The 56043-nt window shown below is 51.6% G+C and carries 61 protein-coding genes and 1 tRNA gene (2 of these 62 running past the window's edge); 23 read left to right on the forward strand and 39 right to left on the reverse strand.

Annotation, left to right across the window (positions count from 1 at the left end; all coding sequences use genetic code 11):
- Nucleotides 1–1257 carry the 3' portion of an argininosuccinate synthase gene (argG, locus tag AC0Z7K_RS17645; RefSeq protein ID WP_015689414.1) on the forward strand. 105 nt of this gene lie to the left of the window's left edge, so 1257 of the gene's 1362 nt are visible here — the last part of the coding sequence; its start codon lies off the left edge, out of view; it ends in the stop codon at nt 1255–1257.
- A gap of 401 nt (nt 1258–1658) precedes the next feature.
- Here the strand turns inward: argG and AC0Z7K_RS17650 are convergent, their stop codons facing one another.
- Complete coding sequence (locus AC0Z7K_RS17650; RefSeq protein ID WP_485615339.1) at nt 1659–2378, reverse strand: hypothetical protein; 720 nt, start codon at nt 2376–2378, stop codon at nt 1659–1661.
- Between the two features lie 828 nt (nt 2379–3206).
- On the opposite strand from AC0Z7K_RS17650, the gene AC0Z7K_RS17655 reads away from it, so the two are divergent.
- Both AC0Z7K_RS17655 and AC0Z7K_RS17660 read left to right on the forward strand, forming a co-directional pair.
- Nucleotides 3207–3578, forward strand: coding sequence for a hypothetical protein (locus AC0Z7K_RS17655; protein ID WP_485615340.1), 372 nt, complete (start codon nt 3207–3209; stop codon nt 3576–3578).
- Nucleotides 3579–4079: 501 nt separating this feature from the next.
- On the forward strand, nt 4080–4496 hold the full coding sequence (locus AC0Z7K_RS17660; protein WP_485615341.1) for a hypothetical protein: 417 nt from the start codon (nt 4080–4082) through the stop codon (nt 4494–4496).
- 21 nt (nt 4497–4517) lie between these two features.
- Here AC0Z7K_RS17660 and AC0Z7K_RS17665 read toward each other — a convergent pair whose 3' ends face one another.
- The 8 genes from AC0Z7K_RS17665 to AC0Z7K_RS17700 all read right to left on the reverse strand — a co-directional run bounded on the left by AC0Z7K_RS17665 (nt 4518) and on the right by AC0Z7K_RS17700 (nt 9124).
- Nucleotides 4518–4955 carry a hypothetical protein gene (locus tag AC0Z7K_RS17665; protein WP_413535740.1) on the reverse strand — a complete coding sequence of 146 codons (438 nt, stop codon included), beginning with the start codon at nt 4953–4955 and terminating at the stop codon, nt 4518–4520.
- Nucleotides 4956–4957: 2 nt separating this feature from the next.
- Nucleotides 4958–5416, reverse strand: a complete 459-nt coding sequence (locus AC0Z7K_RS17670; protein WP_413535741.1) for a Panacea domain-containing protein — start codon at nt 5414–5416, stop codon at nt 4958–4960.
- 244 nt (nt 5417–5660) lie between these two features.
- Complete coding sequence (locus AC0Z7K_RS17675) at nt 5661–5852, reverse strand: hypothetical protein (RefSeq protein WP_485615343.1); 192 nt, start codon at nt 5850–5852, stop codon at nt 5661–5663.
- 147 nt (nt 5853–5999) lie between these two features.
- Nucleotides 6000–6602, reverse strand: a complete 603-nt coding sequence (locus AC0Z7K_RS17680) for a terminase small subunit (RefSeq protein WP_485615344.1) — start codon at nt 6600–6602, stop codon at nt 6000–6002.
- A 142-nt stretch (nt 6603–6744) separates the two neighbouring features.
- Nucleotides 6745–7515 carry a Gp138 family membrane-puncturing spike protein gene (locus AC0Z7K_RS17685; protein WP_485615345.1) on the reverse strand — a complete coding sequence of 257 codons (771 nt, stop codon included), beginning with the start codon at nt 7513–7515 and terminating at the stop codon, nt 6745–6747.
- Between the two features lie 9 nt (nt 7516–7524).
- On the reverse strand, nt 7525–7866 hold the full coding sequence (locus AC0Z7K_RS17690) for a hypothetical protein (RefSeq protein ID WP_485615346.1): 342 nt from the start codon (nt 7864–7866) through the stop codon (nt 7525–7527).
- On the reverse strand, nt 7863–8957 hold the full coding sequence (locus AC0Z7K_RS17695) for a hypothetical protein (protein ID WP_485615348.1): 1095 nt from the start codon (nt 8955–8957) through the stop codon (nt 7863–7865). Before AC0Z7K_RS17695 ends, AC0Z7K_RS17690 begins: the two co-directional genes overlap by 4 nt.
- Complete coding sequence (locus tag AC0Z7K_RS17700; RefSeq protein WP_485615349.1) at nt 8954–9124, reverse strand: hypothetical protein; 171 nt, start codon at nt 9122–9124, stop codon at nt 8954–8956. Before AC0Z7K_RS17700 ends, AC0Z7K_RS17695 begins: the two co-directional genes overlap by 4 nt.
- 350 nt (nt 9125–9474) lie before the next feature.
- On the opposite strand from AC0Z7K_RS17700, the gene AC0Z7K_RS17705 reads away from it, so the two are divergent.
- Complete coding sequence (locus AC0Z7K_RS17705) at nt 9475–9819, forward strand: hypothetical protein (protein ID WP_485615350.1); 345 nt, start codon at nt 9475–9477, stop codon at nt 9817–9819.
- Between the two features lie 25 nt (nt 9820–9844).
- On the opposite strand, the gene AC0Z7K_RS17710 is transcribed toward AC0Z7K_RS17705, so the two are convergent.
- The 9 genes from AC0Z7K_RS17710 to AC0Z7K_RS17750 form a co-directional block, all read right to left on the reverse strand.
- Nucleotides 9845–10069 (reverse strand): hypothetical protein, encoded by a 225-nt coding sequence (locus AC0Z7K_RS17710; RefSeq protein WP_485615351.1) that lies wholly within the window; start codon nt 10067–10069, stop codon nt 9845–9847.
- Nucleotides 10070–10303: 234 nt separating this feature from the next.
- Nucleotides 10304–11443 (reverse strand): hypothetical protein, encoded by a 1140-nt coding sequence (locus tag AC0Z7K_RS17715; RefSeq protein WP_485615352.1) that lies wholly within the window; start codon nt 11441–11443, stop codon nt 10304–10306.
- Nucleotides 11444–11845: 402 nt separating this feature from the next.
- Nucleotides 11846–14608 (reverse strand): DUF927 domain-containing protein, encoded by a 2763-nt coding sequence (locus AC0Z7K_RS17720; protein WP_485615353.1) that lies wholly within the window; start codon nt 14606–14608, stop codon nt 11846–11848.
- Nucleotides 14609–14618: 10 nt separating this feature from the next.
- Entirely contained in the window at nt 14619–15218 is a 600-nt protein-coding gene (locus tag AC0Z7K_RS17725; RefSeq protein ID WP_485615354.1) for a hypothetical protein, read from the reverse strand.
- Nucleotides 15215–15388 (reverse strand): DUF4222 domain-containing protein, encoded by a 174-nt coding sequence (locus tag AC0Z7K_RS17730; RefSeq protein ID WP_485615355.1) that lies wholly within the window; start codon nt 15386–15388, stop codon nt 15215–15217. The genes AC0Z7K_RS17725 and AC0Z7K_RS17730 overlap by 4 nt, the downstream gene beginning before the upstream one ends.
- Nucleotides 15381–15581 carry a hypothetical protein gene (locus AC0Z7K_RS17735; protein WP_485615356.1) on the reverse strand — a complete coding sequence of 67 codons (201 nt, stop codon included), beginning with the start codon at nt 15579–15581 and terminating at the stop codon, nt 15381–15383. Before AC0Z7K_RS17735 ends, AC0Z7K_RS17730 begins: the two co-directional genes overlap by 8 nt.
- Nucleotides 15571–15765: a hypothetical protein gene (locus AC0Z7K_RS17740; RefSeq protein WP_485615357.1), complete on the reverse strand. Its 195-nt coding sequence runs from the start codon at nt 15763–15765 to the stop codon at nt 15571–15573. Before AC0Z7K_RS17740 ends, AC0Z7K_RS17735 begins: the two co-directional genes overlap by 11 nt.
- On the reverse strand, nt 15758–15961 hold the full coding sequence (locus AC0Z7K_RS17745) for a hypothetical protein (protein ID WP_120132657.1): 204 nt from the start codon (nt 15959–15961) through the stop codon (nt 15758–15760). The genes AC0Z7K_RS17740 and AC0Z7K_RS17745 overlap by 8 nt, the downstream gene beginning before the upstream one ends.
- Nucleotides 15954–16349, reverse strand: coding sequence for a host cell division inhibitor Icd-like protein (locus AC0Z7K_RS17750; RefSeq protein WP_341868022.1), 396 nt, complete (start codon nt 16347–16349; stop codon nt 15954–15956). The genes AC0Z7K_RS17745 and AC0Z7K_RS17750 overlap by 8 nt, the downstream gene beginning before the upstream one ends.
- Here AC0Z7K_RS17750 and AC0Z7K_RS17755 point away from each other — a divergent pair.
- Nucleotides 16273–16452, forward strand: coding sequence for a hypothetical protein (locus AC0Z7K_RS17755; RefSeq protein ID WP_120132659.1), 180 nt, complete (start codon nt 16273–16275; stop codon nt 16450–16452). The two genes, AC0Z7K_RS17750 and AC0Z7K_RS17755, sit on opposite strands and share 77 nt — an antisense overlap.
- A gap of 3 nt (nt 16453–16455) precedes the next feature.
- Nucleotides 16456–16608, forward strand: a complete 153-nt coding sequence (locus AC0Z7K_RS17760) for a hypothetical protein (RefSeq protein WP_244212672.1) — start codon at nt 16456–16458, stop codon at nt 16606–16608.
- A gap of 921 nt (nt 16609–17529) precedes the next feature.
- Here the strand turns inward: AC0Z7K_RS17760 and AC0Z7K_RS17765 are convergent.
- From AC0Z7K_RS17765 to xerD, 13 genes are all read right to left on the reverse strand, one after another.
- A complete protein-coding gene (locus AC0Z7K_RS17765) occupies nt 17530–18366 on the reverse strand; it encodes an antA/AntB antirepressor family protein (protein WP_485615358.1) in 837 nt (278 codons plus the stop codon).
- Nucleotides 18367–18380: 14 nt separating this feature from the next.
- Entirely contained in the window at nt 18381–18800 is a 420-nt protein-coding gene (locus AC0Z7K_RS17770; protein ID WP_485615359.1) for a hypothetical protein, read from the reverse strand.
- Nucleotides 18801–18998, reverse strand: coding sequence for a helix-turn-helix transcriptional regulator (locus tag AC0Z7K_RS17775; RefSeq protein WP_120132663.1), 198 nt, complete (start codon nt 18996–18998; stop codon nt 18801–18803).
- A gap of 136 nt (nt 18999–19134) precedes the next feature.
- Entirely contained in the window at nt 19135–20157 is a 1023-nt protein-coding gene (locus AC0Z7K_RS17780) for a DUF6387 family protein (protein WP_485615360.1), read from the reverse strand.
- Between the two features lie 143 nt (nt 20158–20300).
- Nucleotides 20301–21515 (reverse strand): tyrosine-type recombinase/integrase, encoded by a 1215-nt coding sequence (locus AC0Z7K_RS17785; RefSeq protein ID WP_485615362.1) that lies wholly within the window; start codon nt 21513–21515, stop codon nt 20301–20303.
- Nucleotides 21516–21713: 198 nt separating this feature from the next.
- Nucleotides 21714–21787 (reverse strand) — tRNA-Gly (locus tag AC0Z7K_RS17790).
- Between the two features lie 103 nt (nt 21788–21890).
- Nucleotides 21891–23651 carry a hypothetical protein gene (locus tag AC0Z7K_RS17795; RefSeq protein ID WP_485615363.1) on the reverse strand — a complete coding sequence of 587 codons (1761 nt, stop codon included), beginning with the start codon at nt 23649–23651 and terminating at the stop codon, nt 21891–21893.
- Between the two features lie 81 nt (nt 23652–23732).
- Nucleotides 23733–24944, reverse strand: coding sequence for a hypothetical protein (locus tag AC0Z7K_RS17800; RefSeq protein ID WP_485615364.1), 1212 nt, complete (start codon nt 24942–24944; stop codon nt 23733–23735).
- A gap of 165 nt (nt 24945–25109) precedes the next feature.
- On the reverse strand, nt 25110–26645 hold the full coding sequence (lysS, locus tag AC0Z7K_RS17805; protein ID WP_485615365.1) for a lysine--tRNA ligase: 1536 nt from the start codon (nt 26643–26645) through the stop codon (nt 25110–25112).
- A gap of 9 nt (nt 26646–26654) precedes the next feature.
- Nucleotides 26655–27753 (reverse strand): peptide chain release factor 2 gene (gene prfB / locus AC0Z7K_RS17810; RefSeq protein WP_112165874.1). Its coding sequence is split into 2 segments (ribosomal slippage): nt 26655–27677 and nt 27679–27753, totalling 1098 coding nucleotides; the frame shifts between segments, so codons are not numbered across the junction.
- Between the two features lie 131 nt (nt 27754–27884).
- Nucleotides 27885–29618 carry a single-stranded-DNA-specific exonuclease RecJ gene (gene recJ / locus AC0Z7K_RS17815; RefSeq protein WP_485615366.1) on the reverse strand — a complete coding sequence of 578 codons (1734 nt, stop codon included), beginning with the start codon at nt 29616–29618 and terminating at the stop codon, nt 27885–27887.
- Between the two features lie 6 nt (nt 29619–29624).
- Nucleotides 29625–30344, reverse strand: coding sequence for a bifunctional protein-disulfide isomerase/oxidoreductase DsbC (dsbC, locus tag AC0Z7K_RS17820; protein WP_413530943.1), 720 nt, complete (start codon nt 30342–30344; stop codon nt 29625–29627).
- A gap of 22 nt (nt 30345–30366) precedes the next feature.
- A complete protein-coding gene (xerD, locus tag AC0Z7K_RS17825) occupies nt 30367–31326 on the reverse strand; it encodes a site-specific tyrosine recombinase XerD (protein ID WP_485615367.1) in 960 nt (319 codons plus the stop codon).
- A gap of 122 nt (nt 31327–31448) precedes the next feature.
- Between xerD and fldB the strand changes: the two genes are divergently transcribed.
- Nucleotides 31449–31967, forward strand: a complete 519-nt coding sequence (gene fldB, locus AC0Z7K_RS17830) for a flavodoxin FldB (RefSeq protein WP_112165866.1) — start codon at nt 31449–31451, stop codon at nt 31965–31967.
- A gap of 25 nt (nt 31968–31992) precedes the next feature.
- Here the strand turns inward: fldB and AC0Z7K_RS17835 are convergent, their stop codons facing one another.
- Both AC0Z7K_RS17835 and sdhE read right to left on the reverse strand, forming a co-directional pair.
- The gene (locus tag AC0Z7K_RS17835) at nt 31993–32445 is read right to left on the reverse strand and encodes a protein YgfX (RefSeq protein WP_413530912.1); all 453 of its coding nucleotides are present in this window, start codon (nt 32443–32445) and stop codon (nt 31993–31995) included.
- Nucleotides 32426–32692 (reverse strand): FAD assembly factor SdhE, encoded by a 267-nt coding sequence (gene sdhE, locus AC0Z7K_RS17840; RefSeq protein ID WP_413530944.1) that lies wholly within the window; start codon nt 32690–32692, stop codon nt 32426–32428. The genes AC0Z7K_RS17835 and sdhE overlap by 20 nt, the downstream gene beginning before the upstream one ends.
- A gap of 266 nt (nt 32693–32958) precedes the next feature.
- Between sdhE and ygfZ the strand changes: the two genes are divergently transcribed.
- Nucleotides 32959–33951: a tRNA-modifying protein YgfZ gene (ygfZ, locus tag AC0Z7K_RS17845; protein ID WP_485615368.1), complete on the forward strand. Its 993-nt coding sequence runs from the start codon at nt 32959–32961 to the stop codon at nt 33949–33951.
- Between the two features lie 75 nt (nt 33952–34026).
- Here ygfZ and AC0Z7K_RS17850 read toward each other — a convergent pair whose 3' ends face one another.
- Entirely contained in the window at nt 34027–34557 is a 531-nt protein-coding gene (locus AC0Z7K_RS17850) for a class IV adenylate cyclase (protein WP_485615369.1), read from the reverse strand.
- A 201-nt stretch (nt 34558–34758) separates the two neighbouring features.
- Here AC0Z7K_RS17850 and AC0Z7K_RS17855 point away from each other — a divergent pair, with 201 nt between their 5' ends.
- Nucleotides 34759–35199 (forward strand): DUF1198 domain-containing protein, encoded by a 441-nt coding sequence (locus AC0Z7K_RS17855; protein ID WP_413530915.1) that lies wholly within the window; start codon nt 34759–34761, stop codon nt 35197–35199.
- A 67-nt stretch (nt 35200–35266) separates the two neighbouring features.
- Here AC0Z7K_RS17855 and AC0Z7K_RS17860 read toward each other — a convergent pair whose 3' ends face one another.
- Nucleotides 35267–35602: a DUF2002 family protein gene (locus tag AC0Z7K_RS17860; protein ID WP_413530916.1), complete on the reverse strand. Its 336-nt coding sequence runs from the start codon at nt 35600–35602 to the stop codon at nt 35267–35269.
- Between the two features lie 114 nt (nt 35603–35716).
- On the reverse strand, nt 35717–36913 hold the full coding sequence (locus tag AC0Z7K_RS17865; protein ID WP_485615370.1) for an MFS transporter: 1197 nt from the start codon (nt 36911–36913) through the stop codon (nt 35717–35719).
- A 303-nt stretch (nt 36914–37216) separates the two neighbouring features.
- Between AC0Z7K_RS17865 and AC0Z7K_RS17870 the strand changes: the two genes are divergently transcribed.
- Nucleotides 37217–37525 carry an ElaB/YgaM/YqjD family protein gene (locus AC0Z7K_RS17870; RefSeq protein ID WP_485615371.1) on the forward strand — a complete coding sequence of 103 codons (309 nt, stop codon included), beginning with the start codon at nt 37217–37219 and terminating at the stop codon, nt 37523–37525.
- Between the two features lie 117 nt (nt 37526–37642).
- Here AC0Z7K_RS17870 and pdxR read toward each other — a convergent pair whose 3' ends face one another.
- Nucleotides 37643–39097 carry a MocR-like pyridoxine biosynthesis transcription factor PdxR gene (pdxR, locus tag AC0Z7K_RS17875; RefSeq protein WP_485615387.1) on the reverse strand — a complete coding sequence of 485 codons (1455 nt, stop codon included), beginning with the start codon at nt 39095–39097 and terminating at the stop codon, nt 37643–37645.
- Nucleotides 39098–39207: 110 nt separating this feature from the next.
- Here pdxR and AC0Z7K_RS17880 point away from each other — a divergent pair, with 110 nt between their 5' ends.
- From AC0Z7K_RS17880 to mgrA, 6 genes are all read left to right on the forward strand, one after another.
- Complete coding sequence (locus AC0Z7K_RS17880; RefSeq protein WP_485615372.1) at nt 39208–39639, forward strand: carboxymuconolactone decarboxylase family protein; 432 nt, start codon at nt 39208–39210, stop codon at nt 39637–39639.
- Nucleotides 39640–39907: 268 nt separating this feature from the next.
- The gene (nrdH, locus tag AC0Z7K_RS17885) at nt 39908–40147 is read left to right on the forward strand and encodes a glutaredoxin-like protein NrdH (protein ID WP_413530919.1); all 240 of its coding nucleotides are present in this window, start codon (nt 39908–39910) and stop codon (nt 40145–40147) included.
- Between the two features lie 10 nt (nt 40148–40157).
- On the forward strand, nt 40158–40562 hold the full coding sequence (nrdI, locus tag AC0Z7K_RS17890) for a class Ib ribonucleoside-diphosphate reductase assembly flavoprotein NrdI (RefSeq protein ID WP_112165841.1): 405 nt from the start codon (nt 40158–40160) through the stop codon (nt 40560–40562).
- A complete protein-coding gene (gene nrdE / locus AC0Z7K_RS17895; protein WP_485615373.1) occupies nt 40544–42706 on the forward strand; it encodes a class 1b ribonucleoside-diphosphate reductase subunit alpha in 2163 nt (720 codons plus the stop codon). The genes nrdI and nrdE overlap by 19 nt, the downstream gene beginning before the upstream one ends.
- A gap of 9 nt (nt 42707–42715) precedes the next feature.
- Nucleotides 42716–43699 carry a class 1b ribonucleoside-diphosphate reductase subunit beta gene (gene nrdF / locus AC0Z7K_RS17900; protein ID WP_112165837.1) on the forward strand — a complete coding sequence of 328 codons (984 nt, stop codon included), beginning with the start codon at nt 42716–42718 and terminating at the stop codon, nt 43697–43699.
- A gap of 135 nt (nt 43700–43834) precedes the next feature.
- A complete protein-coding gene (gene mgrA / locus AC0Z7K_RS17905) occupies nt 43835–44875 on the forward strand; it encodes an L-glyceraldehyde 3-phosphate reductase (protein ID WP_485615374.1) in 1041 nt (346 codons plus the stop codon).
- Between the two features lie 61 nt (nt 44876–44936).
- Here mgrA and AC0Z7K_RS17910 read toward each other — a convergent pair whose 3' ends face one another.
- On the reverse strand, nt 44937–45497 hold the full coding sequence (locus AC0Z7K_RS17910; protein WP_485615375.1) for an NlpC/P60 family protein: 561 nt from the start codon (nt 45495–45497) through the stop codon (nt 44937–44939).
- A gap of 182 nt (nt 45498–45679) precedes the next feature.
- Complete coding sequence (locus tag AC0Z7K_RS17915) at nt 45680–47035, reverse strand: 2-hydroxycarboxylate transporter family protein (protein WP_485615376.1); 1356 nt, start codon at nt 47033–47035, stop codon at nt 45680–45682.
- Nucleotides 47036–47354: 319 nt separating this feature from the next.
- Between AC0Z7K_RS17915 and AC0Z7K_RS17920 the strand changes: the two genes are divergently transcribed.
- The 7 genes from AC0Z7K_RS17920 to AC0Z7K_RS17950 all read left to right on the forward strand — a co-directional run.
- Nucleotides 47355–49022 (forward strand): ATP-binding protein, encoded by a 1668-nt coding sequence (locus tag AC0Z7K_RS17920; protein ID WP_485615377.1) that lies wholly within the window; start codon nt 47355–47357, stop codon nt 49020–49022.
- Nucleotides 49015–49728: a response regulator gene (locus tag AC0Z7K_RS17925; protein ID WP_413530926.1), complete on the forward strand. Its 714-nt coding sequence runs from the start codon at nt 49015–49017 to the stop codon at nt 49726–49728. The genes AC0Z7K_RS17920 and AC0Z7K_RS17925 overlap by 8 nt, the downstream gene beginning before the upstream one ends.
- Nucleotides 49729–50316: 588 nt before the next feature.
- Nucleotides 50317–51513 (forward strand): glycine betaine/L-proline ABC transporter ATP-binding protein ProV, encoded by a 1197-nt coding sequence (proV, locus tag AC0Z7K_RS17930; RefSeq protein WP_112165825.1) that lies wholly within the window; start codon nt 50317–50319, stop codon nt 51511–51513.
- The gene (proW, locus tag AC0Z7K_RS17935; protein ID WP_485615378.1) at nt 51510–52700 is read left to right on the forward strand and encodes a glycine betaine/L-proline ABC transporter permease ProW; all 1191 of its coding nucleotides are present in this window, start codon (nt 51510–51512) and stop codon (nt 52698–52700) included. The genes proV and proW overlap by 4 nt, the downstream gene beginning before the upstream one ends.
- Nucleotides 52701–52807: 107 nt before the next feature.
- Complete coding sequence (gene proX, locus AC0Z7K_RS17940) at nt 52808–53806, forward strand: glycine betaine/L-proline ABC transporter substrate-binding protein ProX (protein WP_485615379.1); 999 nt, start codon at nt 52808–52810, stop codon at nt 53804–53806.
- Between the two features lie 24 nt (nt 53807–53830).
- A complete protein-coding gene (gene proX / locus AC0Z7K_RS17945) occupies nt 53831–54826 on the forward strand; it encodes a glycine betaine/L-proline ABC transporter substrate-binding protein ProX (RefSeq protein ID WP_485615380.1) in 996 nt (331 codons plus the stop codon).
- Between the two features lie 197 nt (nt 54827–55023).
- A protein-coding gene (locus AC0Z7K_RS17950; protein ID WP_485615381.1) for an MFS transporter crosses the window boundary here: on the forward strand, nt 55024–56043 show its 5' portion. Its footprint extends 165 nt past the window's final position; only the first 1020 of its 1185 coding nucleotides appear in the window; its start codon is at nt 55024–55026; its stop codon lies beyond the right edge, outside the window.

Below are 56043 nucleotides of genomic sequence, written 5' to 3' on the forward strand. Positions count from 1 at the left end.
GCGATTCCTTATGCTTACACAGCCAACCTGGGTCAGCCTGATGAAGAAGATTACGATGCCATTCCGCGTAAAGCGATGGAGTATGGTGCAGAGAAAGCTCGCCTGATTGATTGCCGTAAACAACTGGTTGCCGAAGGGATTGCCGCCATTCAGTGTGGCGCATTCCATAACACCACCGCTGGCGTCACTTATTTCAACACCACCCCGCTGGGCCGCGCCGTGACCGGCACCATGCTGGTTGCCGCGATGAAAGAAGATGGCGTGAATATCTGGGGTGACGGCAGTACTTACAAAGGCAACGATATCGAGCGTTTCTATCGTTACGGTCTGCTGACCAATGCTGAGTTGAAAATTTATAAGCCGTGGCTGGATACCGATTTCATCGATGAACTGGGTGGCCGTCATGAGATGTCAGAATTTATGATTCAGTCCGGTTTCGACTACAAAATGTCGACCGAGAAAGCCTACTCCACTGACTCCAACATGCTGGGCGCGACGCACGAAGCCAAAGATCTGGAGTTCCTCGATTCCGGCGTGAAAATTGTTAACCCGATTATGGGCGTGAAATTCTGGGACGAGAATGTGGTCGTGAAAGCGGAAGAAGTTTCCATCCGTTTTGAGCGTGGCTACCCTGTTGCGCTCAATGGCGTGACCTTCGACGACAGCGTCGAGCTGATGATGGAAGCCAACCGCATCGGCGGCCGTCATGGCTTGGGTATGAGCGATCAGATCGAAAACCGCATCATCGAAGCCAAAAGTCGTGGCATTTATGAAGCCCCTGGAATGGCGCTGCTGCACATCGCCTACGAGCGTCTGCTGACGGGCATTCATAACGAAGATACCATCGAGCAATATCATGCGAATGGCCGCGTGCTGGGTCGTCTGCTGTATCAGGGCCGCTGGTTCGATCCGCAGGCGCTGATGCTACGTGACTCCGCTCAGCGTTGGGTCGCCAGCGAAATCACCGGTGAAGTGACGCTGGAACTGCGCCGTGGCAATGACTACACCATCATGAATACGGTCTCTGAGAATCTGACTTACAAACCAGAGCGTCTGACCATGGAGAAAGGGGATTCCGTCTTCTCGCCTGATGACCGTATTGGCCAGCTGACCATGCGTAATCTGGATATCACCGATACCCGCGAAAAGCTGCAAAATTATGTTGAGACAGGCCTGCTGACCTCTTCTGCCTCGACCGGTTTACCACAGGTCGATAACAATAATCTGCCGCGTGGATTGCAGGTGAAGAACAAGTAATTGCTGTTAGCATAAAATGAAGCAGGTTTGGGTGAGACGCCTGGACCTGCTTTAAAAACATTATCTAGACCGCATCAATCACTCGCCATTGCCTGTCTGGGTAATCACACAACTCATTACTGCGTATATTGCGTTCTATTAATTAATACGCTTGCGGATAAAAATAGCGGCCCATCCAGATAATAAAATGACAGACGCATGGCTGATAATTAATTCAGGCGAAGCAACAGAGAATTGAAAAATACGTTCTATTTTGACTAATCCCGACAGGCCATATTTATGAATAGTTTATTCTCGGATAATTTTTAATTACTTCATACCTCTGACGAGCATTCACCTGGTCAAAACCAGGTGAATATAAAGAGCTCCAGCAGGACTGCTACAATCACACAAATATGCTTTTACCTGAAAGACATACCATCTGCGAGGTAGAGTTGTCCAAAAGGTCTTGCAGATTCGATCCTCTGCTGGTCTATGTCTATTTTTCCAACCTTGACAGTATTAAGAGAGCAATTGTCCTTATAATGATCATAATACCCTTCACCGCAGAGACCGGCTAATCCACGGGATGACCATTTTTTCATTTTCATTCGCCAGGCTTGATCAAAGTGCTCCAGTGGACAGACAATCTTCGTCCAGGGATCACAAATCATTGTGTTATCCAGAATTGACCTCGAATGACCATAAGGACGGGTGCCCACCAAGACAAACGCATGATCAACAGGCACTGGCATATAAACTCGCATAATTTGCACTTGCGTTCCGGCAGCCGCATCAAGACGTCTGGCTCTATCGAGCAGGTAATAAAAAGCGAGAACAGCGTTTTCGCCGCAATTACCTGCATGAGGAATCCGGTTGAGATAATCCCTCTCAAGCGTGTTGGCTACTTCACGCGGAGGTAGCTTCTGGTCACGTAAACTCCGAAGACTCTTGAGTCGAATGGCATCCGCTTCAGCCGTATGTAGGCTCCAACGCTTCGGATCACTGGACATCATCTTGCTTACATGACGTTTATCAGTATAAATTTTATTCGTTGCTTTAAGAGGCAATCGTGAACGTGCGTACTTAACAGCATCTAATAGTATAGGCGTCATTGCATGTTCAAATTTTTTATCAATCACAACTAAATCCTTTTACTTTGAATTATCATTACTTATATATTTCACATTATTTAAACTTAACGCTTTATTCATATTTCAATATAATAATCACCATTCATAAACCAGATGAATAATCGCAGTGATTAACATACAAATTAACAACCATAGAAAAACTGCTAAACTATACCTGAATAATGATGACCACTAAATATTGAGTTATCACTTTAATATGTTAGATTTTGTAATTAAACAAAAAAACAAGCATGCTCATTTAGTTAAAAAAATACTATGTTTGCGCATAATAAGAAAGTGAATTTTAAAAAGGTTTAGCTTTATCCGCGGTAATGTTCGAACATGATATTTGCGAAGGTTATTTTCAGTGTATGAACCTGATCTATAATGCATTACTTTATTAACCCGTCATTATTGACTTCGTACTTTGTCAATCAACGGGGAGTGAGTCACTTCGTCCGGTGTAGGGAAGCGCTATACACCAAGCTATGCACCAATATGTTCAGATATTGATAGAGCGGAGTAAACGCTGATGGAGTCAAACAATTTAAGAATCTGATTTTACTGAGTTTAGTAGACATTGGAAGAGAGTAATGAAGGACGTTTTGGAGCGGTGAAGGGAGTATAACAAGAATGCAATATACATGATTTACATAGACTTTTATTTTAACTAAAAAATAAATACCCCCAAATGTACCCCCAGAATATTTTGTGCCACCCTTTTTAGACCAAATACCGCCCTCCTGCTGGTGGCCCCTAGGGCAGTAAATTTCTGCCAAAATTTAGTTCATTCTTATTGTAGGATAGATGTATCCCACAATAAGGAATCAGCCAGCCATGAGAATGACAGCCCACAAAAAAGAAATTCTAAGCTATTACGAACCAGATAACATCGAATGGGTTACGGGAGAAATCGGCGCACCACCCTTTGATGTATCCGGCGTGGCGTATCTGGTTCAGGGATTAGACTCCTTCGACTCAAGGCATCATCTGGAATCGACGAGGCGAACGCTGGAAGCAATGGTTCGTGATGGCTTGTTGGAAAAGATCACCAGCTACGAGCAACGGCAGGACACTACTCAATCGGGTGGTGGCAAAGGCGTGTGGTGTAACGTATCGCGTTATGGCCTGCGTGGGACGTGTACGCTAATGCGTGATACTGGCGGCAAGCATGAAGCAATCGACGGGGAAGTAGTACGCATTGATTGACCGTGGTGATATCACCATACCTGCTCCCGAATTGAAGACTTCGAGTAATCATCTTTGTGCGAACTTATGCCGCGAACCGTTGTGCGAACTATGCTTTTTGCTGGAAACCTCTGTGGAAACTACACCACTGGAAACCATGCGTTTCGGTGCGAACCTTTGTGCGAACCTCACGCCTGCGAACCAATTTAGTTTGCTGTGATTCTGGTGGCAATTGCTGTTAATCCCATGCTGGCCGTGGACTGCCTCTTCTTTCACTGCGCCGAAATGACAATCTTAATAAAACAAATCACCTTTAGTTGCCTACTGCTATAAGGCACATAAAATTTAAGACGTGATTTTTTGCCAATGGGCTGTAAAGCGTTGCCGCGTATGGGTTAGAGAAGATTTTAGGTTTAAATCCGTATTAAACAGTCTAATTTTTAAGTCAGTTTTCATTACTGTCTTACACTGTCTTACGATGATAAAATAACCACTTACCCTTTCCTGTTACTGGTGGTCTTGATGAGTAAATCCCTGTCTGTAACTTTCCGAGTGCCTGCTGAACTGGTCGAGTCATTCACTTCGGCTGTGAGTGAGTCTGGCAATGATAAAACAGCGTGGCTTATAAAAGCTGTACGCCAGAAACTTAGCCAGCCAGTTAACAATCCTGACTCGCGTCTGCTGTCGCTGGTGGAGCGAATGGAAACGGCTGCTGCTGCGCTGGCTGGTGGTAAGCAAGGCATTCCCCCACACCCATACAATGAGGCAGCGGTGATCCATATTGTCGCTGGCACCATACGGGAAGGGTTCGACAATGGGCGCGTTATCGCTGAACGGCTCAATGAGGCCGGTTATCAGACCAAAACAGGCAAAGCGTGGGATAAGGATATTTACAGCGCGTGGAAGCGTCAGAGCGCAAATACCGATAAGCTGCGGTGAGTATCGGATTGAGTTTAGAGGTTACTGACCCGGATAAAGTTGATGGGCAGGATCAAGCCAGACAACATGGAACACGTTGCCGATGAAAAAGCCGTGTATGCGGCCATGCTCATTACGCGATATGGCAAACTGATACGGCGTATAGCTCTGGAACTGCTCGTTAAGGTGGGTAAACCCGTCAGGCTCAGAGGTTGTGCTCCAATCGATACAGTGCGATTTGAGAGCCGCATTTCGGTTTGTTGTAAACTCAAGCGAGGTCAGGCTGGATATATCTTTAAGTCGTTCCAGTACCTTACAGAAGTAAGCCGCAGCCTGGCCGGAAAAGCCAAACTTATCATGAGCAGGGTCAATGTACTGGAAAGAAAAGCTAAGTGTTGACGTGGTGGGGTTGGGCGTTCCGGCGACGATTTGGTTAGCCGCCACCGGTATCTTGCTTGCTTTAATCTTTAATTTAGCCACGTTCAGGCATCCATCATGCCGCGGTAAAATTTAGCGGTGACGTCTTTGTCGATATCATTTCGACACGGAACATCGGACGGTATCCCTGCACGAGCCAATAGCCACGGATCTTCTTGGTGGGTCATCTGCTCCAACTCGTAAGCCGAGTAGCCGCCAAAGACTTTATAAATTTCGTCCAGATGTTCAGAAACAACCTTAGGGAGTTCCGGGCATGGTATTTCACGGGTGATCGGTTGCCATTTGTAATCGGCGAACCTGATATACAAATCTCTCGCTACTGGGCCATGTACCCAAGCCTCAAACCTATCATCAATCAACTCTTTACCGTCATTCAATGCCATGAACCAAGCATCAGCATAGAACACCATTTTTTGCAGTTTAAGCGGCGTCATGACATCCCCGTGCTCTTGGGCAAAGCACAGCAAGTAATCTGCCACACTGTTTAGGGTTGTAATTGCCATGATTAATTCTCCAACTGGGCGTCTTCGGGTATAACCGTCGAATTTTCACAACGGTACAAGTTCATTGTGGCATAACATTCCGCTGGTTGTCATTCGTTCAGCAGCATCATTATGAGTCTTACAGCGTCTTTATGCCTCTCCCTGAGTCTACATAGCATGAACAGCACCAGTCATAACCGATAATCGCCTGAAATGGATATATGGGAAAATCACAGATGTTGTGAGAATGAATACACAATAAGATTTAGCGACGTGTCGCTACTGGCTTCTTCCACTGGTAGGTCGGCGCGGTCATTCGTTGACGCTGGCGCTCTTTCACCGCCAGAACATTTCTAATCTCATTCCTCACATCGTATAGCGTCTGACTGTCCATCGGCTCACCGCTCTGGCTGGCTACCTGTAACATGGCGAGTTCTAACGTGTGCTGGCTTCGCATGATGTGGACTCATGTTGTAGTGTGATTTCGCAATGCCTGCTTGCCAGGTGCTAAGGTTCGCATAGAGAACTGTCTTTTGGCTGCGTACCAGAATGCGTACTTTTCTTAATCTGGAAATCATCATGCGGGATTACCTCGCATCTACATCTATCCCATCAGCTTGCGGTACGCTTCGGCGGCTTCGTCAGCGGTCAAATTGGTTGTCTGAATTGCTCCGCCATTCGGCCCGCTAAGTTCGGTTTTCTTCGGTGCTTCCCAACCGCGCATTTCGGCGAGCTGTTTGATGGCCGCCTTCGGGTCGTGAAGTTTCAGTTTGATGCCGTCTTTGCCCGTTGATAGTTCAGCGATAGCGGACAGGTGCTCTGGCTTTATTTCTTCGATAGGTTTGAATTTCCATGATGCCTGATAGACCGGCTCGCCGTTCTCGTCCTCGCCTATCTGAAAATTACCCCAGGTCACGATATCCTGAATGGTTGTGCGTCCCATAGCTGAGAGTCGCGATATAGACTCTTCGTAGGTCATGAAGGCTTCATTCAGCGTTTCATACTGAACGGCTTTCAAAAAGGCCTGCACGTTCCTATTTGAACCTATCTGGCTAGCCTTAGAGCGTTCAGTATCGCCTTTAGCTTTGCCACCTGCGTTCCGGTATGCCTGCGTTTGATTGTCGCCATTAAGCAGTTGGGTAACGAAGCGCTTCTGTAATCGCGTCAGGGCATCGAAAAGCGTTTTTTGTTCATCTGATAGGGTCATTCCAACTCCTTAAAACCTTGCGCATGACCTGCTGGCGCTTTAGCTTTCTGCATAACTGGTTCGCCTCTCAACCCGGCTCAGGGTAAGCAACAGAGGAGAATTGAATTACCCCGGTTACTTTCTCTGAAAGTGGAAAATACCCTTACTGCGGTTTTCCTGTCTGTCCGCTGCCGGTCTGAACGCCGTTGTGAACATGATTCTGTAAGCTCTTGCCGCCAGCAGTAACGTCGTTGGTAACGGTGATCGGCCCTAGCATCGTCGCTGTACCGCCGCCATCGCCCATACCCTGTGAGAGATTGCCGTTAATCGTCACGTCGCCGTTGAGTGTAATGGTCGGTGCGGTAACGGTGATGCTACCAGCGGCCAGTGCTGTGAGGTCGCCGGATGTTTTGAGATTTATAGCGTGGTTGCCCGGATTCAGCTCAACAAAGGCGCCAGCATCATCGGTGCGCAATTGCACGGCGCTGGTGCTGATCCCGCTGATTTTCTTTGTCTGAGACTGTGGGCCGGGAATGACAAAAGCATCTGAGAAATCGTGTCTCCGCTTAGTCGCAGCCATTTGAGTACCGCCGCTTTGCCACCAGAAGTCGAGGCTTCTATCACTGAATATGACTAAACACTCATCTCCGGCTTTAATTGGAAAGGTAAGTGTGCAGCCGCCGCCGTGAGGAAAGACTACCGGAGCATCAAGAACGAGGGGGTAGGGAACGGACGCCTCCTTTCCTCTGTCGTTATAATTTGCTGCTTGAGCGAAGTTAAGGCCGCCATAAATTCCGACCTCAACCACGCAGGTAACAGTGTCCGGGTCGAACGACTGGATGATACCCGGCACCGCCTTGCGCATTTCGTTTTTGACGCGTTCAATTGTTATGTCTATCACGTCAAAATCATCTACGGGTCTGATAGTTGCCATGCTGCTTCCTCAATTCGCTACGCGGTGACAGTCAAACGAGCCAATTAGCCGCGGTTGATCCATGTTGGTGCGAATTAACTCAACGTTCAGCCAGTGTCTTTTACTTCCGTCTGGGTGGACATATTCGAAGCCGTACATGTTGCCATCTCTGGCTGGCATGAGCGTCATTTCCGCTTTCAACCCATTCTGCCCGATTTCAGATAGTTTTTGCGAAGTGACAAATTCACCATTAATTTTAGCCATCGAGTTTTCAATCATTTCGTATCGGAAGCTTCCGCACTCTAAGGTGACAGACTGCGCATTCGCTGCAGAGGCAAATAAAAGACCGGATAAAAGTATAATGCTTTTCATGATGGAACCTTTTGCATAAACGAAGACGAATAAACATCAGCCGCCCCGCGAGCTTCACAGGCCATATCCATGTACCAAGCTTGCCCGCGAGTGTCGCCAGTATAGGAAATGTACCGGACAATGTAGATGCCATCTGTCGCCACGCTGGCCGGCTGCTGCATGGCTGGCGCATCGACAAATTTACCATTCGCATCACGGCCTGTTACAACCTGGTTCCCATTGATATCTTTTTCGCCAAATTTGCCGCTGAAAATATCCTGATCGTTGAGCTGAGTGCGGTATACCGATGCTTGGTCAAGCTGAATCAAGCCATGAAGCTGAATGTTTGAGTTGATTAAGCAGCGTATGTTGACGCCTGCGCCGATAGTTTGCTGCGGCATACCAATGAGTCCGGTCTGACTGTTCAGCACAATGGCGGAGTGTTTGGCTACGTCCTGCTGGATAATATCCACCTTACCGTAACTAAATTGCCATGTGGCTTCACACAGGCTGGCAAGGTCTGAAAGGTAATTTCTCACCAGACCAAAGAATGTCGCCCCGCGTGGGTAAACCGTTGTTGGAAATTCAGGCACCACACCGCGTGTAATACCGTAGGGTTCAAGATTTTTCATCAGCAAATCATAAACATCTTTTTGCGTGTAACCTTTTGACAAGTTCGCGCTGATAAAGGCATTTTGAAATGCGTCCTCACCGTCACAGGCCTGAATCAGAACCCAGCTGTCCGTTGGGTTATCTTTGCCTGTCAGGGTAAAACGAATATCCCCGCTGAAAATAACGCCAAAGTTCATGCCGTTTGCTTTACCGACCTGAGAATCGTCAATCTTTTTCGCGACGCCAACATCGCTGTCTTTGTATTCTGGCGCGATGCCGTCGTAACCGGCGATCAGGATAATTTTATCGAATTCCTTACCACTGATAATTCGGCCTACCGTATGTGGTGAAAGGTTATAAACTTTTATCCTTGCAACGGCCGGCCAGCGGTTATCGTTGCGCTCTATCTCAAAAGTAGCTTTGAATTCGCTTAGGCTAATACCTTCGCCGTTCTTATCCACCAATTTTAACTCGAAGTGACGCATCCAGTTCTGACTCATACTTTCAACCCCTCCAGCGCTTTATCCATCAATCCACGGGCAATGACGTGGAGGCTGGGCGTGATCCCAAGCTGCGATTTCGCCCGTTCTTCTGCTTGGATACGCTCTAAAGAATTCACCTGTTCCTGACTAAGCAGGATGGGCCTCACTTTCGCTCTGCTGGTCATTAATCCTCCGAAACCCTGATATAAACACAGTGCTTAGCATTGCATAAATTGCAATTAATTTAAAGATTATTGCAATAATAGGGATGATAATATTTCATGTACTGATGCTTTATACGTGTTTACAGATGACAGATAAGAAACTAAGTAGAGTTTTTTCTTTCAGGATACCTGCAGATATTGCCGAGGAGTTAGAGCTGGCGGTAAGGGTTTCAGCAAAGGATAAAACAGCGTGGATTATGGGCGGCGTTCTGGACAAGTTGGGCAAGTCGAGTCAGGCGCTTTCAAATCTTACTTCGTGCAGAATGGCTGCATGCTAGAATGTAATAAATTATTACCATCTAGGGACACACATGAAAAAAATTAAAATTATTATAGGCTGCTGTATTTTTGTAGCTTGCTCAAGTTTCGCAGGTATCAACTACACTAAGGAGCAGCTTAATAGTATGGCCTCATCAGGGAATTATCCTGAGCAAGAAGATGCGGTTACCAAAAGTGCAAATCCAATGTCCTTTGAAGACTGTAAAAGTGGAGCGCTCAGTATGTACAGTCAAGTAGTAGGGGATTATCCGGTTCAGATAGTGGTAGATACTGATATCCTTTACGTCCTGAAGCTGTGGACCAATGACGGGGCTATTGTCATGTCTTGCTCCGGGCCAGATCAAAAAAGGGTGGTTACTGTGGCTCAGTACAAATAAAAAACAGCGTATTGAGCTGTGTTTACTATTTTCTACCTATATGTCGGTTAAGTGTTTTCTCAGCTGCCAATACCTGCTCCCTCGAGCCGCTGATCGTCGTTGTGCGCATAAGTATCCCCGAACGCTTTACTTCAACATCGGCCAGCAACTTTACCATTTCCAAAGCGCCATTCACGTTGGTGGCATTCAGCCAGGATGAAGTCACGGCGATCACTGCTGTTTCGCCATCATCTTTTAATTCTATTTTCATGCGGCATCCTTAATGAAAGCGTCCAGTTCTTCCGCGAGATTTATAAAAGTGCAAAAGGTCGTGATGCGGCTCTGCCACTAAGCGCCAGCTTTGTGCAATTCTCCCCACATAGCTCGGACTCAGTCGCGGTAATCAGACCAACTTGGTGATAACGGTGGAATATGTTTATCACATTCAGTTATTTCAAATAAAAACCCCGCGTAAACGGGGTCTTGCTAATTGAGTTATTTGATTTCAAAGCGAGCTTTTTTTCGCCCCTTCAATCTCTGCTTTGCAAACTTCGTTATTGCTGAAGTTATACTGAAGGAAAATATATCCCTTCTCAGAACCATCCGCTCTAGCTTCGATAGATACGGAAATCAGGTTATTTTTCAGTGGTTTTTCTTTAGTTCCTTTCCATTGCGCTGACAGGAATCGCTCCTTTTTATCCAAGGACATCATCCAGTATTTAGGGTCTTTCCAGATTGAGCCAGATATCAAGAAATCATTTTTATCAGCTTTTCCATAGATAGAAGATAGAGAGTCGCTGAGTTCCTCATATTTGGATTTTAAAGCAATGCCAAAGCTATCAGTATCAATGCTTTTGCCTACAGCCCTGATTTGACATAGGCCAGCATCTGGGGAGATTAAAAGTCCATAAGCCTCGAAGTCAGCATTCTTTTTCGGCAACGATTCAGATGTGTAAAGGTCAGCACTATTTTCCACAGGCTTGAGTTCTTCGCCGGTCATATCTTCAATGTTCTTTTTAGATAAACCTACGTCTAAACCAAACGGCCCTTCGCCCGGCGGCAACAATGGTGGGTTTGTGGCTGCTGGCGCAGGTTGTGGAGTTTGTTTTGCAGTAACAACCGTATTGGCCTGCTCACTGGGAACTTTAACCTCAGCCAATCCATACATCGCCGAAAGATAGCGTTGCTGTAGCATCGCCATTGTCTGTTCCTGAGTCGCAACCGTAGAAAGCTTCAACGCTTGGATCAGACCACCGCTGTATTGGCTTGCTTCCTTTTTTGCTTCGCTGATTTGAACAGTAAGCTTATCAATTTCAGTTTTTAATGCCGCCGCCGCCTCCGGGTCTGGTTTAACACCGCTAATGGCTAAATCAATCTTAGCACCCGACTCGATAGCGTTGATACGTTGCTCTAAAAGCGCTTTATTAGTTCCCAGCACTTCAAGCCTGGCGGTGGTGAGATTTTTGATTAATCCACCCGTGAACTGCCCCTGCTGCTCTGTTGCTTCGGCTATTTCTTTTTCCGTCTGGGAAAGTTCGCTCTTGAGGCCGCTCACTTCCTGTTTTTGCTCAGGGGTTAATTCCTTTGGGCCGCACCCGGTCAAAAGAGTGGCAGCAATAACGCACGCTAATATTGTCTTTTTCATATCCCTATTCCCATTAGTAATGTTCGGATTAATCCTAGCATGCAGCTTATTATCCGTCAGTTGCCTAAGATCAAAACCGACTCAATGCTTCTATATAAGTAAAAAGGTGTTGGTTCAGTTGGTTCAGTTGGTTCACCGGGCTGCAGGCCTCGCCAGTACTGAGTTTTGCTGAACCAACACGCGCGATTTTTTGTTGGTTCAGTCGGTACTTTTGTTGGTTCAGTCGCTAAATGAGAAATTACCCCACCAGCCAGAGAGAAACCGGTGTTGGTTCAAAATGGCCGTTTGTTGGTTCACTGTTGGTTCAAAACCAGAAACAATCTCCTTTTAAAACAACAATCTTTACATATTGAACCAACTGAACTAACTGAACCAACACATAAACCTCGTATGTGAATAAAACTATTCTTCTGTTTCTTCACTCTCCGGAACGTGGTGGATCACGTAGACATTAATCTGACGGCCATCAATACGAGGTGATTTCTTTTGGAAACCTCTGTTACTGGCTGGTGGGGTTAACATGCCCGACTCAACCAGTACCTTTGCAAAGTGCTTGGCGTTAAAACCCTTCGCTATCTCCCCCTCAAAGGTCGCAGGGAAGGTATAAAACACCATTGGGTCACACTCATGCTTCCCCTTGTCCCTGTACCCTGCCAAATCGCGGATAGGCAAATCCTGCGGGCTATAGGGCAATGGCGCAAACCGGCTAAGCCCGAACGCATTGAGAAACGCCTCTGTCTGCTCAACAATCTGCTTATGCTCTTTGTTGCCGGTGCCAAACTCTTTGATCCATGCGTTAAAATTGTGCTGTATCGCATCACGACATTCCTGCTCATCCCAGCCGGTGATCGCCCGGCTCAGTAATAAAGCCGCCTCAAGAACGGCAAATCGTGCCGCCACGCGGTGAACCTGTTCTCCATAGTCTGACGGTATCAGTGAGCGCCAGCGGCTCTCTGCTTCCCTGACAGCTTCTACAGCCTGTTGCTGGTGGTCGGCAAGGTGTTTTATCCAGTATCGGCCCGCTGCGCCATAGTGGTTCTGGTACGCATCTTTGAGGGCGTCCGCATGTGCTTTGCCGTTCGCGGTTTCATGGAATTGCTGGGCTTTCTCCAGAGGGATATTAAGCAGGCGCACCAGTTGCCCCGCTTTAACCTTACGGCCAGCACTGGCGATAAAGGTTTCAATGTCCATTTCACCCGTACTGAGTGCCACCGTGCGCCATCGCTTTAAATCACGGTTTCCCCCCTCTTTGGCACCCTGCAACTTGCCCACGCCGTTAAACAGCGTATAGGCTGATTTAGCCACGCTGTCAGGGTCAGCACCTTGACCCACTTCATCCAGCGGCATCAGGCCGTCATTGTGCGCGGCGGCTTCGTTGGCAATACCAAGCGCGGTACCGAACCACGTCAGGCGTAAAGCGTCAGCATCTCCGTACAGGCTGCTGGCAATATTGGCCGTGGTGGTCTTTCCGGCGCTCGACTGCTCGTAAAAGTGAATACCAAACCCATCGACACCGGCCAGACCAATCAGCGGTGCGGCCAGCGCCGCCCCAACACCTGCCATCATAGAGGGATTCCCCCGCGCTAATCGCGCCACGGACTCGCGCCAGCTCTGCGGCGTCCCTTTCACGGTATAACCCAAAGCGGCGGCGCTGCGACCGTTGAATAACACCGGTTTTTCAGGCGTTCCGATGATTTCACCGTCTGGCATGATATACGCACCACACTGCCAGCCCGTAGCTTGAGCCACACGCCAAATCTCACGGGAACCGCTGCGCTGTAGCCAGTCTGCCAGCGTAGCCCTGAGCGCGTTCTTTGTGGTCACGTTCACGCCTCCCGCTTTCAGAGTGCGCCAACCTTCGCGCTCCCCAATATCTGCCAGGGGTATGGCGGCGGTGGTCTGCGAATTCTCACCTACTGGTAGCCAGCGGATAATCAGATATTGGTCTTTGTCGTCTCTCCCCGTACCAATGACCTCCAGTGGAGAGCACAGCCAAGCTTCATTGTTGATAATTTCGCCGCTATCCTTATCAACCTTGGGTGTTATCCAGAAAACGCCATCTTTTCGGCTTACAACGTGAGGCTTGAGCGGATCTGTGCCTTGATGGTCTTTTTTCCCGCCTTCAATGGCTTTAAGTTGAACGGTCACGACTTCCCCCTGCGGTTGATACATGGACTCGTTAAAAACGGTTATAGCGGCGTCCAGCCCGTTTTGCTGGCGGTAATCATCCCAATCAGCCTTAAACTTTGTTAGTGGTATTGATACCCACCCGTTCACCGATTTTGCGGATTTTTCGGCGGAGATAAGCCCAATATTTGGTTTTGTTTTTCCATTTTCGTCAAGTTCTCCCGGCGAATGCCAATCGTTGTCACCGGCAATGATGATTTGCACGTCTGGGTGTTGCTGGCGGATGAGTTGAGCCACGGGTAGCAGATTGCCCGCGTCGATTGCTGCCACGGTGAGGGCATCAGGCCGCATCAGGTGCGCCGTCAGTGCTGAGGCTAACCCTTCGGCAATGATTATGCTCTGTGGCTTCTCCTGAGCGTTGACGGCGTGAAAAGCGCCTTTCTTCACAGAACCAGTTAATAGACGCTTTTCCCCCATTGGGGTAATAGTCTGCGCAGCGGTCACCGCGCCGGATACGTCATGCAGCGCCAGCAATAGCGAGCCGTCAGGCAGAACCGGATATGTGAAGCCATCCAGCCCCTTAGCAAGGAGGTATGCACTTTCATCCGGCTGTGCCTGCGTTGCGATTGCCTGATATTTTTCTGTGAAAACTTTACGGCGTTTCGCTGTGTCTGTGTCCGCCCGCTGCTGACGCTCAGCTTCCATTTGCTCACGTCTCTGGCTGGCCGCATTCGGGGCAGTTTCTGCTACCCGGTAATCAATCCCCAGCGCACCAGCAACAATTCGAGCCGCTTCCGTGGTGTCGCAGTGGTTTACCTTTGCCACTAAGTCCAGCCCGTCGCCTGCGCCGCACTGATTGCAGAAGTGGGAACCGCGACCGCCGTCGTCAAAGCGGAAACGGTCATTTCCACCACACGCCGGGCAAGTTGAGTGCTGGCGAGGTGATTGCGGAACGGTAATGCCAGCCAATGACAAAACGTCAGGCCACCGCCCAGCTGCTGCGACGGTCACTTCGCGAATTAGGTCGATATTTCTCATTTCAATTACCTTAGTGAGCCGTTGGCGATTTAGGCCAGCCTTCGACGCTGACTTTTTGAATGAAGCCGTCATGTAAAATTGTCAACGACTCACGCCCCCACTGAGACAAACGCAAATTACCGTTGAGGGGATCGGCCTCGGCCATGTGTTGATAGAGCTTCACGATTTGGTAATTGGCTTTATCAGCGCCGAACCTCTCAAAAGCTAAGTCCTCGATATAGTTTGCCAACGCGAGTCGTTCACTTGCCGGGTAGAGCACAACGCCGCCGTACTGTCCGAGATAGACCGCTGCCTTTACTGTCGTTCCATCTTTTTGAACGGCATCAGTGGTGCCATTTCGCGCAAGTTGCTCACTGATAAACAGGCAGGCAACCAGCCAGCGCCAGACCGTGACCGCCTGCTCGTCAGACTGCTTAAACCAGCCTTTTCTACTCGCCTGAGCGATTTCTGAAACCACGCGCAGCCCATCAGCTAGGCAGAGGTCATAGTGACCTTCGTCAAGCTGGCAGATAGCCGCTGAGTATCCGATCTGCTGCTTGACTGCGTCGGCGCGTAACACAATGCTGATACTGGCCGGGGTTGCTTTAATGTGGATAAATTTGCTCTTCATTTGACCTCCGGGATCAGCGTGTATTGTTCAGTAAAGTGATGGACTAGCATAAATGCCGGGCTGGTATAGCCCTCGCGGACGAATGTCACACGACCGAATGACACAGCGCGGATTGTCACCACGTCGCCCTGTTTATCCTGATAGCGTTCATTTGGCATAGGCTCATGCATGGGCTTTCTTCCTTTGTGCTTGCTCTTCGATAAGCCATGCCGCAACTGAACCCACCAGATCGCAGGCCATAACTACGGCGGTTTCAATATCGCAAGTGTCCATGTCGTCGATTGCCTTGCGCAGCATCAACAGGGTCACATTCGCCTGGTCAGCGCGATTAGCTGCCTGCTGGATTGTGATTTCATGCGACATTGCTTACCCCCGTTGCTGCCCTCAGGGATTGATGAACCTCTTGGTTGATATCGCATGCGAGACTAATCAGGTCGATAAGCTGCGGCGAACACTCGTTGCAGGCTTTTTCCATAATGGTTTCGTAAAGCGAACAGGCAAGGCCGGCGCGGTATTCGGCAACGTCTAAAGCAATTGGCTCACGCATGGCGTACCTCCGTGGCTTTTTGAAGGTGTGATAGCGCTTCATGCATAAGACTGTGCACAGCGGCCACACGATTAGCTTCGTAGTTGTCGTTTATCGTCAGGGTGTCCATCCACATATCCAGTACTGCGATGGCCTGATTACCGTATGCCAGTGCGTTTTCAGCATGGGTGACTACTTCAAAGGTTTCTTTATGCATGGCGCACCTCCACCGGAAGGCGAGCGGTGAAGACCATCACAAAACCAGTGGGAGACATTTCACGTGCTGCGTGCTCGTCAGGCGCGGTGATGTGGATAATGGCACTGCCAGTCGCGCAGAGAGCCAGAAAACGAAAGCGGTACTGATATTTCGGGTGAGTTTGGGTATGCTCTTTCATAGCTGCCTCGATACTTATTCTATCGTTGGTGGTAAGACGCCTCGGTACTGCTCGAACAGTCCGGGGCGTTGCCTTTTGGTATGCACCTGTCATACACTTGGTTGCCATTTCAAAGTAATCAGGTGTCAACCAAATGTCAACCATCGAAATCAAAGGTAAAGGTAACAAGCAGATCGCTTTGCGCGTGGAGCCAGGTTTAGAAGAAGGCATCAAGCAAGCATTGGCGCAAGATGGAGACGCCTCTGTATCCGCTTGGATTAAGAGAATCATCCGCAAGGAATTACAATCACGCGGCATCGAGCCAAAAGGATGAGCAATGAAAAAAATTGTCTTAGGGTTAGCAGTAATAATAATCGCACTCATTATTTTTAAATCGTGTTCTTCCTCCGCTTCTGTGTGTGGAAGTAAAGAGCATGATTTATTGCGTTCTGTTTGTGAAAAGTCTCTTGGTGTGGATCCAAAGGGCTGAATAGGCTTACTCCGGGTAAGGCTGTTAACCGACTCGCTTAGAGACAGGAGGTTTTGCGCGTATCTTTTAGCGATGCACAAATGCCGAGCTGACCCTCTTAAAGAGGGTTGGTTATCCTGCGACTTTGCAACTTCATGATTTGTAAGGTAAGCCAGAGTTGGCTTACGAGCACTGTACATACTTCTACGGTGTTTATTTTCTTGATGACTGAAAAAACAGCCATTCTCCAATGCTGGATGTTCTTGATTTCCTTCATGATTCAAAAACGGCACCATCTCAAGGGCAGCATTCGCAGTGCTGCCTTTTTCTTTGCCTATAGGTTGCTGATTTACATAGGTACATCCACAACGGATGACCGGCGAACCTAAGTAATGATTATGTTCGGTCGAACCTGAGTAACGGTAATGTTCAGCCGAACCGGAATAGTTTTCCGGTTTAAGTGAACACGAACAGTAATCGCCTTTGATTGGACGATGCCCACCGTTGGTGGATTTCCAAGAAATCAGAGAGTTAGATGATTCCGGCAATTCACCGGAATTAAACAGCATCATCCAGTCAGCTAATTCTAACGAATCGTTATAACCATGGCGCATCAATGGGTTAGCCATTTCTTGCGTTTCGCGATAATCAAAACGAGAACTGTACGTTAGATGCCCGAGGCGGGACTGCGTAACTCCGTAAGAGTTGTGCAAAGTTCGCAGCTCGCTCAAAACTAGTCGCAACTGACCTGAAATAGCCGGGTCTGTTTGTGAGTCAGGCTCGCTGACGCGCAAAGCGCCAGAATCGAGGGGTAACCCTCCATTCCCGGCAATGTCGATGTCAGGTTTTGTGAGGCTCAACATGCTAAGTTTGGCTAAGGTCTGAACGTTAACCGTTGCTAACCCGCCAGCCAGGGGAAGGGCTTCTTTCTGGACGGCCGCATTAGTCATGATCAGCCCCCAGGTGCTTAGCTAACCAGCGCTGAGAAAGGCGCATCAATTCGGCTTTACGCTGGTCGTAGGCCATGCCTATATCGATCAGGGTCGTGTTAGTGCTTTCCAGATAGGAGAGATGCTCCAGTTGAACGGCGTTCATAGCGTCGCGCGGTTCCCCGGTAATGCTATTCGCCTTCGCCCACTGTTTAGCTGTCAGCCCACCCAGCACGATGCGTGCGATCATGTTGCTTTCAAGGTTGTAGTGGTGCTGTAACGTCTGCTTCCCCTGCTCGGCACGATAGGCCTCTAACGCGGCACACATCGGTTTAAATAGGTTTGCCGCACCAATACGGGCTTTGAGCTGGTGGCGGTATTTGGCCGCTATAGCTGGCGCACTGATCTGTAATGCTTCTTCGCACTGGATGAAGTAACGGCGAACGGCGCGGCCTTGTTCATTGCGTTCTACCATCGCCAGCTCTTTAGCCATGGTAATAGTCGGGTAGTAATCTTTCTGAGGTCGTCCCTTACCTTTATTTTTCCCCGAAATGGGGGAGTATTGGTCGTTTGATAACCATGTTGCCGTCAGATCATCTTCGGTGAAATAATCTACGCCACGAACAAATGCATACTCTTCGGCTCGATCACCAAACCATGTAGAAAAGTCACGACCAACGCCTAGCGTTTTATGCAACGCTCGCGCACTAACGATATTGGTTTCACGTCCGCCAATTTGACCAGAAATAACCGGAACAATAGCGGCGAACTCATTGCCGGAAATAGTGCTCTGGCTAGATTCAGAGTGAGTGAATCCCTGCCCCATGACGGGCATATTTTTCATTTTCATATTTTTAGGCTCCGTTATGCGGCGTTGAAGGCGTCCGGGTAAAGGCTGAGAATGTCGTTTATTTCAGGCTGAGAGAGTCCACGATAGCCGCCGGTAACGGCGTTATAGTTCACTAACTGGATCACGCGCAGTACGTCAGAGCGGCTGGAGAAACGATAACGGAAATGGCTACCGATGCCGTCTGGGTTCTTTTCGTCAATGCGTTCCAAATTAATATCCAGCTGGCGCTCTAATTCAGTAGCGTAGTTGCGGCCAGACGATAAGCGGCAGTAGCGGAGAATATCATTTTCAGTCCAGCCCTCAACGCCGGTACGCATCATGTAGCAGCGTGCGCGGAATTTCTTAGGCGCTGGTCTGATAGAAGGAATAGCGGTATTATCGTTGGCGCTAACCTGTTCGATAATGCCCGCCTCTGTGCGGGTTTTCTTTTGCATTTAGGCAGCCTCCCCGCGTGACTCAGTGATCCGCTGAGTGATCCATTCGTCAATTTCACTTTCGATAAAAGCAATAGCACGTATGCCGATCTTTACGGAACGAGGAAAGCGGTTCTGACTGATGAGGCGATAAATCCACGCCTTGCTATAGCCAGTACGGCGCTGTACTTCAGGGAGGCGGATTAAATTTTGAGACATTGATATAACTCCTGTCGGTGTTTGCGGTCTACAGGAGCAATTCTGTATCAATGAAAATGATGAACAAAGGGATGAAAAAAAAAGAAAACTTACCGGAAGATTTTTCTAAAATTTTCTTCCGGTAATATTTTTTTGGCTAAATTTCCGAAAGTACTTTTTTTAGCAAGTTATTAAGATACCCACTTCCCATAACTTCATTTGCCATTGGGATTACAGTTTTCCTAACTTTCTCTGTGGTATCAACGTCATAATCATCATAAAATAATATGTCACCATAATTTTTCATCGTTAACTTCGTGTTCGTCACCGTTGAAATTATTTTTAAATCAAAGTATGCCAACAGCCTCAGAGAGTACCATTTATTAATATGTGAAGACTTAACAACACCATCTGAAAATGAGCTATATGGTATTGAATCATCTTGAAACACTGATAGCCCCCTTGCCTCAGTAACAAACTTTTTGAAGCTATCAAATAAAATATCGTCAGGTGTATTTAAATCCACCTCAGCCCAAACCCTTTGATTAAGACCATAGCGGGGCCAACCATAGCCATCACGAATCTCTCGCAATGCTTTTATGTCAGCCCCCGTTGGATTCCCTGAGATAATCTCACAAATTAATTTATTGTTAGCTTCGTTTTCCATGCCGCCCAAATGCCCGTTTAATCGGTTCTCAAACGTTATATGCTTCATATCAATGAGTTTTACCGGCATCTGACGCTGCCACCCAAGTGAGTACTGTAGATCCTCATGGCGGATGCTTATATTGTCTCCTTCCATAATCCTAGTGATTGTCCCGGATATATCGAAAAGCTCTGAGTATATTTTTTCTTTTTTTTCACTCTCATATTCCTCAACGCTTAAAAAATCACTGCCTGAATCAATATAATCCTCATAGGTTTCCGCTTTAAGTTCATCTATATATTCTAAAGCGTAAAAAACCTCACTCCTTCTCTCAAATGAGACTAAGTATTGAATTGGTTCAAAGTGTTTGGTTAGCTCATCATATTTTTTTACATCAATTATTTCCGCAATCCCTTGCGGTGTTAATTTGTTTTCGTTTAACGTAGAAAAAAAGTCCTTAGAAGAGTTTATCTTATTCTCAATTTCTCTCATTTGTGCTTTAAATTCTTCTTCACTGCTCGGTATTTCGCCCATAAAACCACCTCAAGCCCTCTAAGCATCGGGCTATGCCAGCCAGTAGAGGCATACTGGTTTTCGGGGATCAGCCTAGACATAGCCTGTTTTTCGTTCGTCTACAGAAGTCTACTATCAACCACCAGCACTGTCTATCCATCCAGTTATGCGCTTTTCCCAAATTTCCCATGCACCACACTTTCTCCGCCTTCGAGACTGTCCATATAGTCGGCGTACCATTGAAGCATCTCTCGACGTCCATCCAGATATTGAGCGTGATTGTAGGTGCCTCGGATACTGTTTTTATCAACGTGCGCGAGCTGGGTTTCAATCCACGCAGTGTTATAGCCCTGTTCGTGGAGAATGGTACTCATGGTATGACGGAAGCCGTGGCCAGTTGCTCGACCGCCGTAGCCTATGCGCCTGATAAGCACATTCATGGTCATTTCGCTGATTGGTTTTGTGTGCTGAATTCGTCCGGGGAATACAAATTGATAGCGACCGGTGATAGGCTGTATCTGCCTAAGTATCTCAACGGCCTGAATCGACAGAGGCACCATATGCGGTCGGCGCATCTTCATGCGTTCTGCCGGGATCTCCCACTTGGCATTGTCTAAATCAAACTCTGACCATACAGCCTGGCGCAGTTCACCCGGTCGTGTGCCGGTCAGGATTAGCAATCGCATTGCCAGCTTAACCAACATGCTGCCGCTGTAGCTGGTCAGCATTGCCAGAAACTCCGGTATCTCGCTAACGGTCAGGTGTGGATAGTGCTCTCGTTTATGGGGCTTCATTGCGCTGGCGAGATCTGGCGCGGGGTTATACTCAGCCCTGCCGGTAACGATGGCATATTTCCAGACTTCACCGCACCGCTGGCGAACCTTGCGCATCTTCTCAGTCGCGCCGCGCAGCTCCAACTTCGATAGCACAGCCATCAGCTCTAAGGGTTTTATCTCAGCAATTGGACGATGGCCAATGAAGGGGAATACGTCGCTCTCGAAGGTGCTTATCATTTCGATTCGATAGGACTCAGACCAGCGATCATAACGACGTTCGTACCACTCGCGGGCTATGCCTTCAAAAGTGTTACTTGCTCCACCCTGGCGAGCGAGCTTCTCCTGCTGCTTGTTCAAAGCAGGATCGCCACCAGCCGCTATCGTTTTTTTAGCGTTTTCTCGTTTCAGTCGCGCGTCAGCCAGAGACACATCCGGATAAACGCCAATCGCTAACAGCTTCTCTTTACCCGCTATACGATATTTCATACGCCAGTAACGTGAGCCATTAGGGTTAATCAAAAGGAACAGGCCACCACCATCAGAAAGCTTATACGGTTTCTCTTTGGGCTTGGAAGTCGCTATCTGTCTGGCGTTCAGCTTCATCTGGGGGTATCTCTTAACTTAGGCACCGCTGATAAGGGGGTACTTTTTGGGGGTATGGAGTTTAATACCCCCATATATACCCCCAAACATAAGTAGATTTCAATAGACCGTTGTAGACGTAGAGAGAGTGAACTTAGGCTTCGATGCTTGATTTTACTGGCTTGAGTAGACTTTAGAGGACTTGATGAGAACTGAGTTTGGAGCGGGTGAAGGGAATCGAACCCTCGTATGCAGCTTGGGAAGCTGCCGTTCTACCATTGAACTACACCCGCATCGGTTTGCGAGGGGCATTATAACCTTAACTCTCTGACTGACAAGCAGTAAAACACCGCCGGATGGCGGTGTTTTGAGCAGTCAGATTGCAGGGATGTGATCTCAGTCGCCAAAGTAACTCGGCGCTTTGTAATACTCGACGATTTTCTGTGCCAGCCAGCCGCCGTCGGTGCCGTTGGACTGGATGCTGGTGATACTGACCGTCGAGCCGCCGCCCCACAAAATCGAGAAGATATTGTAGTTGGTCAGATTATTGACCTGCGCCTGCCCCCAGTCATAGCCCTGATCTTTCTGCAAAAACTCGCCAACGGTTTTCACGCCGTAGTTCACCGGATTCAGTGCGGTATCACGCAACGTCTTCAGGACATTATCGGCATCAGTACCAATGCGTGAATCTCCCATGAGGAAGGTGCCGCCGGACGCAAAGTGGGCGCTGGAAAGCATGCTGGTACCTTCGGATTCTGTCGGCATATGGCCGCCAGGGATCTGCCAGATCATTGCCGGTTTGTTCAGCCCGCTGGCGGTGTATTTCACCAGATTCAGGTAGTTGAACCAGCTCGAGGCATTCCAGCTGTAATGCGCGATAGCATCCGGGCTGAAACAATCGCGTTCGAATTTATCGAATACGATAAAATCCGGTGCATAGGCACCCTCGTAAACGCCCAGTTCATCCAGGTACGCCACCACCTGATCGGCGTACTCTCCCGGATCGACATCATCTTGCAACAACCAGTCGGCTCCGCCGGTTGCCCAGACGTTGGTCTGCCAGCCGAATGCGACGTCAGGCGCAAAGGTGTGGACGATGTAGTTTATCGCCTGCAGGTAGCCGTAAAGGCTGTCGTCAAAATGCGGTAAAACCGGTGAGGTGTATTTGAGGATTGGCTGAAGGTCGCTGACGGCCTTTTGCAGCAGCGTATTGACCTGAACGCTGTTAGCCTTACGCAGCGCGGCGTAACCGGACGGTTCCTGCTCCATCGCACCGAGGAAATCCGGATTGAGGACGAAGGTGGCGGGCACAGGATGATCTTTATCCTTATAGCTTTGCGCAGCCACGCACTGCGTGATGAAACTGCCGAAATGATTGCGCAGACGCTGAGTGTCGGCGAGATCGGATACCGCACTTCCCCCGCTGGCATTGGCCGTGTAAACCACCATCACCGGCATTACCGCAAGGCCATTCTCCAGCTCAATTTGACGCGCAACCGAGCAGGTCTGATGCACCGGCAACGTCTCCAAATCCAGATAACCGTCGCCGTTACGGTCAACTTCAGCGGAAGGGATTGGATCACCGCCGCCGTCAAAGCCGTCGTATTTGAACAATGCATCGACAGGTACACCTTTGTACGCAGTGACACTTGAGGCGGAGTTGACCGTCACGCCGCCGTGCGCCAGATAATCCGGCCAGCCGCGCACCTGCAAATTCACCCCTTTTTCAAAGATAAGGATCAGGCGTTTAGCACTTACAGACACGGTGACGACGGTGTCCGCCAGCGCAACATACTGACGCCCGCCGATGCTGAGTTTATCAGCATTGATGCGATATTCACCCGGCGCAACGGCGTAAGGGATAGTGAGTTCGCCTGAGCCGTAGAGGGTGAAATAGTATTGCATCGTGCCGTCCTTGCTCACCATTGAGACATTAATTTTCTGGCTGCCCGCTGGCAAGCCTGTCGCCTGAAGTGTGGTGGTAATAAGCCCCGCATTGCTTACCTGTTTCGTCTGATAATCCACCGCGACCGCAACCGTTGACGCTTTATCCGGCGTGAAATTTTTTGCCGCGGCGGCGGCACTGAATTCAATATTATTGATGCGCGTGGTGTTGATTTTTGCCTGACACGTGACCTGATGTGTCAACCGGGTCACCAGCGTACTTTTCCCCGGCTCAATGCTTTGGGAAACGGTCTGGGTCGTGCCGGACTGGGTCAGGATAATATCGATGATGCCTTATTTAATACTGGCGTTCGGCGTCAGAGAGATCTGCGCACTGGCGAAATACACCGGTGCGTCATAATTGATATTTACGATGCACGGCGAATTTGCAGCCGTCAGCGTCACCTTTTGCTGCGTTTTTGTCGGCGTCACCCGGACGCTTGCATTCTCGATCGGGTCAATCTGCAAGGTGTAGCTGGAATAACTCAGATTTTTAAGGCTGTTACGGCTGTTCCAGTCCAGGATGTGCGAGGTCTCCTCGCCGGCTGCGCTGGTGAGGAGCAGCGCAGGAGCACCGATCCCTTCCGCCGGTGAGGATGGAAGCACGACGATCAGCTCCCCCTGCCGTGACGGGTCGGCCAGCAATTTGACGGTGACAGTGCCGAACGTAACCGGCGTCTGCGTGGCGCTGAACGAGAAAGTTATTGTGCCCGTTTTGCCTGCGCCGACCAGCATATCGCCGCCCGCCAGCAGCGTCAGGGTATTGACCTCCAGCGGCCAGCCGCCGTCACGCTTGAGCGTTGGCGTACCACCAATAAGCGACCCGCTGAACGGGCTGAATTCGTCAGGATGACCGGTGGCGGAGAACTCGATCACCGCCTGCGTGAAATCAATCGTCTGCGACGTGGTATTCGTCAGGCTCAGCGTCACAATCTGATACCAGCTTCCGGTATCAAGTTTACTGACGGATGCGCTGACGCTGGCCACGGCGGGTGTTGGATCAGGCTCCGGCGTTGGGTCAGGCTCAGGCGTTGGGTCAGGGTCAGGCTCAGGCATTGGGTCGGGCTCAGGCGTTGGATCAGGCTCAGGCGTTGGAGTGATCGGGTCGCTGTCATCACCGGTATTGGCCTGTTCGCCGGAAGCCAGCACCAGCAGCCATTCAGTGGCCTGGAATGGAACCTGACTCGCAGAAATATTAAACGTCAGCGTGGCGCTTTTTCCGGCGGCCAGCAACTCAGGCGCACCGTAAGCGAAATCTATGCGGGTCTTTTTCAGTGGCCAGCCGTCAACCACTGTGATAACCGGTGTTTTTCTTTCGGCCAGCGTCCCGCTGATCACACCATAGCTGTCCGGCGCGCCGGTGGCGGAGAACGTTAGTACAGCCTGATTAAGATCCACGGCGCTGCTGGCTGAGTTGGTGAATGTCAGCGTGACCGACTGATACCAGCTGTCAGGATCGATGGCAGACGCGATGACGTGTAAAGAGGAAAATTGCGGGTCAGACATGGGGTGAATCTCCTGAGTGAATTTCACCCAGCGTTGCACCAACCTGATGATTTAACGATAAATAGCGAGCACATTTATCTCACAATGACTCAATCATTTTCTTTGATGAGGAATGATAAATGTAAAAAAGGGCGCCGGAGCGCCCTTCTGTATTTCTTAACAAACTTACTTCTGAGTTTGCGGACGCATTGCCGGGAACAGGATCACGTCGCGAATGGTATGACTGTTGGTGAACAGCATGACCATACGGTCGATACCGATGCCCAGACCCGCCGTCGGTGGCAGACCGTGCTCCAGCGCCGTCACGTAGTCTTCGTCGTAGAACATCGCTTCGTCGTCGCCTGCATCTTTCGCAGAAACCTGATCGGCGAAACGCTGCGCCTGGTCTTCAGCATCGTTTAGCTCGGAGAAACCGTTACCGATTTCGCGACCGCCGATGAAGAATTCAAAGCGATCGGTGATTTCCGGGTTTTCATCATTACGGCGCGCCAGCGGAGAAACTTCTGCCGGGTACTCGGTGATGAAGGTCGGTTGAATCAGCTGTGCTTCAGCGGTTTCTTCGAAGATTTCGGTGACGATGCGGCCCAGACCCCAGCTCTTCTCGATTTTGATACCGATAGATTCTGCGATAGCCGTCGCCTTGTCCAGATCGTCGAGGTCAGCAACGTTGGTTTCAGGACGGTATTTGCAAATCGCTTCACGCATGGTCAGCTTGGCGAAAGGTTTGCCAAAATCAAACGTCTGCTCGCCGTACTGCACAACGCTGCTGCCCAGAACAGATTCGGTCAGGGTGCGGAACAGGGTTTCGGTCAGAACGATCAGATCTTTGTAATCCGCGTACGCCATGTAGAGTTCCATCATGGTGAACTCTGGGTTGTGACGCGGAGAAACGCCTTCGTTACGGAAGTTACGGTTGATTTCGAACACGCGATCGAAGCCACCGACCACCAGACGTTTCAGATACAGTTCCGGCGCAATACGCAGATACATGTCGATGTCGAGCGCGTTGTGATGAGTAATGAACGGACGCGCCGCTGCGCCGCCCGGGATCACCTGCATCATCGGGGTTTCGACTTCCATGAAGCCGTTTTCCACCATGAAGCTGCGGATACCAGACATGATCTGAGAACGGATTTTGAAGGTTTTACGCGAATCATCGTTAGCGATCAGATCGAGATAACGCTGACGGTAACGGGTTTCCTGATCGGCCAGTCCGTGGAATTTGTCCGGCAGCGGACGCAGCGCTTTGGTCAGCAAACGCAGTTCAGAACAGTGGATCGACAGTTCGCCGGTCTTGGTTTTGAACAACTTACCGGTTGCACCCAGAATATCGCCCAGATCCCATTTTTTGAACTGTTCGTTGTAAACACCTTCCGCCAGATCGTCACGGGCAACGTAAAGCTGGATACGGCCGCCGACATCCTGCAAGGTCACGAAGGACGCCTTGCCCATAATACGGCGGGTCATCATACGACCACCGACGGTGACGGTGATGTCTAACGCTTCCAGTTCTTCGTTGGTCTTCTCGCCGTATTGGGCGTGCAGATCGCCAGAAATGCTGTCGCGACGGAAATCGTTCGGGAACGCGTTACCGGCTTCGCGCAGCAAAGCCAGCTTCTCACGACGGGCTTTCAGCTCGTTGTTAAGATCAGGGACGTTCTCTGTTGGCTGCTGCTCAGCAGGCGATTGTTGTTCAGACATGTTGGTTCCTTATAACCCGGCTTTCAAACTGGCTTCGATGAATTTATCCAGGTCGCCATCCAACACGGCCTGCGTATTTCGTGTTTCAACGCCTGTGCGCAAATCTTTGATACGTGCATCATCCAGCACGTAAGAACGAATCTGGCTGCCCCAGCCGATGTCAGACTTGTTGTCTTCCAGCTGCTGTTTATCCGCATTTTTCTTTTGCATCTCATACTCATAAAGCTTGGCTTTCATCTGCTTCATGGCCTGATCTTTGTTTTTATGCTGGGAGCGGTCGTTCTGACACTGAGTCACAATGTTGGTCGGAAGGTGGGTAATACGTACCGCAGATTCCGTTTTGTTGACGTGCTGACCACCCGCACCGGACGCGCGATAGACGTCGATACGCAGGTCGGCAGGGTTGATTTCGATAGCGATGTCATCGTCCACTTCCGGGTACACAAACGCGGAGCTGAAAGACGTATGACGACGGCCGCCGGAGTCAAACGGGCTTTTACGCACCAGGCGATGAACACCCGTTTCGGTACGCAACCAGCCAAAGGCATAGTCACCGATGATTTTGATAGTGGCAGATTTCAGGCCTGCGACTTCGCCGTCAGACTCTTCAATCACTTCCGTTTTAAAGCCTTTGGCTTCTGCCCAGCGCAAATACATACGCAGCAACATGCTCGCCCAGTCCTGCGCTTCCGTACCACCGGAACCAGCCTGAATGTCGAGATAGCAGCTTGCGCTGTCGTATTCACCGGAGAACATGCGGCGGAATTCCAGCTGTTCCAGCTTGGCCGTCAGTTGATCGACTTCTTCCACCGTTTCGTTGAACGTGTCTTCATCTTCGGCTTCCACCGCCAGTTCCAGCAAGCCGGTCACGTCTTCGACGCCCTGCAACAGCTGGTCGATGGTTTCAACGATGGCTTCCAGCGCGGAACGCTCTTTACCCAGCGCCTGTGCGCGTTCAGGTTCGTTCCACACGTCCGGCTGTTCCAGCTCGGCGTTTACTTCTTCGAGGCGTTCTTTCTTGGCATCATAGTCAAAGATACCCCCGAAGAACGACAGTCCGCTCGGACAGGTCCTGAATGCGGTTTTTTACCGGATTAATTTCAAACATGATTTTTTCGCGTCTTACGTTAGATTCGGAGTTGGCCCAATGCCATTCGAACCGCCAATTCTAACGGAATTAGCGGTCTTTTTATAGCAAGGAGCCGTTTTTTTGCAGGGTTTATTGCGGGCAAAAATCGCTTATTTCGGCCACAAATGTTGAATGATCAACTGAACGCTGCGATTTCCACGGAATTCATTGATATCCAACCGGTAGGCCAGTTGCACTTCGCGGATGCTGCTGTCAGGCCAGAACGTCGGATCGATATTAAACGCGATGCCGTCAAGCAGCGGACCGCCGCCAATTGGTTCAATCATCAGTTTCAGATGACGCTCTTTCAGCAGCTTTTGTTGCAGGATCCGGAATCTGCCGTCAAACGTCGGTTCGGGGAACGATTGCCCCCACGGGCCGCCGTCACGCAGCATTTCAGCGGTATCAATCGTCAGCTCCTGCGCAGACAGTTCGCCATCCGACCACACCACGCCTTCGAGATACGAGGGATCCAGCCATTCGCCCACCAGCTCAGCAAAACGGTCGCGGAACTCGTCGAACTTTGACGCTTCCAGCGATAAACCTGCGGCCATGGCGTGCCCGCCGAATTTCATCATCAGGCCGGGATTGAGCGTGTCGAGACGCTCCAGCGCATCGCGCATATGCAAACCAGCAATCGAACGGCCAGAACCTTTAAGGATCCCCTCGCCCGCCGGTGCGAATGCAATCACCGGGCGGTTAAAACGTTCTTTCAGGCGCGAAGCCAGAATGCCGACCACGCCCTGATGCCATTCCGGGTGGTACATCGCCAGCCCGAACGGCAAGGCATCAGTCCCGCGCTCCAGTTTATCGCACAGCGCCAGCGCCTCGACCTGCATACCCTGCTCAATCTCGCGGCGGGTCTGGTTCAGGGCATCCAAATCGCTCGCCAGCGCACGCGCCTGTCCGATGTCCTCGGTGAGCAACAGCGCCACGCCGACAGACATATCGTCAAGACGCCCCGCAGCGTTGAGCCGTGGCCCAAGTGCAAATCCTAAATCGCTGGCACCCAGGGTGCGGGCTTCGCGGCCCGCGACCTCCAGCAGCGCGCGAACACCAGGACGACATTTACCCGCACGAATGCGGTTCAGCCCCTGATAAACCATGATGCGGTTATTGGCATCGAGCGGCACGACATCCGCCACGGTGCCGAGGGCCACCAGATCCAGATGTTCCGCCAGATTCGGCGGCGTGATGCCGTTTTGTTCGAACCAGCCGCTGTCGCGCAGCGCACTGCGCAGCGCCAGCATCAGGTAAAACGCCACGCCAACGCCCGCCAGCGATTTGGAGGGAAACGCGCAGCCGTGCAGATTCGGGTTAATGATCGCGTCGGCATCAGGCAGCGTATCACCTGGCAAGTGGTGGTCAGTGACCAGCACCTGAATGCCTTTCTCGTGCGCCAGCGTAACGCCCGCGTGCGAGGAAATACCGTTATCGACGGTCAGAATCAACTCTGCACCACGCGACGCCGCCTGCTCGACCACTTCCGGGCTTAAGCCGTATCCGTCTTCGAAACGGTTCGGCACCAGGAAATCGAGATTTCCGCAGCCCATACTGCGCAAGGACAGCAGCGCGAGCGCGGTGCTGGTCGCACCATCGGCATCAAAATCCCCGACGATGATAATGCGCAGCCGCCCGGTCAGCGCTTTTTGCAACAGCTTCACGGCGTCATCGATGCCATCAAGTTGCTGATAAGGCAGCATGCCGCGCACGCTGCGCTCCAGCTCCTGACTATCTTTCACCCCACGAGAGAGATATAAGCGGCGTAATAACGGAGAAAGTTCGGCGGGAAGTTCCACACCGGTCGCGGCCTCACGGCGGCGAAGTTGGGTCTGCAAGGTCACGGAAAATCAACCACCGGTTTTATGTGAAGGGTCACGCTGATCGAGCATGGCGGCCATTTCTTTTGGCGGCTGATAGCCCGGGATCAGCGTACCGTCTTCCAGCACAATCGCTGGCGTGCCGGTCACACCGAACTGAACGCCCAGCTCAAAGTGTTTTGCAATATCACTGGTTTTGCAGCTGGCTGCGACGATGTCGTCGCCGCGCATGGCCGCATCAAAGGTGGTATTACGGTCGCCGGTACACCAGATCGACTGCATGTCTTTCTCAGTCTTAGAGTTCAGTCCCTGACGCGGGAATGCCAGGTAACGCACGGTGATCCCGAGATCGTTATAGTCTTGCATCTGCTGGTGCAGTTTGTGGCAATAACCGCAGGTGATATCGGTGAACACGGTGATCACATGCTTTTCGTTTTTGGCCTTGTAGATGATCATTTCGTTTTTCAACGCATCCATCTTTTTCACCAGCGCTTTATTGGTCACATTGACCGGCTGAGCGCCGCTGACGTCATACATCGGCCCCTGCAAAACGTGTTTGCCGTCTTCGGTAATGTAGATAACGCCGCTGTCGGTAGAAATCGCGCGCAAGCCGTTGACCGGTGTCTGCTGAATATCGGCATTTTTCATGCCCAGTTTATTCAGCGTGGCTTTGATTGCCGCATCATCAGCATGCACCGCGGAGCTCATACACACGGCAATCAGGGTGAGCAGCAGTAAACCTTTTTTCATCATTTCGTCCTTTTTCCCGACATCACGCGCGGGGATGATGTTGTTGATGTAGCTGTTTGAGTCGTTCAGTCGCTACATGCGTGTAAATTTGAGTGGTCGATAAGTCACTGTGACCTAACAACATTTGTACCACGCGCAAATCCGCGCCATGGTTAAGCAAATGAGTAGCAAAAGCGTGGCGTAATACGTGGGGAGATAATCGCTCTGCATCAATACCCGCAAGGATCGCATAGTGTTTGATGCGATGCCAGAACGTCTGACGGGTCATTTTCTGCGCGCGGTTGCTCGGGAAAACAATATCGAGCGATTGTCCGTTGAGCAGCCACGGTCTTCCATGCTCGAAATAATTCTCCAGCCAGTACACGGCTTCTTCTCCCATCGGTACCAGCCGCTCTTTGTTTCCTTTACCAATGACACGCACCACGCCTTGTCGCAGACTGATATCACTGAGCGTCAGCCCGACGAGTTCGGAAACACGTAAACCGGTGGCATACAGCAGTTCGAGCATGGCTTTGTCGCGCAGCTCAAGTGGCACATCGACGCTTGGGGAAGAGAGCAGTGAACTGACCTGCGCTTCGCTGAGATCTTTTGGCAGGCGCTGCGGTAATTTGGGCGAAGAAAGCAGCGCCGTCGGGTCGTCCTGACGGACGGATTCACGGTTCATATACTGGAACAGGCGGCGCATCGCGCTGAGTAAACGCGCCGAACTGGTCGCTTTGTAACCGCCTTCCACCCGTTCGGCGAGAAACGATTGCAGGTCTTCGGCGCTCACGTTCAGCAAATCCGTGTTGTTATGGTGCAGCCAGCCGCTCAGGGATTTCAGATCCTGACGGTAGGACGCCAGCGTATTTTCTGCGAGGTTGCGCTCAATCCACAACGTATCAAGAAACTGTTCCATCAGGCTTTGATCGGCCTGATTGACCACTTCGTCAGCCGGCTCAGGGTTATCCCCATGACGGGCCACATTATCTTGTTTTGGCATCCTGATTCCTTTTGCGCAAGTGCACACCGCGCGATGGGCATACGATGCCATTATGACGGAATACAGCCCAAATCTGCTACACTCCATGCCATTCGTATTCTTTTGACGTAATGGCAACTAGTATGAAGATTGGACTTTTCTACGGCTCCAGCACCTGTTACACCGAAATGGCCGCGGAGAAAATTCGCGATATTTTGGGCGAAGAACTGGTGGATTTGCACAACCTGAAAGACGTTGATCCGGACAAAATGCAAGACTACAGCGTCCTGATCCTCGGTATCCCGACATGGGATTTTGGCGAGATCCAGGAAGACTGGGAAGCCGTCTGGAATCAACTTCCTACACTTAAACTGCGTGGCAAAATCGTGGCGATGTACGGCATGGGCGACCAGCTCGGTTACAGCGAATGGTTCCTCGATGCACTCGGCATGTTGTACCACCAGCTGGTGCCAATGGGCGTTAAGTTTATTGGTTTCTGGCCGACGGAAGGTTTTGAATTCACCAGCCCGAAACCGCTGAGTGCGGACGGCAAACATTTTGTCGGGCTGGCGCTCGACGATGTGAATCAGTTCGATCTCACCGACGAACGCCTCCAACAGTGGTGTGAGCAGATCCTGCTGGAAATGGATGCCCTGCTGTAACCTTTAAGACGTTTCAGCGCCGCCTTCAGCCCTGTTTTTCCGGGGCCGGAGGGCGGCTGTTGAGCAGTATCTGCCGCAGGCGCCGCCACTCTTCCACACTCATGCTGTCCGACGCTAACCACAAACGCTGCCGCGAACTGCGCATCGCCTGCGCCAGACCGCCTTTGCGTTTTTCACGCCGCAAAGAAAGCAGCGCGCCGTGGCTGACCATCCACACCGGATGGCGAAGCTGCCATTCATGGCCGCGCCATAAAAGACGATTCTCATCGAGCAAAATCACTTCGCCGGTGCGGGCTGTGATGCGCCGCTGGCTGCGGATGCATTCAAACAGCACCAGCAACAGCAACGTCATCCAGGCGGGCCAATAGCCTGCGGGCCAGGGTGCCAGCAAAATCAGTAACATCACGCCGCCGTAGCTGCCGAGTGAAATCAACTGACTGCGCCATGACACCCGCAAATCACATCGCCACAGGGCCACGGTCTTTATTTCGTGTCTGAATGAGCGCGACCATGCGTTGTAATTCAGCGTCTTGTGGTGCGCCGTGATTCATCAGCCAGTTAAATAAATCGGGATCATCACTGGTCAGAAGACGGGCAAACAGAGTTTTATCTACCTCGTTGAGCGAATCATATTCATGCTCGAAAAACGGCATGATTGAAATATCCAGCTCGCGCATTCCGCGACGACAGGCCCAGTGAATTCGTGATCTGTTATTGATATCCAGTTGGTTTTTGCTTTCCATAACGAGACTCTTTTGTAGGGACGAAACAGGAATTTTTTCGATTCTAACAGCCGCTTGGCCTGTAAAGTAACTTTTCGCTGCCTTGTTTTGTCAATCTACGTGATGTGCCGTAAAACCTGATGCAAACCTGTCGCTCTGTTTACATTCTCCGGAAGGCATCCCGTAAAAGGCACCAATAACTGTTTTCAAAGGCGGTGGCCTCTTTTACCATGAGGCATCAGTCACATTTCATAGACCGGGATAAGAAAATGGCTCACGAATTTCCGTTTCCACCGCAAAAACCTTCGGCGTCTTCCCATCTGCCCCTCACCCTGATTTCGCTGGAAGACTGGGCAATGGTCACCATAACCGGCGCGGATACGATGAAATATCTGCAAGGTCAGGTCACAGCCGACGTCGACGCGCTGGCTGCCGATCATCATGTGCTCTGTGCGCACTGTGATGCCAAGGGCAAAATGTGGAGCAACCTGCGCCTGTTCAAACGCGGGGACGGCATGGCGTATCTTGAACGCCGTAACCTGCGCGATACACAGTTAGCTGAAATTAAAAAGTATGCGGTGTTTTCCAAAATCACCTTTACCGCCGATGACGACGTGGTTCTGCTTGGCGTAGCCGGTTTTCAGGCCAGCGCCGCGCTGACCGGATTGTTCTCGACGCTGCCGACCGCTGAACAGCCTGTGGTGCAACAGGATGAAACGACCCTGCTGCACTTCTCTCTGCCTGCCGAACGTTTTCTTATTATCACCAGCCCGGAAAAAGCCCGTCAGGTGGTGGAAGAGCTGGGTGAACAGGCGCAGCGTAATGACAGCCAGCAGTGGCTGGCGCTGGATATTGAGGCCGGTTTCCCGGTAATTGACAGCGCCAACGCGGTTCAGTTTATTCCGCAGGCGACGAATATTCAGGCGCTCGACGGCATCAGCTTCACCAAAGGCTGCTACGCCGGTCAGGAGATGGTGGCGCGCGCGAAATACCGTGGCGCGAATAAACGTGCGCTGTTCTGGCTGTCCGGAAAAGCCAGCAAAGTACCGGCTCCGGCGGACGATCTTGAGATGCAGCTCGGTGAGAACTGGCGCCGTACCGGCACGGTGTTAGCGGCGGTGCAGCTCAACGACGGTACCGTTTGGGTTCAGGCGGTGCTGAATAACGATCTGGAGGCGGATACCCATCTTCGCGTTCGTGAAGATGCGGCCAGCCAGTTGAGCATTCAGCCGCTGCCGTACTCGCTGGAAGACACTAAGTAACCGCTTAAAACGCTCCGTTGCCGCCTTCATCTTTGCAATGAAAAGAAGGCGGCAAATATTTCGATTCCGGCGCGGTCAAGCTTCGTGATGTTTACCCTTCTGTCTCAGCAAATCGACGTACGCCTGATCCACCAGTTCCTGACGATCGATACCCAGCCGCTCAAGTAAATCTTCTGCAATCGCAATGCCTTGTTCCGGCGTTTCGTCCTCCGCGAGCACCACTTCAAACTCCAGATAATCCCCCAGCCCTTTCACCCGATCCAGATGCAAACGGGTTTGCCCGGCCATAAACAACGTGCGCTGCTTTATCACCCGACCGGCCGCGCCATACGCCAGCGTCAAGGTTTCGCGCAGACTGTCGGGATCATGCGTTTCAGAAAGCTGGTAAAAACTGGTTTTCGGGCCAGCCTGGTCAGGGCGTTGATAAAAAATCAGCTCACCGCGATCTGCCGCCAGCGTACGCAATTTCAGACGCCCGTGCGGACAGATAAAAAAGGTGTCGTCCTGATCAATAATGTCCGGCAGGCCGTCGCTTATCAGCGCCAGTTTTTCATACATCGCTGAAAAATCATCAATCCTGACTTTAATTTCAATGTTTCTCGCCATCTGTCACTCCCTTAAAAGTACATGTTTTTCTACACGGAAAAATCAATAACCCATGCCTCTACAATGACATTCTACGAAGCATGCGCAAATTCTTTGTCACACCTTCACGTATTTCTTTCCATTAGCAGATAAACTCGCAGCATCGGGTGTTGCATGCACCTTTCACATCACGCCAGAAAAGGCCGGAGGCCAGGGTCCAGAATGATATGGATTATGCTTGCTGCAATTGTTGTGGTTTTTATTGTGGGTTATTGGTTCATGACGGCAGACACCCGTAAAGCGAATGAGTCACTCGCCAGTCTGTTGAAAATCAAACCGGTTTACATTGATTCCATGCTGCTGGAAATGGGCAAACGGCAGAGCCAGATGTTTATCCGCTCGATAAGCGGTGGGTATGCGGAAGAGATCCGCAAAGCGGCTTACGTGGTCTTTATCTATCACACGTTTATCAAAGATGCGTCGGCTGAAAATATTATCCGCTGGCGCAATATTCTGGTGCGCGCGCATCTTCCGCCGCAGCTGAGCAGCGAACACGCCGAGCTGGCGCTGTTTTACTTCGCAGAACTGGATATCGAACCTTTCGAACTCGCGCAGTTCCGCCGCGATTACAACGAAACCTATAATCAGATCCATCTGGTATAGATGCAAAAAAGCCGCTGAATCAGCGGCTTTTCTCGTCATCGATCTGTGACTGGTTACCTGAAACCGATCATCTGAACACGTTATCCAGATAACTTGCCAGGATCTGACGTGAACTGAAACCGTGGCAAATGCCGTAGTAGGTTTCGTTTTCGCTGGAGACATCCAGCGGGAAATTCTTATAGGCATCGCTGCTACGAAACGACGCGGTAGGCTCGGCAAAACGCTCACTGCGTTCTTTCATCGCCGGGTGTATTACCAGGGCAGTCCGGCCAAACCGCGCTTCCCGGTTCACATACACGTAAAACTCGCCACGGCGATAACCGTAAGCTTTATCATCAATATAATCGCGCTCAAATCCTGATGTTTCTAAAACGCGTGCCACTTCATCTGGCCGTAAATACATGGTTGCTCCTCGCTTCTTTAACCGCAAGGCGACCTTACCGCAATAACTCTGCCAGACAATGCATTTATCCCCAATTTTGGCGCATTTAGGATTTATCTAAACACGCCAAAAGGGCTAACTGACCGGGTGTTTACGTGAAGTCCGCAACCAGAGCCTGAGAGTCAGCAGCCACGCAATGACCACCATAAACGCTGCGGCCAGATAAATCGACGGCGTCCCCAGATGCGCGATCAGCAAGCCTGCTACTGGCCCGGTGATCCCCAACCCTAAATCGAGGAATGCCGAATACAACCCCAGTGCCGTTCCCTGATTCTGCGGCGGCACCTGTTTGACCGCCTCGACGCCGAGCGCAGGAAAAACCAGCGAGAAGCCGGAGCCGGTGAGGAGTGCGCCGAGCTGCACCGTGATAGGATCGGTTCCCATCCAGATCATCAGTAAGCCTGCAATTTCAAAGACAAACGACACCAAAGACACACGCAAGCCGCCAAACCGGTTGATCGCATTGCCAAATACCAGACGTGTGCCGACAAAACCGAGGCTAAATAAAGTGAGCGTGAATGCCGCGCCGCTCCAACCTTTATCGGCGTAGTAAAGCGTAATAAAGGTGGCGATCACCCCGAAACCGATCGTCCCAAAGCCCAGTCCAAGACCGTAGAGCCAAATTCGCCCTACCACCGATTTGAAGGCGATCCGCTTGCCTGCCGTGACCGAAATCGCCGCTTTTCCGCAGGCAACCACGGCGGCTATGACTACAGCGAAGACGATAAGTCCCGCCACACCCGCCAGCCCGAAACCATGATTGAGTATCACCCCCAGCGGAGCGCCGACGGCCATCGCGCCGTAAGTTGCAACACCATTCCATGAAATCACCCGCGCCGTATGTTTCGCGCCGACCGCGCCAATCCCCCACAGCGTGGTGCCGGTGCTGCCGAAACTTTCCCCGACGCCAAGGAAAATTCGCGCCACGCACAGCAGCAGTAAACTCGCCAGTGAAGAATGCGCAAAAACAAATGCCAGCGCATAGAACACACCACTCATGCCACAGCAGATCAGTCCGAAAATCACCACTCGTTTCGGGCCAAGCTGGTCGGCATAACGTCCGGCGTGAGGACGACTGACCAGCGTCGAGAAATACTGGACGCTAATAATCAGGCCAGCCAGCACCGAGTTATAACCAAGAGTGTTATGTACAAATCCCGGTAAAACGGCCAGCGGCAGGCCAATCGTCAGATAGACAACAAAGGTGAAAAGCATAAACGACAGAATGCGTTTATTGAGCTGGAGATTTGAGCGAAGCGTGCTTAAAGACATGGGCAAACCGGATGTGAACACTGAGAGTGGAATCAACAGTATAAACGGGTTTTGCCGGTAAAACGGGGTAAAAATGTTATCGGCTGTAACGTCAAACTCAATTGCGGAAAAATCTGATCCGCGTCACGTAAAGCCGCGCCGTGCATGACTTTTTCCACCCGACTCATGGTCTGTTTATCCCCGAAAATACAGGCAGATGTTCTCGAGGAAGCATCCGGTACAGGATTTTGGTCTATGCTTTAAGCATCAGTTTTAAACATCAGTAAAAAAACTGAAAAATATCGTTCAACAAGGAGAGACCGAATGTTTAACAAGAAAACAGACAAAGTAGAAAAAAGCATTGATCAGGACGTGACCTTACTGGCTGACACGCTGGATGAAGTGCTTCAGTCAGCGGGCAGTAAATCCAAGGATGAACTGGACAAACTTCGCAGCAAAGCTCAGGGCGTATTACATGATACACGCGCCCGTTTTAACGGCGATAAAATCAGTCAGCACGCCCGTGATGCTGCCGCCCAGGCCAATGATTATGTAAAAGATAATCCGTGGTATGGCGTCGGTGCCGGTGCTGCAATCGGTATTGTGATCGGTGTCCTGCTGGGACGTCGCTAGTCACGAATGAGCAATTTAAGGTATCCGTTCCTGTGTCGGGATTCATAAGATACCAGCGCTGCTCCCTCATTGCGGCGCGATTGCTAAAAAGACGACGGAGCCCACGGGCTCCGTTTTCTATTTCTGGAATGTGCAAACCACCTCTGCCAGCCGTGCTGCCAGCGCGTGCGCCTGTTCCTGTGAAGAGATATTCGGAAAGCCCATCAGCAAACCGTTTGGCCGTAACGTATCACCCCGCTCGCGGCGTAAAACCTGCCAGTCGGACAATGCCTGCACTGCCAGCCCCTGCTCGCGCGCGCTGCTGGCGATCGCCGCATCATCAAAATTTTCACTGAGTCTGGCGCACAGTTGAATGCCGCCGATCTGCTCCGTCACCTGCAATACCTCTGCTCCAAAGGCCGCCGTCAGCGCCTGTTCAAGATAGCCCCGACGTTCGGCGTACAGCTGACGCATGCGTTTCAGATGCCGGTAAAAATGCCCCTGCTCGATGAATTCTGCAATGCTGCTTTGCAATACAGGCGGCGTGCCGCAGATACGCAGCGGGCAGTAAGCCTCAAGCTTATCCACCAGACTTTCCGGCACCACCACGTAGCCGCAGCGCAGCGCAGGGAACATCACTTTGCTGAACGTTCCGGCGTAAATCACCCGCCCCTGCGTATCCAGACTTTTCAGTGAAGGCAGCGGCTGGCCGTGATAGCGGAATTCGCTGTCGTAATCATCTTCGATTATCCATGCCTGCTGTCTGGCCGCCCAGTCAAGTAACGCCATGCGGCGCGAGAGGCTCATGGTTACGCCGGTCGGGCTTTGATGCGCAGGTGTTACCACAGCAAAACGCGCCTGCGGATGCTCCTTCACCGCCTGCGGCACGTTCATCCCTTCGTCATCGACATTCACCGCCATCGGCACGGCCCCCGCCGCGCGGAAAAATGCCTGCGTCACCGGATAACCGGGGTCTTCAAGCCATACTCCCTCACCCGGCTGTAGCAGGCTGCCGATAATCAGATCCAGCACCGGCGCATAACCGGCGCAGATAAAAATCTGTTCCGGACGGCAGGTAAAACCACGGGAAAGTTGCAGGTAACGCGCAATGGAATGGCGCAGCGATTCAACGCCGGTCAGAGGGGGATGACCGAGATCGTTACTGGCAGTATGACGGATTTGCCGCGAGACGATACGTGACCAGATAGCGCGGGGAAAAGAGTCAAGCGCGGGTAATCCGAGCTGAAAAGGCAGCGAAGAGACGGAAGGCAACATCGGGTTGATCGGCCTGCGCGCATTGGTTTCGCGAACCGGCGAAGGCGCCGGTGAGGATAAGCTTTCCGGCGCGCTGACTACCGTTCCCGCCTGACCGCGGCTTTGCAGAAAACCTTCAGCGGTCAGCAGGCCATACGCATTTTCCACCGTGGCGCGCGCCACGCCGAGTTCGCTTGCCAGCGCCCGTACGGAAGGCACGCGGCTGCCGTGCGCCAGCTGTCCTTCCATGATGGCGGCTTTGACTCGCTGATAAATCTGCCGGTAAAGGGGTGCATGACGCTTTGAGTCGAGGTGAAAGGCAAGGCTGAAGCGGCTCATCATGACCTGCTTAAATAGACATTTTATGGCTCTGTAGTATAGACCATACACCGCGTAAAGTGGCGGGTATAGAGACGCGCTGTGCGTCTTCCTTCAACCGGGAAATCACTATGAATACGCTTCGCCTGCCCTACTTCACCCTGTCTTCTTCTGTGATGGAACCGATGGTCGCAGCACTCGACGCGCTGGAAAAAGGTCCGCTGGATAATGTGATTATCGAGCTGGTATTCCTGCGCGTTTCACAAATAAATGGCTGCGCTTACTGTCTGGATATGCATTCGAAGGCATTGCGTAAAATGGACGTTGCCCAGACCAAACTGGATCAGCTGGCGGGCTGGCAAGTAAGCCATGCATATTCTGAGCGTGAACGTGCCGCGCTGGCATGGGCAGAATCAATCACACTGGTGGCGGCGACCGGCGCACCGGACAGCGCCTTTGAGCCGCTCAAAGCACAGTTCAGCGAAGTGGAAATCTCAGAATTGACCTTTGCGATTGCGGTAATGAATGCATTCAACCGTCTGGCCGTCGGTATGCGCCAGTAACCTGATCGCTCACTATTTGAACTTTATTTGAATCTGAAAAAGTTTTCGCCTCACAGCCCGCATCCTGCGGGCTTTGTCGTTTTTGCAATAAGCATTTTTGAAATATCTACATATTGTGTGGTTGAATATTTTAATTACCACATCTAGTATTCGATCCATCGGGACGCCATGAAGGCACCGACTCTCGCGCCTGATCCCCGGCAAAAGCAGCGCCGCAGCGGTCAGGCAAAAATTGTCTCTGATTTCTTACCAAATGGAAATACGAATCATGAGCATTATTATTTACAGTAAACCAGACTGTGTCCAGTGCAATGCGACGTACCGTGCATTAGATAAACATGGCATCGCCTATGAAGTGATCGATTTGACTCAAGATGTGCAGGCGCTTGGCCAGGTTCGTGCGATGGGTTATCAGCAGGTTCCGGTCATTGTCGCCGGTGACGATCACTGGTCCGGTTTTCGTCCGGACAAAATCAGCGAACTGCGTCAGCTCCAGAACGCGTTCTGAGGATCGGCGGATGAATCCGTTGGTCTATTTCTCCAGCAGTTCCGAAAACACACATCGCTTCGTCGGCAGAACCGGATTGCCGGCGATCCGCATTCCGATTAACCGTCAGCCTGAAAAATTGCGCGTGACTTCACCGTACATTCTGGTGGTCCCGAGCTACGGCGGCGGGTCGGCCAAAGGCGCAGTGCCGACACAAGTGATCCGTTTTCTGAACGACGAACATAACCGTTCACTCATCCGCGGCGTTATCGCCGCCGGGAATACCAATTTCGGCGCAGCGTATTGCATAGCCGGTGACATCATCGCCCAGAAGTGTCAGGTGCCTTACCTGTACCGCTTTGAATTGCTGGGTACGCCGGAAGACGTTGCAAAGGTTACACAGGGAGTTACTGAATTTTGGCAACGACAGAACTGAATCTCACCGAGGCGGACACCTCCAGCCCCGATTATCACGCGCTCAACGCCATGTTGAATCTGTTCGATGCCGAAGGCCGCATCCAGTTCGATAAAGACCGGCTGGCTGCACGTCAGTATTTTCTGCAACACGTGAATCAAAATACGGTGTTTTTCCACAATCTGGCGGAGAAATTACGCTATCTGGTGGAAGAGGGTTATTACGAAGCCGCCGTGTTAGATCAATACGCTTTCGACGACATCAAGGCGTTATTCAAACAGGCTTACGCCAAAAAATTCCGCTTCCAGACCTTTCTGGGCGCATTCAAGTATTACACCAGCTACACGCTGAAAACCTTCGACGGCAAGCGTTACCTTGAGCGTTACGAAGACCGCGTGTGCATGGTGGCGCTGACGCTGGCGCACGGCGATATCCAGCTTGCCGGGCATTTCGTGGATGAGATCATTTCCGGCCGCTTCCAGCCTGCGACGCCGACGTTCCTCAACTGCGGTAAAAAACAGCGCGGCGAACTGGTCTCCTGCTTCCTACTGCGTATCGAAGACAATATGGAATCCATCGGCCGCTCGGTGAACTCGGCGCTGCAGCTGTCCAAACGCGGCGGCGGCGTGGCGTTCATGCTGACCAACATTCGTGAAGTTGGCGCGCCGATTAAGCGTATCGAAAATCAGTCCTCCGGCGTGATCCCGATAATGAAGATGCTGGAAGATGCGTTCTCCTACGCCAACCAGCTCGGCGCGCGTCAGGGGGCGGGCGCGGTCTATCTCAACGCGCATCATCCGGACATTCTGCGTTTCCTGGATACCAAACGCGAAAATGCCGACGAGAAGATCCGCATCAAAACGCTGTCGCTCGGCGTGGTTATTCCGGATATCACTTTCGAGCTGGCAAAAAATAACGAAGACATGTACCTGTTCTCGCCATACCACGTCGAGAAAGTCTACGGCGTGCCGATGTCTGAAATCAGCATCACCGAGAAATACCGCGAGATGGTGAATGACAAGCGCATTCACAAAACCAAGATCAACGCCCGCGAGTTCTTCCAGATTCTGGCGGAGATTCAGTTTGAATCCGGCTATCCGTACATGATGTTTGAAGATACGGTGAACCGCGCCAATCCGATCAAAGGTCGCATCAACATGAGCAACCTGTGTTCGGAGATTTTGCAGGTGAATTCGCCGACGATTTACGGCGAAGATTTGTCGTATCAGCAGGTTGGCAAAGACATTTCCTGTAATCTCGGCTCACTGAATATCGCTTCAGCGATGGATTCACCGGATTTCGGTCACACCGTAGAAATGGCGGTACGGGCGCTGACGGCGGTTTCTGACATGAGCCACATTCGCTCAGTGCCGTCTATCGACCAGGGGAATCAGGATTCGCACGCCATCGGCCTCGGCCAGATGAATTTGCACGGTTATCTGTGCCGCGAGCGGATTTATTACGGTTCCGAAGAAGGTCTGGATTTCACCAATATCTACTTCTGCGCCGTGGCGTTCCACGCGATCCGCGCCTCGAACCAGATCGCCATCGAGCGCCAGCAATCCTTCAAAGGTTTTGCCGATTCGACCTACGCCAGCGGCACCTATTTTGAAAAATACGTCGATGACGCGCAGGCAGATAAATGGCAGCCAAAAACTGAGCGCGTACGTGAACTGTTCGCCGATGCCGGGATCCCAATCCCGACCCCCGCAGACTGGGCGGAACTGAAAGCATCGGTGATGCAGCACGGGCTGTATAACCAGAATTTGCAGGCGGTGCCGCCGACCGGTTCGATTTCGTATATCAATAACTCGACGTCGAGTATTCACCCGATTGTGTCCCGCGTGGAAATCCGCAAAGAGGGCAAAATTGGCCGTGTGTATTATCCGGCAGCGTTTATGACCAACGACAATCTGGATTACTACCAGGATGCCTACGAAATCGGCCCGGAAAAGATTATTGATACCTACGCCGAGGCCACGCAGCACGTCGATCAGGGGCTGTCGCTGACGCTGTTCTTCCGCGATACCGCCACTACGCGCGACATCAACAAAGCGCAAATTTACGCCTGGCGTAAAGGCATCAAGACTATTTATTACATCCGTCTGCGTCAGATGGCGCTGGCAGGCACCGAAGTTCAGGGCTGCGTGTCCTGCACGCTTTAAGGAAGAAATATGAGTGGAATTAAACAACTGCTGGTGCCACAGCCGGTAAGCAAAGCCATTAACTGGAACAAACTTCAGGACGATAAAGACTTGGAAGTGTGGAACCGTCTGACCTCCAATTTCTGGCTGCCGGAAAAAGTGCCGCTCTCCAATGACATTCCGTCTTGGGCGACGCTAAACGCTCAGGAAAAGCAGCTGACCATCCGCGTGTTTACCGGCCTGACGCTGCTAGACACCGTGCAAAACGTGGTCGGTGCACCGACGCTGATGAAAGATGCGGTGACACAGCACGAAGAAGCGGTGTACTCGAATATCTGCTTTATGGAAGCAGTACATGCGCGTTCTTACAGCTCGATCTTCTCGACGCTGTGCGCCACCGTGGACGTAGACGAAGCCTATCGCTGGAGTGAGGAAAACGTCGCGTTGCAAAACAAAGCGGCGATCATTCTTTCATACTACGACGGCGAAGATCCGCTGATGAAGAAAGTCGCCAGCGTGTTTCTGGAATCCTTCCTGTTCTACTCCGGTTTTTATCTGCCGATGTACTGGTCGAGCCGCGCCAAGCTGACCAACACCGCCGATCTGATCCGTCTGATCATTCGCGATGAAGCCGTTCACGGTTATTACATCGGCTATAAGTTTCAGAAAGCCCTGGCGCTGGAAAGCGAAGAACGTCAGCGGCAGATCAAAGAGCAGGCGTTTGATCTGATGCAGGACCTGTACGACAACGAGATCCGCTACACCGAAGAATTATACGACGGCGTCGGCTGGAGCGAGGATGTAAAAAAATTCCTGCACTACAACGCCAATAAAGCGCTGATGAATCTCGGCTATGAAGCCCTGTTCCCGGCCAGCATGGCGGACGTCAATCCGGCGATCCTTTCCGCATTGTCACCAAACGCCGACGAAAACCACGACTTCTTCTCGGGTTCAGGCTCATCGTATGTGATTGGTACGGCGGTGAATACGGAAGATGAGGACTGGGACTTTTGACGCATAATTGCTGATGGATTTACTCCCCTTCGCAGGGGAGTGAGCTAAAAACCGCTTCCGATGTTGCCCTTATTGCTCTGAGCGTTAGTATAGAAACAGTGTTTCAAAACCCTACGCAATCAAAAAGGAAACATCATGCCTTACACTGCATCACCCTCCCGCTATGAAACCATGCAATTTCGCCGCTGCGGTCAAAGCGGCCTCAAACTCCCTGCTCTTTCGCTTGGCCTGTGGCACAGCTTCGGCCACGTCAGCCCGCTGGAATCACAGCGCGCGCTGCTGCAAACAGCTTTTGATTTAGGCATCACCCATTTTGATCTGGCGAATAACTACGGGCCGCCTCCGGGTTCGACGGAAGAGAATTTCGGCAAGCTGCTGCGTCAGGATTTTTCGTCGTATCGCGATGAGCTGATCATCTCTACCAAAGCCGGTTATGACATGTGGCCCGGCCCTTACGGCGCGGGCGGTTCACGTAAATATCTGCTGGCGAGTCTTGATCAAAGCCTGCAACGCATGGGGCTCGATTATGTCGATATCTTCTATTCGCACCGCGTAGATGAAGAAACGCCGATGGAAGAAACCGCCGCCGCGCTGGCTTATGCCGTGCAAAGCGGCAAGGCGCTGTATGTCGGGATCTCGTCTTACTCGCCGGAGCGCACGCAGAAAATGGCTGAGCTGTTACGCGAGCTGAAAGTACCGCTGCTGATCCATCAGCCGTCTTACAACTTGCTGAACCGCTGGGTCGATAAGAGCGGATTACTCGATACGCTGGAGCAAAATGGAGCAGGCTGTATTGCCTTTACACCGCTGGCGCAGGGGCTGCTGACCGGGAAATATCTCAACGGTATTCCGGACGGTTCAAGGATGCAGATCGAAGGAAATAAAGTGCGCGGACTGAATGCCAAAATGCTCACTGATGCCAACCTTAACAGCCTGCGGTTGCTCAATGAGATGGCACAGCAGCGCGGCCAGACGATGGCGCAGATGGCGCTGAGCTGGTTGCTGAAAGATGACCGCGTGACGTCGGTGCTGATTGGCGCGAGCCGCCCGGAACAACTGGACGAAAATGTGCAGGCACTGGGCAATCTGCGTTTCAGCGCGGAGGAGCTGGCGGCGATTGATAAACACGTTGCAGATGGGGAACTGAATCTGTGGCAGGCATCTTCGGATAAATAAAGCGTTAATCACACAGCAGGCGGATAAATGTTTTATCCGCCTCTTCTGCAAACAAATTACATTATGTTGTCAGTTCTAAACGTCGCGCTGTTTCGTAGTGATCCACCCAATATTGATTATCCAGTGATGAAATTGTGACACCTTCGATTTTGGATGCATGAATAAATTGGTTATCACCGATATACACCCCTACGTGACGATCGCCAGGCGTTGTTTTGAAAAACACTAAATCCCCCGGCTTAAGATTATTTTTACTCACCGTTGTGCCATTTTTGATTTGTTCAAACGTCGTGCGCGGTAATTCGGTGTGCAGGGAATCATTGAAAATATGCTGCATCAGCGCGGAACAATCGACGCCGCTGTGCGTGGTGCCGCCCCAGTGATACTGCGTGCCTTTCCAGCGGGAATACTGGGAGAGTAAGGCCGCTTTGATAGTCTTCGATTGACCGAAATTGCCATCATAAATAGCGGATTCTTTGACATCAAAAATCTCATTTTGAATATAATGATGCTGGCCGATGGCAGCGAATTCTTTGGGTAAATCAAACGCAAAAGAATGCGTACTGAACAATAAGGAAGACGATATTAATAATGCAGAGGTGAAAGTTTTAAAACGAAACATGCGCGATTTCTTTTCTTAAAATATAATTTTTCCTTACCTGGGAACCAGCAAACGGGGCGGGTGACTCGTCGTTGAGTGAGTAAATAATAACCAGCGGACAGATAATAACCATCATAAAAAGAGTCCGAAAATGGACTCTCTGTTATTTACCTTATAAAACCAATCCCTTCCGCAGGCAGGATTTAGGAGAAGAACTTCGCCAGCACGAAAAGTCCTACAGACACGTTGATCGCACCACCAATTCGGGTAGCAATTTGTGCGAACGGCATCAGGGTCATGCGGTTGCCGGAGGTCAGGATCGCCACATCACCCGTGCCGCCCTGCCCGCTCTGGCAACATGAGACGATCGCCACATCAATCGGATGCATGCCAATTTTCTTGCCGACATAAAAACCGGTGGCCACCAGCGCCAGCACTGTGGTGACAATCACCAACAGGTTCTGCACGGTAAAGGCGTCAACCAGCTCCTGCCACGGCGTGATCGCCACACCTACTGCGAACAGTACCGGATAAGTCACCGCCGTGCGGAAGAATTTATACACCGCCATCGAGCCGTGCTGAATCGTCGGGGAAATGCCGTTCGCCAGTTTCACCACCACTGCCGCAAATAACATGCCGACCGGCGCAGGCAGGCCTATCCACTTCTGACCGAGCATCCCCACCATGTACAGCAGGATCGCCAGCAGTGCGCCACAGGCCAGCGCATTGACGCCCGGATTCCCGTTGAATTCGTCGGTGCCACTGCCCAGATGGCCTTTTTTCGCGGGCATCAGGGTACCTTCGCCGGTCAGATGCGGATAACGTTTACCGATCTGGTTAAGTACGCCCGCCAGGACGATCGCGGTGAGGCTACCGAGCATGACGATCGGCAGAATACGGCCAAGCGCCACGCCCTGCTCCATATGCAAGATAGTCGCGTAGCCCATCGACAGTGGGATCGCGCCTTCGCCCACGCCACCGGCCATGATCGGCAGGATCAGGAAGAAGAAGGTTTGCACCGGCGGTAAGCCGAGCGCGGTACCGACCGCCATGCCGGCTATCATCCCAACGATTTCACCACACAACATCGGCACGAAGATGCGCATAAAGCCCTGGATCAGCACCTGACGGTTCATACTCATGATGCTGCCGACAATGATGCAGCAGATGTAGAGATAGAGGATGTTAGTGGATTTGTAGAATTTGACCGTGGAATCGACCACGACGTCGGGCAGCAGGCCGTAGTGCACCATCGCCGAGGGAATAAAGGTGGCACAGATCGCCGCCGCACCGAGTTTGCCGACCACCGGCAAGCGCTTACCGAATTCGCCGCAGGCAAAACCGAAGAAGGCCAGCGTCGCCACCATCACCACGATGTCGCTGGGCAGTTTACCGTTGAGGCAATCGAGCAGGATCAGCACGCCCGCCAGCAAAAAGAAAGGCAGCGGAATAATCCCTATCTTGTAATTATCCAGAATGTGCCACCATTTTTGTCTGGCAGAGAGTCCGGTTTTATTTCTGTCTTCAACAACAATGTAGGAATCGTCGGTTGTGCTCATGACATCGCCCTTTTCTTATCGATACTTTTTTTATTGAGAGGGTCAGCATAAGAAACACAGCCGTCGGGAGGATGTGAGTTTGTTCAAATTAAAATCGCAGGGATTAAGGTTGTTATGGTTTTTATGGTGTTAATGCGACTTCCTTTATAAGGATTACCAGATTAGTAGTAAACAACCTTATTAACCTTGTAATCACTGCGTGAAATAAAGGTGTTTTTAATTCCCTGTTCACAACTCTGCCTTTGGCAGATTACGAGGGTGATTACGCCGTGATACGCTTATTCCACATGTGTCTTTTGATGTTCCCGTGGCAGGTCGTATGAAACGCAGATTGCCTTTTCAGGTAAAACTTTTTTTATCTCTGGTGCTATTTTCCTGCCTGCTGTTAGCGCTGCTGGGCGCCATTTTGTTTCACGTTATCGACCGGCAACTGCATCACGATCTCGGCCAGCGGGCGCGGGTTCAGGCGAGTGAAATTGCACTGATGCCGGGACTGGCGCAAAAAGTCGCTGACCGCGACGTCACAGGAATTGCGCGCCTGATCCAGCCGCTGCGCGATCAAAGCGATGCCAGTTATATTGTGATTGGCGATGTCCGCGAGCGACATCTTTACCATTCCGAATCACCGGAGAGAATTGATCTGCCGATGATTGGCGGCGATAACGCTGAAGTCCTGGCCGGGAAAACCATTATTTCGGTGCGCCAGGGTGGCATCGGCGTTTCATTACGCAGTAAAGCACCGATTTTTAATGCCCGCCATCAGGTCATCGGCATTGTTTCGGTCGGTTATCTCACATCTTATATCGATAATATTAATGGCCGCCGTCTGGCGCAGGCGGGTTTATATGGCATGCTGCTTTTAATCCTGCTGTTTATTTTCTCGTGGATCTTTAGCCGCAACGTAAAAAAGCAGATGTTCTGGCTGGAGCCGAAAGATATTGCATTGTTGGTGCGTCAGCAAAAAGCGCTGCTGGAAGCGATGTATGAAGGCGTATTTGCCATTAACGGCCAGAAGCAGCTGATTCTGATTAACCGCGCGGCGCGTGAATTGCTGGATATCCGCCAGCCGGAAAATGAACTGCTCGGCAAACCGCTGGCTGACGTGCTGGAGACTCCGCCAACGTTCTTTACCGAAAGCGGCGTTCAGGACGCGCCCCCCGCCAAAAACAGCAGCCGTCACGATCAGATAACCGTACTCAATCAGCGGCAGGTGATCGTCAACCGCGTACCTATCGAGCTGGAGCCCGGCAGGGAAAGCGGATGGGTGTTCAGCTTTCGCGATAAAAATGACATCAATACGCTCAGCAGCCAGCTGAGCCAGGTCAAACGCTACGCCGACAGTCTGCGCATCATGCGCCATGAACAGCTGAACTGGACTGCGACGCTGGCCGGTTTGCTGCAAATGCAGCGCTACGACGACGCGATGCGCTACATTCAGGCGCAGTCCGAAGGTGCGCAGGCGGTGCTGGATTTTGTCTCGGCGCGCTTCACTTCGCCGGCGCTGTGCGGGCTGCTGCTGGGGAAATACGTCAGCGCCCGCGAGAAAGGCGTCGAGCTGGCATTCGATCCGGCCTGTCAGTTGTCACGCATCCCGTCCGCCATTAGCGAAACAGAGCTGATGTCTGTTATTGGCAATTTGCTGGATAACGCCGTGGACGCCACACTTAAAGCAGAGACCGCACCTGCACCGGTGGAGCTATATATTTCTGACAGAAATCACGAGCTGCTGGTTGAGGTGGCCGATCGCGGCGGCGGCGTGGATGACGTGCTGAAGCCTCACCTGTTTGAGCAGGGCGTCACCAGCAAGCCGCAGAGCGGCGATGATATGACAGGCGCGGAACATGGCATCGGCCTGTATCTGGTAGCAAGTTATGTCCGTCAGGCGGGCGGCAGCATCGAAATCTCAGACAATACGCCGCAGGGTACGATATTTTCAGTCTTTATTCCGTCCCCGGCGGATGCTTTAACAGGAAAGAAACATGAATAATCTTAGCGTACTCGATGTGGTGATCGTGGAAGATGAGCCGCATCTTGCCGGTCTGCACCGCGATTTTATCGAACAAAATTTCAATCTGCGGGTGGTCGGCCTGGCCGCCACCCTGGAACAGGCGCGCTCATTAGTCCGTTTACATCAGCCCCGGCTAATCCTGCTGGATAACTATTTGCCGGACGGTCAGGGCGTGGACCTGATAGACAGTCCGCTGCTGAAAGGCTTCGACTGCTCGGTGATTTTCATTACCGCCGCCAGCGATATGCAAACCTGTAGTCAGGCGATGCGCAGCGGCGCATTCGATTACATCATCAAACCGGTGTCGTTCCATCGCCTGCGCAGCTCGCTCGAACGTTTTATGCAGCTGGTGGAGACACTGCGATATGTGAAAGTGGTCGATCAGCGTGCGCTCGACAGGTTATTCAATTTGCCCGCCAGCGATACGCCGCCCGCCCCTTCCGCTAAAGGGATTGAGCCGAATACGCTTGAACTGGTGCAGCGGGTGTTCAACGCTAAACCCGACGTCAGCTGGTCGGTTGAACAGGTAGTGGAAGAGGTCGGGATCAGCAAAACCACCGGGCGCCGCTACCTGGAATATTGTGTCGAAATGGGCTTTATCGGCGTCGAGATGCAGTACGGAAATATCGGCCATCCGAGGCGCCTGTATCGCAAAATATCCGACACGGAAAAATCCGACTCCTGACGCTCAATTCAGGACATTTCCTCTGCTCAATTTCCCACGTTCTGCCGGTATCAGCACCGGCCTGTCACCCGCACTCCCGGCTGCCTGAGGAAAATATTTCATCCATCAGGCACCTTTCGGACAACCGGTAAATTCACGCCTTTCACCTCAGGCTGAAATCTCTATTTACAGTGAAGAAACACCGCTGTGAATTTGCATTTAAATCGCTGATACCAGTGAATTATCCCTGTATAAAACCCCACAAAAACAAAAGTCATTAAATTCTTTAATATCAATGTACTAAGTATATTGATGATAGGTGTTAGTGGAGAAATAATTAGCACAAAGATTAAAATCTTATCACCCGATAATTTGTCATTAAATGTCAACGAGAAAGCCAGATAATTAGCAGCGCATGACACGTACAAATACGCCACCAGAATCGCAACCATGAATATCCTTCAGAAACATTGAGACTTGTCTCAGAATTTCGATGTGTTAGGGTATAACGCGTTCACTATTTCGTTACAGGTAATATCCTATACGGTCCAACAGAAAAACTAGACATCGAGCCGATACGGCTATTTATATCCAAGGAATGCATATTGCATGGCAATTAAAATCGAAGTAAAAAATCTTTATAAGGTATTTGGCGAAAACCCGGATCGCGCTTTCAAGATGATCGACGCAGGCAAGGGTAAAGAAGAAATTTTTGAGAAAACCGGTCTGTCACTTGGCGTTAAAGATGCCAGTCTGGCCATTGAAGAAGGCGAGATCTTCGTCATCATGGGGTTATCCGGTTCCGGTAAGTCCACCATGGTACGCCTTCTCAATCGTCTGATAGAGCCCACCCGCGGCGAAGTGTTGATCGATGGCGAAGACATCGCCAAAATCTCAGAAGCAAAACTGCGCCAGGTACGCCGAAGCAAAATTAGTATGGTGTTTCAGTCCTTTGCGCTGATGCCACACCTGACCGTGTTGAATAACACCGCGTTTGGTATGGAACTTGCCGGCGTGCCGGTGGAAGAGCGCAATGCCAAAGCCCTTGATGCGCTGCGTCAGGTCGGTCTGGAAAACTATGCCAACTCTTATCCCGATGAATTATCAGGCGGTATGCGTCAGCGTGTGGGCTTAGCCCGTGCGATGGCTAACAACCCTGACATTCTGCTGATGGATGAAGCCTTCTCGGCGCTTGACCCGTTAATTCGTACCGAAATGCAGGATGAGCTGGTGAAGTTGCAGGCTCAGCATCAGCGCACCATCGTGTTTATTTCCCATGACTTAGATGAAGCCATGCGCATTGGCGATCGCATCGCCATTATGCAGGGCGGCGAAGTGGTGCAGGTCGGCACGCCGGAAGACATTCTGAATAATCCGGCCAATGACTATGTGCGCACCTTCTTCCGCGGCGTGGACATCAGTCAGGTCTTCAGCGCCAAAGATATCGCACGCCGTCGTGGCGCACTCATTCGTAAAACCCCCGGTTTTGGTCCCCGTGCAGCGCTCAAGCTGCTGGAAGATGAAGACCGTGAATATGGTTATGTGCTGGAACGTGGACAGAAATTCATCGGCGTCGTGTCGATCGAATCGCTGAAAACTGCGCTGAAAGCCAATCAGCCGCTGGAAAGCGCCCTGCTGGAATCTCCGGCACCGGTGTTGGCAGATATGCCACTCAGCGAACTGATTTCCCATGTCGCCGCCGCGCCTTGCGCCGTGCCGGTCGTCAATGAGGACAATAACTATATCGGGATTATTTCCAAAGCCATGCTGCTTCAGGCTCTGGACAAAGAAGGGGGTAACGAATGAGCAACTCAATAAATAGCACTATCGTTCAACATGCACAGGCCGCTCAGGCTGAGACATTGGATCCGTCAATCGATCCCTGGAGTGCTGATAACGCCAGCGGCGGTGTCGCACCGCAGGCTGACGCGGCAGCTTCAGCGCCTGCCGATGGCAGCAGCGATCCCTGGGGTGGCAGCAGTGATGCCGCTACCAGCGCACCGGATGCCTCGCATCATGCCGCCGCACAAACCAACGACTGGCTGAGCGTCGCGCCTGAGCAGCATCAGCATTTTAATATTCTCGATCCGTTCCACAGCACACTTATTCCGCTCGATCGCTGGGTGACTGAAGGGATCGGCTGGCTGGTCGGCAACTTCCGTCCGGTATTCCAGGGGATCCGCGTACCGGTCGATTTCGTCCTGAGCGGTTTTCAGCACGGTCTCGAAACGCTGCCCGCGCCCATTGCGATCTTAGTGTTCGCATTGATCGCCTGGCAGATGGCCGGGTTAGGCATGGGTGCCGCCACGCTGGTTTCACTGGTGCTGATCGGCGCTATCGGCGCATGGTCGCAGGCGATGGTGACGCTGGCGCTGGTTCTGACGTCGCTGTTCTTCTGTATTCTGATAGGTTTGCCGCTGGGTATCTGGCTGGCGCGCAGTCAGCGGGCGGCGAAAATTATCAGGCCTCTGCTTGATGCCATGCAGACCACGCCGGCGTTCGTTTATCTGGTGCCGATCGTCATGCTGTTTGGTATCGGTAACGTGCCGGGCGTCGTGGTGACAATTATCTTCGCCCTGCCGCCGGTCGTTCGTCTGACCATTCTGGGTATCAATCAGGTGCCGGAAGATCTGATCGAGGCCGCGAAGTCCTTCGGTTCCAGCCCGCGCCAGTTGCTGTTCAAAGTACAGCTGCCGCTGGCGATGCCGACCATCATGGCCGGTATTAACCAGACGCTGATGCTGGCGCTGTCGATGGTGGTTATCGCCTCGATGATTGCCGTTGGTGGTCTGGGTCAGATGGTGCTACGCGGTATTGGCCGTCTCGACATGGGTCTGGCCTCGGTCGGTGGTGCGGGTATCGTTATCCTCGCCATTATTCTTGACCGCCTGACGCAGTCCATGGGTCGCGACAGCCGCAGTAAAGGCGGTCACCGCTGGTTCACTCGTGGTCCTGTCGGCCTGGTGATGAAACCTTTCGCGAAGAAAGCCTGATTCACACTCTGCACGTCTCCCGGCGGTTCGCCGCCGGGTTATCAACTCTCTAAGTAAAACAACGCAGTCCACTCTTACGTATTCACAAGCAAGAATAAGGGTTCACCATGCGCACAACACCAATCTGGGCTTTTGCCCTGAGCACAATCGTCACATCCTCAGCGACGTTCGCCGCCGATTTACCGGGCAAAGGCGTGGTCGTCAAACCGCTGCAAAGCACCATCGCGGAAGAAACCTTCCAGACCGAACTGGTTAACCGCGCGCTGGAAAAACTGGGTTATGACGTCCAGCAGACCGGCGAAGTAGATTACAACGTCGCGTATACCGCGATCGCCAGCGGCGATTCCACTTACATGGCCGTGAACTGGGAACCGCTGCAAACAGACATGTACAACGCCGCCGGTGGCGACCAGAAATTCTACCGTCAGGGCACCTACATCAAGGGCGCGGCGCAGGGTTATCTGATCGACAAGAAAACTGCCGACAAATACAACATTCACGATTTATCACAGCTCAAAGATCCCAAGCTCGCCAAACTTTTCGATGCAAACGGTGACGGCAAAGCCGATATGGCCGGTTGTAATCCGGGCTGGGTCTGCGGTTCTGTCGTGAATACGCAAATCAAGGCCTATGGCCTGAGCGATACCGTCACCCAGAACGAAGGCAACTACTCGGCCATCATCGCCGATACGCTGACCCGCTATAAAGCCGGCAAACCGGTGCTGTATTTCACCTGGACGCCGTACTGGGTGAGCAACGAAATGAAACCGGGCAAAGATGTGGTCTGGCTGACCGTGCCGTTCTCGGCGAATCCGGGCTCGCAGAAAGACATGGATACCACCCTGCCGAATGGCAAGAACTACGGTTTCCCGGTGAACAACGAGCATATCGTCGCCAACAAAGCCTGGACTGAGAAAAATCCGGCGGCCGCGAAACTGTTCGCCATCATGCAACTGCCACTGAGCGATGTGAACGCACAAAACCTGCGAATGCACGAAGGGGAATCCTCTTCAGCGGATATCCAGCAGCACGTTGATGGTTGGATCAAAGCGCATCAGGCCACCTTCGACGGCTGGATTAAAGAAGCCGCCGCCGCCGCAAAATAATCAATAACGAAATTCGAGGATTTTATGAAGAAGACAGGAATCTGGGCGCTCGCCGCCCTCACAACACTTGCTACAGCATCAACATTTGCTGCCGATTTACCGGGCAAAGGCGTCAGCGTTACTCCGGTACAGAGCACCATCAGCGAAGAATCCTTCCAGACACAACTGGTGAGCAAGGCGCTGGAAAAACTGGGCTACGATGTTCAGCCAACGCGTGAAGTCGATTACAACGTCGGCTACACCACGCTTGCCGCAGGGGATGCGCAGTTCACCGCCGTCAACTGGTCGCCGCTGCATGATGAAATGTACAAAGCCGCCGGTGGCGACAAAGTCTTTTATCGTGAAGGCACTTACGTGACCGGTGCTGCGCAGGGCTGGCTTATCGATAAGAAAACCGCTGAGAAATATCACATCACTAATATCGAACAGCTGAAAGACCCAAAACTGGCCAAACTGTTTGATACTAACGGCGACGGTAAAGCCGATCTGACCGGTTGCACGCCGGGCTGGGGCTGTGAAGCGGCGCTGAATGAACAGCTGAAAGCTTATGGTCTTGAACCGACCGTGACGCACAATCAGGGTAACTACTCTGCGATGATCGCGGACACCATCACGCGCTACAAAGAAGGTAAGCCCATCTTCTATTATACCTGGACGCCGTACTGGGTCAGCAACGTGCTGATCCCAGGCAAAGACGTGTTGTGGATGCAAGTACCGTTCTCCGTGGTGCCAGGCGATAAAAACGCGGACACAAAACTGCCAAACGGCAAAAACTACGGTTTCCCGGTGAGCACGATGCATATCGTTGCCAACAAAGCCTGGGCTGAGAAAAACCCGGCGGCGGCAAAACTGTTTGCCATCATGAAACTGCCACTGAAAGACATCAATGCGCAAAACGCCGCGATGCACGCGGGTAAAAACTCAGATGCCGATATCGCCGCACAGACCGACGGCTGGATCAAAGCCCATCAGGAAGAATTTGATGGCTGGGTAAAAGAAGCGGCTGCCGCGGCGAAATAAGCCGGTAGCAGAACGCATTCAGACCAGCGGGCGGGGAGAAATCTCCGCCCGCTTTTTTGTGGTCGAAGAAAATCTCAGCGGTATTACAAAACTAGATAGTTGCCATTAAAACTATACATTGGTTTAATATTTCAAGTTTAACGATACTTGGCGCACGCTTTTTCCTGCTTCTTCAATAAGATCTGCTAATTCCTATTATGAAAAATACCACATCGCATTCTCCGCTCAGCTCCGGGCTGATCATTCTGATGGCAATTGCCACCGGACTGGCGGTCGCCAGTAACTATTATCCGCAGCCGCTGCTGGAAACCATCGCGCGCGCGTTCAGCCTTTCCGTCAATCAGGCCGGTTTTATCGTCACCGTCGCGCAGCTCGGTTACGCGTGTGGTCTGATGTTTATCGTGCCGCTGGGCGATATGTTTGAACGTCGCAATCTGATTGTGTTGATGACGTTGCTCTCCGCCGCCGGATTGCTGATAACGGCCATGGCGCCGACGCTGACCATTATGCTCATCGGGACCGCGCTGACCGGGCTGTTCTCGGTGGTCGCACAGATTCTGGTGCCGCTGGCAGCCACGCTGGCTGAGCCGGAACGCCGCGGTAAAGTTGTCGGGCTGATCATGTCCGGCTTACTGCTGGGGATCCTGCTGGCGCGTACCGTTGCGGGCGCACTCGCCTCGCTGGGCGGCTGGCGAACGGTGTACTGGGTGGCCAGCGCGCTGATGATCGTGATGGCGCTGGTGCTATGGCGCAAGCTGCCGAAACATGAGCAGAAAACCGATCTGAATTACGGGCAACTGCTGAAATCCATTTTCTCGCTGTTTATCCACACGCCGGTGCTGCGTACCCGAGCGCTGGTCGGCATGTTCTGCTTCGCTAACTTCAGCATTCTGTGGACCTCGATGGCATTCCTGCTGGCGGGCCCGGCCTATCAGTATTCTGAAGGCGTTATCGGGCTGTTCGGTCTGGTCGGCGCGGCCGGTGCGCTGGCGGCTACCCGTGCAGGGCATCTGGCGGATAAAGGCAAAGCCCATCTGACCACGACGGTTGGACTTGTTCTGCTGTTGCTCTCGTGGGCGGCGATTGCCTACGGGCAGCATTCGGTGATTTCGCTGATCGTCGGGATCATCATTCTGGACCTTTCGGTTCAGGGCGTGCATATCACTAATCAGAGTGTGATTTATAAATCGATGCCGGAAGCGCGAAACCGACTGACG

The sequence above is a fragment of the Rahnella sp. 1L-D-7-B-C2 genome (assembly GCF_057290995.1).

Coding starts and splice junctions, on each gene's coding strand:
- AC0Z7K_RS17655 (WP_485615340.1), top strand. CDS start 3,207: ATGAGAATGACAGCCCACAAAAAAGAAATTCTAAGCTATTACGAACCA.
- AC0Z7K_RS17660 (WP_485615341.1), top strand. CDS start 4,080: ATGAGTAAATCCCTGTCTGTAACTTTCCGAGTGCCTGCTGAACTGGTC.
- AC0Z7K_RS17670 (WP_413535741.1), bottom strand. CDS start 5,416: ATGGCAATTACAACCCTAAACAGTGTGGCAGATTACTTGCTGTGCTTT.
- AC0Z7K_RS17675 (WP_485615343.1), bottom strand. CDS start 5,852: ATGCGAAGCCAGCACACGTTAGAACTCGCCATGTTACAGGTAGCCAGC.
- AC0Z7K_RS17680 (WP_485615344.1), bottom strand. CDS start 6,602: ATGACCCTATCAGATGAACAAAAAACGCTTTTCGATGCCCTGACGCGA.
- AC0Z7K_RS17685 (WP_485615345.1), bottom strand. CDS start 7,515: ATGGCAACTATCAGACCCGTAGATGATTTTGACGTGATAGACATAACA.
- AC0Z7K_RS17690 (WP_485615346.1), bottom strand. CDS start 7,866: ATGAAAAGCATTATACTTTTATCCGGTCTTTTATTTGCCTCTGCAGCG.
- AC0Z7K_RS17695 (WP_485615348.1), bottom strand. CDS start 8,957: ATGAGTCAGAACTGGATGCGTCACTTCGAGTTAAAATTGGTGGATAAG.
- AC0Z7K_RS17700 (WP_485615349.1), bottom strand. CDS start 9,124: ATGACCAGCAGAGCGAAAGTGAGGCCCATCCTGCTTAGTCAGGAACAG.
- AC0Z7K_RS17705 (WP_485615350.1), top strand. CDS start 9,475: ATGAAAAAAATTAAAATTATTATAGGCTGCTGTATTTTTGTAGCTTGC.
- AC0Z7K_RS17710 (WP_485615351.1), bottom strand. CDS start 10,069: ATGAAAATAGAATTAAAAGATGATGGCGAAACAGCAGTGATCGCCGTG.
- AC0Z7K_RS17715 (WP_485615352.1), bottom strand. CDS start 11,443: ATGAAAAAGACAATATTAGCGTGCGTTATTGCTGCCACTCTTTTGACC.
- AC0Z7K_RS17720 (WP_485615353.1), bottom strand. CDS start 14,608: ATGAGAAATATCGACCTAATTCGCGAAGTGACCGTCGCAGCAGCTGGG.
- AC0Z7K_RS17725 (WP_485615354.1), bottom strand. CDS start 15,218: ATGAAGAGCAAATTTATCCACATTAAAGCAACCCCGGCCAGTATCAGC.
- AC0Z7K_RS17730 (WP_485615355.1), bottom strand. CDS start 15,388: ATGCATGAGCCTATGCCAAATGAACGCTATCAGGATAAACAGGGCGAC.
- AC0Z7K_RS17735 (WP_485615356.1), bottom strand. CDS start 15,581: ATGTCGCATGAAATCACAATCCAGCAGGCAGCTAATCGCGCTGACCAG.
- AC0Z7K_RS17740 (WP_485615357.1), bottom strand. CDS start 15,765: ATGCGTGAGCCAATTGCTTTAGACGTTGCCGAATACCGCGCCGGCCTT.
- AC0Z7K_RS17745 (WP_120132657.1), bottom strand. CDS start 15,961: ATGCATAAAGAAACCTTTGAAGTAGTCACCCATGCTGAAAACGCACTG.
- AC0Z7K_RS17755 (WP_120132659.1), top strand. CDS start 16,273: ATGTCAACCATCGAAATCAAAGGTAAAGGTAACAAGCAGATCGCTTTG.
- AC0Z7K_RS17750 (WP_341868022.1), bottom strand. CDS start 16,349: ATGCCTTCTTCTAAACCTGGCTCCACGCGCAAAGCGATCTGCTTGTTA.
- AC0Z7K_RS17760 (WP_244212672.1), top strand. CDS start 16,456: ATGAAAAAAATTGTCTTAGGGTTAGCAGTAATAATAATCGCACTCATT.
- AC0Z7K_RS17765 (WP_485615358.1), bottom strand. CDS start 18,366: ATGAAAATGAAAAATATGCCCGTCATGGGGCAGGGATTCACTCACTCT.
- AC0Z7K_RS17770 (WP_485615359.1), bottom strand. CDS start 18,800: ATGCAAAAGAAAACCCGCACAGAGGCGGGCATTATCGAACAGGTTAGC.
- AC0Z7K_RS17775 (WP_120132663.1), bottom strand. CDS start 18,998: ATGTCTCAAAATTTAATCCGCCTCCCTGAAGTACAGCGCCGTACTGGC.
- AC0Z7K_RS17780 (WP_485615360.1), bottom strand. CDS start 20,157: ATGGGCGAAATACCGAGCAGTGAAGAAGAATTTAAAGCACAAATGAGA.
- AC0Z7K_RS17785 (WP_485615362.1), bottom strand. CDS start 21,515: ATGAAGCTGAACGCCAGACAGATAGCGACTTCCAAGCCCAAAGAGAAA.
- AC0Z7K_RS17800 (WP_485615364.1), bottom strand. CDS start 24,944: ATGTCTGACCCGCAATTTTCCTCTTTACACGTCATCGCGTCTGCCATC.
- lysS (WP_485615365.1), bottom strand. CDS start 26,645: ATGTCTGAACAACAATCGCCTGCTGAGCAGCAGCCAACAGAGAACGTC.
- dsbC (WP_413530943.1), bottom strand. CDS start 30,344: ATGAAAAAAGGTTTACTGCTGCTCACCCTGATTGCCGTGTGTATGAGC.
- xerD (WP_485615367.1), bottom strand. CDS start 31,326: ATGCCAAAACAAGATAATGTGGCCCGTCATGGGGATAACCCTGAGCCG.
- fldB (WP_112165866.1), top strand. CDS start 31,449: ATGAAGATTGGACTTTTCTACGGCTCCAGCACCTGTTACACCGAAATG.
- ygfZ (WP_485615368.1), top strand. CDS start 32,959: ATGGCTCACGAATTTCCGTTTCCACCGCAAAAACCTTCGGCGTCTTCC.
- AC0Z7K_RS17850 (WP_485615369.1), bottom strand. CDS start 34,557: ATGGCGAGAAACATTGAAATTAAAGTCAGGATTGATGATTTTTCAGCG.
- AC0Z7K_RS17855 (WP_413530915.1), top strand. CDS start 34,759: ATGATATGGATTATGCTTGCTGCAATTGTTGTGGTTTTTATTGTGGGT.
- AC0Z7K_RS17860 (WP_413530916.1), bottom strand. CDS start 35,602: ATGTATTTACGGCCAGATGAAGTGGCACGCGTTTTAGAAACATCAGGA.
- AC0Z7K_RS17865 (WP_485615370.1), bottom strand. CDS start 36,913: ATGTCTTTAAGCACGCTTCGCTCAAATCTCCAGCTCAATAAACGCATT.
- AC0Z7K_RS17870 (WP_485615371.1), top strand. CDS start 37,217: ATGTTTAACAAGAAAACAGACAAAGTAGAAAAAAGCATTGATCAGGAC.
- pdxR (WP_485615387.1), bottom strand. CDS start 39,097: ATGAGCCGCTTCAGCCTTGCCTTTCACCTCGACTCAAAGCGTCATGCA.
- AC0Z7K_RS17880 (WP_485615372.1), top strand. CDS start 39,208: ATGAATACGCTTCGCCTGCCCTACTTCACCCTGTCTTCTTCTGTGATG.
- nrdH (WP_413530919.1), top strand. CDS start 39,908: ATGAGCATTATTATTTACAGTAAACCAGACTGTGTCCAGTGCAATGCG.
- nrdI (WP_112165841.1), top strand. CDS start 40,158: ATGAATCCGTTGGTCTATTTCTCCAGCAGTTCCGAAAACACACATCGC.
- nrdF (WP_112165837.1), top strand. CDS start 42,716: ATGAGTGGAATTAAACAACTGCTGGTGCCACAGCCGGTAAGCAAAGCC.
- mgrA (WP_485615374.1), top strand. CDS start 43,835: ATGCCTTACACTGCATCACCCTCCCGCTATGAAACCATGCAATTTCGC.
- AC0Z7K_RS17910 (WP_485615375.1), bottom strand. CDS start 45,497: ATGTTTCGTTTTAAAACTTTCACCTCTGCATTATTAATATCGTCTTCC.
- AC0Z7K_RS17915 (WP_485615376.1), bottom strand. CDS start 47,035: ATGAGCACAACCGACGATTCCTACATTGTTGTTGAAGACAGAAATAAA.
- AC0Z7K_RS17920 (WP_485615377.1), top strand. CDS start 47,355: ATGAAACGCAGATTGCCTTTTCAGGTAAAACTTTTTTTATCTCTGGTG.
- AC0Z7K_RS17925 (WP_413530926.1), top strand. CDS start 49,015: ATGAATAATCTTAGCGTACTCGATGTGGTGATCGTGGAAGATGAGCCG.
- proV (WP_112165825.1), top strand. CDS start 50,317: ATGGCAATTAAAATCGAAGTAAAAAATCTTTATAAGGTATTTGGCGAA.
- proW (WP_485615378.1), top strand. CDS start 51,510: ATGAGCAACTCAATAAATAGCACTATCGTTCAACATGCACAGGCCGCT.
- proX (WP_485615379.1), top strand. CDS start 52,808: ATGCGCACAACACCAATCTGGGCTTTTGCCCTGAGCACAATCGTCACA.
- proX (WP_485615380.1), top strand. CDS start 53,831: ATGAAGAAGACAGGAATCTGGGCGCTCGCCGCCCTCACAACACTTGCT.